This window comes from Parabacteroides sp. AM17-47 (assembly GCF_003434625.1).
Lineage (GTDB): Bacteria > Bacteroidota > Bacteroidia > Bacteroidales > Tannerellaceae > Parabacteroides > Parabacteroides distasonis.
Genome location: NZ_QTLI01000016.1, coordinates 82,980 through 140,650 on the forward strand (window position 1 = coordinate 82,980; position 57,671 = coordinate 140,650).

Annotated in this window: 40 protein-coding genes, 2 tRNA genes and 1 other RNA gene (2 of these 43 cut by a window edge); 20 read left to right on the forward strand and 23 right to left on the reverse strand. The window is 47.5% G+C overall.

Annotation, left to right across the window (positions count from 1 at the left end):
• From DW205_RS14000 to DW205_RS14035, 8 genes are all read right to left on the reverse strand, one after another.
• On the reverse strand, nt 1-2,137 hold the 5' portion of the coding sequence (locus DW205_RS14000; RefSeq protein WP_121963104.1) for a glutamine synthetase III. Its footprint begins 50 nt before the window's first position; the window shows 2,137 of its 2,187 coding nt (coding positions 1-2,137); it begins with the start codon at nt 2,135-2,137; the stop codon falls past the left edge of the window.
• A 36-nt stretch (nt 2,138-2,173) separates the two neighbouring features.
• Nucleotides 2,174-3,403: an LL-diaminopimelate aminotransferase gene (locus tag DW205_RS14005; protein ID WP_005866042.1), complete on the reverse strand. Its 1,230-nt coding sequence runs from the start codon at nt 3,401-3,403 to the stop codon at nt 2,174-2,176.
• A gap of 56 nt (nt 3,404-3,459) precedes the next feature.
• Nucleotides 3,460-4,269: a diaminopimelate epimerase gene (gene dapF, locus DW205_RS14010; RefSeq protein ID WP_005866043.1), complete on the reverse strand. Its 810-nt coding sequence runs from the start codon at nt 4,267-4,269 to the stop codon at nt 3,460-3,462.
• A gap of 754 nt (nt 4,270-5,023) precedes the next feature.
• The gene (locus DW205_RS14015; RefSeq protein WP_005866045.1) at nt 5,024-6,757 is read right to left on the reverse strand and encodes a DUF6383 domain-containing protein; all 1,734 of its coding nucleotides are present in this window, start codon (nt 6,755-6,757) and stop codon (nt 5,024-5,026) included.
• A 122-nt stretch (nt 6,758-6,879) separates the two neighbouring features.
• On the reverse strand, nt 6,880-8,544 hold the full coding sequence (gene asnB / locus DW205_RS14020) for an asparagine synthase B (RefSeq protein WP_005866047.1): 1,665 nt from the start codon (nt 8,542-8,544) through the stop codon (nt 6,880-6,882).
• A 26-nt stretch (nt 8,545-8,570) separates the two neighbouring features.
• Nucleotides 8,571-9,995, reverse strand: coding sequence for a glutamate synthase subunit beta (locus DW205_RS14025; RefSeq protein ID WP_005866049.1), 1,425 nt, complete (start codon nt 9,993-9,995; stop codon nt 8,571-8,573).
• Between the two features lie 25 nt (nt 9,996-10,020).
• Nucleotides 10,021-14,538, reverse strand: coding sequence for a glutamate synthase large subunit (gltB, locus tag DW205_RS14030; protein WP_005866051.1), 4,518 nt, complete (start codon nt 14,536-14,538; stop codon nt 10,021-10,023).
• A gap of 303 nt (nt 14,539-14,841) precedes the next feature.
• Nucleotides 14,842-16,113: a DUF3843 family protein gene (locus tag DW205_RS14035; protein ID WP_005866054.1), complete on the reverse strand. Its 1,272-nt coding sequence runs from the start codon at nt 16,111-16,113 to the stop codon at nt 14,842-14,844.
• 196 nt (nt 16,114-16,309) lie between these two features.
• On the opposite strand from DW205_RS14035, the gene DW205_RS14040 reads away from it, so the two are divergent.
• The 3 genes from DW205_RS14040 (at nt 16,310) to DW205_RS14050 (ending at nt 21,076) form a co-directional block, all read left to right on the forward strand.
• Complete coding sequence (locus DW205_RS14040; protein ID WP_005866056.1) at nt 16,310-19,105, forward strand: TonB-dependent receptor; 2,796 nt, start codon at nt 16,310-16,312, stop codon at nt 19,103-19,105.
• 36 nt (nt 19,106-19,141) lie between these two features.
• Complete coding sequence (locus DW205_RS14045) at nt 19,142-20,503, forward strand: hypothetical protein (RefSeq protein WP_005866058.1); 1,362 nt, start codon at nt 19,142-19,144, stop codon at nt 20,501-20,503.
• Nucleotides 20,504-20,605: 102 nt separating this feature from the next.
• Nucleotides 20,606-21,076 carry a toxin-antitoxin system YwqK family antitoxin gene (locus DW205_RS14050; RefSeq protein WP_005866059.1) on the forward strand — a complete coding sequence of 157 codons (471 nt, stop codon included), beginning with the start codon at nt 20,606-20,608 and terminating at the stop codon, nt 21,074-21,076.
• Between the two features lie 178 nt (nt 21,077-21,254).
• Here the strand turns inward: DW205_RS14050 and DW205_RS14055 are convergent, their stop codons facing one another.
• The 10 genes from DW205_RS14055 to DW205_RS14100 form a co-directional block, all read right to left on the reverse strand.
• Nucleotides 21,255-21,683, reverse strand: a complete 429-nt coding sequence (locus DW205_RS14055) for an RNA-binding S4 domain-containing protein (protein ID WP_005866061.1) — start codon at nt 21,681-21,683, stop codon at nt 21,255-21,257.
• A gap of 21 nt (nt 21,684-21,704) precedes the next feature.
• Nucleotides 21,705-22,268, reverse strand: a complete 564-nt coding sequence (pth, locus tag DW205_RS14060) for an aminoacyl-tRNA hydrolase (RefSeq protein ID WP_005861960.1) — start codon at nt 22,266-22,268, stop codon at nt 21,705-21,707.
• Nucleotides 22,269-22,353: 85 nt separating this feature from the next.
• The gene (locus DW205_RS14065; protein ID WP_005861962.1) at nt 22,354-22,938 is read right to left on the reverse strand and encodes a 50S ribosomal protein L25/general stress protein Ctc; all 585 of its coding nucleotides are present in this window, start codon (nt 22,936-22,938) and stop codon (nt 22,354-22,356) included.
• 136 nt (nt 22,939-23,074) lie between these two features.
• Nucleotides 23,075-23,866 (reverse strand): SDR family oxidoreductase, encoded by a 792-nt coding sequence (locus DW205_RS14070; protein WP_005861964.1) that lies wholly within the window; start codon nt 23,864-23,866, stop codon nt 23,075-23,077.
• Entirely contained in the window at nt 23,866-25,089 is a 1,224-nt protein-coding gene (locus DW205_RS14075) for an NADH:flavin oxidoreductase (RefSeq protein WP_005861966.1), read from the reverse strand. Before DW205_RS14075 ends, DW205_RS14070 begins: the two co-directional genes overlap by 1 nt.
• Before the next feature lie 36 nt (nt 25,090-25,125).
• Nucleotides 25,126-25,419, reverse strand: coding sequence for a PG0541 family transporter-associated protein (locus tag DW205_RS14080; protein ID WP_005866064.1), 294 nt, complete (start codon nt 25,417-25,419; stop codon nt 25,126-25,128).
• Nucleotides 25,420-25,588: 169 nt separating this feature from the next.
• Nucleotides 25,589-28,708: an efflux RND transporter permease subunit gene (locus DW205_RS14085; protein WP_005866066.1), complete on the reverse strand. Its 3,120-nt coding sequence runs from the start codon at nt 28,706-28,708 to the stop codon at nt 25,589-25,591.
• A 6-nt stretch (nt 28,709-28,714) separates the two neighbouring features.
• Nucleotides 28,715-29,740, reverse strand: a complete 1,026-nt coding sequence (locus tag DW205_RS14090; RefSeq protein ID WP_005866068.1) for an efflux RND transporter periplasmic adaptor subunit — start codon at nt 29,738-29,740, stop codon at nt 28,715-28,717.
• 46 nt (nt 29,741-29,786) lie between these two features.
• Entirely contained in the window at nt 29,787-31,178 is a 1,392-nt protein-coding gene (locus DW205_RS14095; protein WP_008778062.1) for a TolC family protein, read from the reverse strand.
• A gap of 42 nt (nt 31,179-31,220) precedes the next feature.
• Nucleotides 31,221-31,823 (reverse strand): TetR/AcrR family transcriptional regulator, encoded by a 603-nt coding sequence (locus DW205_RS14100; RefSeq protein ID WP_005866074.1) that lies wholly within the window; start codon nt 31,821-31,823, stop codon nt 31,221-31,223.
• A 311-nt stretch (nt 31,824-32,134) separates the two neighbouring features.
• Between DW205_RS14100 and DW205_RS14105 the strand changes: the two genes are divergently transcribed.
• Complete coding sequence (locus DW205_RS14105; protein ID WP_005861981.1) at nt 32,135-33,040, forward strand: AraC family transcriptional regulator; 906 nt, start codon at nt 32,135-32,137, stop codon at nt 33,038-33,040.
• Here DW205_RS14105 and DW205_RS14110 read toward each other — a convergent pair.
• Complete coding sequence (locus DW205_RS14110; protein ID WP_005866076.1) at nt 33,035-33,571, reverse strand: HdeD family acid-resistance protein; 537 nt, start codon at nt 33,569-33,571, stop codon at nt 33,035-33,037. The genes DW205_RS14105 and DW205_RS14110 overlap by 6 nt on opposite strands.
• A 183-nt stretch (nt 33,572-33,754) precedes the next feature.
• Between DW205_RS14110 and DW205_RS14115 the strand changes: the two genes are divergently transcribed.
• From DW205_RS14115 to DW205_RS14160, 9 genes are all read left to right on the forward strand, one after another.
• The gene (locus tag DW205_RS14115) at nt 33,755-34,843 is read left to right on the forward strand and encodes an acyltransferase (RefSeq protein ID WP_005861985.1); all 1,089 of its coding nucleotides are present in this window, start codon (nt 33,755-33,757) and stop codon (nt 34,841-34,843) included.
• 113 nt (nt 34,844-34,956) lie between these two features.
• Nucleotides 34,957-35,976, forward strand: coding sequence for a L,D-transpeptidase (locus DW205_RS14120; RefSeq protein ID WP_005866078.1), 1,020 nt, complete (start codon nt 34,957-34,959; stop codon nt 35,974-35,976).
• A 34-nt stretch (nt 35,977-36,010) separates the two neighbouring features.
• Complete coding sequence (locus tag DW205_RS14125; protein WP_005866080.1) at nt 36,011-36,751, forward strand: murein L,D-transpeptidase catalytic domain family protein; 741 nt, start codon at nt 36,011-36,013, stop codon at nt 36,749-36,751.
• Between the two features lie 59 nt (nt 36,752-36,810).
• A tRNA-Pro gene (locus DW205_RS14130) sits at nt 36,811-36,885 on the forward strand.
• A gap of 506 nt (nt 36,886-37,391) precedes the next feature.
• A complete protein-coding gene (locus DW205_RS14140; protein ID WP_005866082.1) occupies nt 37,392-38,726 on the forward strand; it encodes a TolC family protein in 1,335 nt (444 codons plus the stop codon).
• Nucleotides 38,727-38,773: 47 nt separating this feature from the next.
• The gene (locus DW205_RS14145; protein ID WP_005861993.1) at nt 38,774-40,024 is read left to right on the forward strand and encodes an efflux RND transporter periplasmic adaptor subunit; all 1,251 of its coding nucleotides are present in this window, start codon (nt 38,774-38,776) and stop codon (nt 40,022-40,024) included.
• A 12-nt stretch (nt 40,025-40,036) separates the two neighbouring features.
• Nucleotides 40,037-42,412, forward strand: coding sequence for an ABC transporter permease (locus DW205_RS14150; protein WP_005866084.1), 2,376 nt, complete (start codon nt 40,037-40,039; stop codon nt 42,410-42,412).
• A gap of 38 nt (nt 42,413-42,450) precedes the next feature.
• Complete coding sequence (locus tag DW205_RS14155; protein WP_005866086.1) at nt 42,451-44,778, forward strand: ABC transporter permease; 2,328 nt, start codon at nt 42,451-42,453, stop codon at nt 44,776-44,778.
• A gap of 21 nt (nt 44,779-44,799) precedes the next feature.
• Entirely contained in the window at nt 44,800-47,157 is a 2,358-nt protein-coding gene (locus DW205_RS14160) for an ABC transporter permease (protein WP_005866088.1), read from the forward strand.
• A 10-nt stretch (nt 47,158-47,167) separates the two neighbouring features.
• Here the strand turns inward: DW205_RS14160 and DW205_RS14165 are convergent, their stop codons facing one another.
• Complete coding sequence (locus DW205_RS14165) at nt 47,168-48,169, reverse strand: linear amide C-N hydrolase (protein WP_369799703.1); 1,002 nt, start codon at nt 48,167-48,169, stop codon at nt 47,168-47,170.
• A gap of 376 nt (nt 48,170-48,545) precedes the next feature.
• Here DW205_RS14165 and DW205_RS14170 point away from each other — a divergent pair, with 376 nt between their 5' ends.
• From DW205_RS14170 to DW205_RS14185, 4 genes are all read left to right on the forward strand, one after another.
• Nucleotides 48,546-49,148 carry a riboflavin synthase gene (locus DW205_RS14170; protein WP_005862004.1) on the forward strand — a complete coding sequence of 201 codons (603 nt, stop codon included), beginning with the start codon at nt 48,546-48,548 and terminating at the stop codon, nt 49,146-49,148.
• Between the two features lie 201 nt (nt 49,149-49,349).
• Nucleotides 49,350-50,264, forward strand: a complete 915-nt coding sequence (locus tag DW205_RS14175) for a DnaJ C-terminal domain-containing protein (RefSeq protein ID WP_005866092.1) — start codon at nt 49,350-49,352, stop codon at nt 50,262-50,264.
• Between the two features lie 13 nt (nt 50,265-50,277).
• On the forward strand, nt 50,278-50,595 hold the full coding sequence (locus DW205_RS14180; protein ID WP_005866094.1) for a chaperone modulator CbpM: 318 nt from the start codon (nt 50,278-50,280) through the stop codon (nt 50,593-50,595).
• Nucleotides 50,596-50,741: 146 nt separating this feature from the next.
• Nucleotides 50,742-50,813, forward strand: a tRNA-Met gene (locus tag DW205_RS14185).
• A gap of 97 nt (nt 50,814-50,910) precedes the next feature.
• Here the strand turns inward: DW205_RS14185 and DW205_RS14190 are convergent.
• From DW205_RS14190 to rnpB, 3 genes are all read right to left on the reverse strand, one after another.
• Complete coding sequence (locus DW205_RS14190) at nt 50,911-52,266, reverse strand: MATE family efflux transporter (RefSeq protein WP_008778066.1); 1,356 nt, start codon at nt 52,264-52,266, stop codon at nt 50,911-50,913.
• A gap of 25 nt (nt 52,267-52,291) precedes the next feature.
• The gene (locus tag DW205_RS14195; protein WP_005866096.1) at nt 52,292-53,662 is read right to left on the reverse strand and encodes a YihY/virulence factor BrkB family protein; all 1,371 of its coding nucleotides are present in this window, start codon (nt 53,660-53,662) and stop codon (nt 52,292-52,294) included.
• 29 nt (nt 53,663-53,691) lie between these two features.
• Nucleotides 53,692-54,046: RNase P RNA component class A (gene rnpB / locus DW205_RS14200), an RNA gene on the reverse strand.
• 406 nt (nt 54,047-54,452) lie between these two features.
• Here rnpB and DW205_RS14205 point away from each other — a divergent pair.
• The 3 genes from DW205_RS14205 to DW205_RS14215 form a co-directional block, all read left to right on the forward strand.
• Nucleotides 54,453-55,976 (forward strand): Do family serine endopeptidase, encoded by a 1,524-nt coding sequence (locus DW205_RS14205; protein WP_005866098.1) that lies wholly within the window; start codon nt 54,453-54,455, stop codon nt 55,974-55,976.
• A 139-nt stretch (nt 55,977-56,115) separates the two neighbouring features.
• Nucleotides 56,116-56,976 carry an RNA polymerase sigma factor RpoD/SigA gene (locus tag DW205_RS14210; protein ID WP_005641668.1) on the forward strand — a complete coding sequence of 287 codons (861 nt, stop codon included), beginning with the start codon at nt 56,116-56,118 and terminating at the stop codon, nt 56,974-56,976.
• Nucleotides 56,977-57,084: 108 nt separating this feature from the next.
• Nucleotides 57,085-57,671, forward strand: the 5' end (the start) of a protein-coding gene (locus DW205_RS14215; RefSeq protein WP_005866100.1) for a glycoside hydrolase family 125 protein. Its footprint extends 886 nt past the window's final position; the window shows 587 of its 1,473 coding nt (coding positions 1-587); it begins with the start codon at nt 57,085-57,087; its stop codon lies beyond the right edge, outside the window.

Below are 57,671 nucleotides of genomic sequence, written 5' to 3' on the forward strand. Positions count from 1 at the left end.
CATCGACAACCAGTTCCAACTTGTCGATATGGTAACGGATGGCTTCCATCATCGGGACGATCTGGTCGTGGTAAGCGATCGCCTTTTCCCGCTCGCTCTCGATCTTGTTGGCTATCTTGCGGGCGTTGACCATCTCGTCCACTTTTTCCTTGATGAAGATCGTGCGGTTCGCTATATCCTCGATGATCTCCATGTTCTTGGAGGATAGATGGGCGGCTTTATCGGCGGGGAATAATTCACGCATCTTATATACGTTGTCGATCAAGGAAGACTGGTATTTGGTGGCCATCGGGATGATATGGTTCATTGTCAGGTCGCCTAATACACGGGCCTCGATCTGGATCTTCTTCGTGTACATCTCCCATTTGACCTCGTTGCGAGCCTCCAGCTCCTTACGGGTCATGACTCCCGTGGACTCGAACATGCGGACGCTGCTATCTTTCAAATAAGCGTCGAAGATCAAAGGCACGCTGGTCTCGCAATCCAAGCCCCGGCGTGCGGCCTCGGCCTTCCATTCCTCGCTGTAGCCATTGCCGTCGAAATGGATCGCCTTGCATTCCTTGATATCCTTGCGGATTACCTCGATGATAGCGGCGAACTTATCCTTTCCGGTGGCTATCTTAGCGTCTACCTCGGCCTTGAACTGCCTCAACTGATCCGCTACGGCGGCGTTCAATACCAGCATGGCGGCGGCGCAGTTCGCGGAGGAACCTACGGCACGGAACTCGAAACGATTACCGGTGAAGGCGAAAGGGGAGGTACGGTTACGATCCGTGTTATCGATCAATAACTCGGGGATACGGGCGATATCGAGTTTCATGCCTTGCTTTCCCGCTAGGTTGAAATCCTCCGTGTCGCTGTTCTCCAGATGCTCCAATACCTTGGATAATTGTGCTCCTAAGAAGCTGGAGATGATTGCTGGAGGAGCCTCGTTCGCTCCCAAGCGATGTGCGTTGGTTGCGCTGGAGATGCTGGCCTTCAGCAATGCGTTATGGGTGTACACGGCTTTCAGTACGTTGACCACGAAGGTCACGAAGCGCAGGTTGTCTTCCGGCGTCTTACCCGGTCCCATCAAAAGGATTCCGGTATCGGTTCCCAGCGACCAGTTATTGTGCTTGCCGGAACCGTTCACGCCTTTGAACGGTTTCTCGTGCAACAGGACACGGAACCCATGTTTGCGGGAGATCTTGCGCATTAGGGCCATGATCAGTAAGTTATGGTCATTGGCGAGGTTGCATTCCTCGAAGATGGGAGCCAGCTCGAATTGGTTCGGGGCGACCTCGTTATGACGGGTCTTTACGGGAATGCCAAGTTTCAATGCCTCAACCTCGAGGTCTTTCATGAATTCCATGACACGGGTGGGGATGGCTCCGAAGTAATGATCCTCCAACTGTTGGTTCTTCGAGCTTTCATGTCCCATCAAGGTTCGGCCGGTCATCAACAGATCGGGACGTGCGGCGTATAGGCCCTCGTCTACTAGGAAGTATTCCTGTTCCCAACCTAGGTAGGCGTATACTTTCTTCACGTCCGGGTTGAAGTAGTGGCAGACATCGACCGCCGCCTTGTTCACGGCTTCCAAGGCTTTCAGCAAGGGAGCTTTGTAGTCGAGGGACTCGCCTGTGTAAGCGATGAAGATCGTCGGGATGCACAGGGTGTCTCCTACGATAAAAGCAGGGGAGGAAGGATCCCAAGCCGAGTAGCCACGGGCCTCGAACGTATTGCGGATACCGCCGTTCGGGAAACTGGAGGCGTCCGGCTCTTGCTGGATCAGTAGTTTGCCCTCGAATTCCTCAAGTACGCCGCCTTTGCCATCGTGCTCGATGAAAGCGTCGTGCTTCTCGGCGGTACCTTCTGTCAAGGGATGGAACCAGTGGGTGTAGTGGGTAGCGCCTTTTTCCATCGCCCATTTCTTCATGCCGGAGGCCACGGTGTTCGCTGTCTCACGGTCTAGCGGGGTACCGTTGTCGATGGAGTCCACCAGTCTCTCGTACGCTCTCTCTGGAAGATATTTGAACATCTTCTCACGGTTGAATACTAACTCACCGTAATACTCGGAAGGTCTCTCGGCGGGAGTGGTTAGCTCGGTCGCTTTCTTCTCGAACGCCGATTCTACGACTCTAAATCTTAACTTTGACATAATACCTGATGATTATTGTTGTTTATAGTAAATGACTTATCTTAGCCACTTCCTCAGCCTAGCCATGGCCTCTAGGGTGTCATCCCTATCGCCGAAAGCGGTGAGGCGTAGATAACCTTCCCCGCTCGGTCCGAATCCCACTCCGGGGGTTCCGACTATCTTGACTTCATAAAGCAGTTTGTCAAAGAATTTCCATGAGGAGAGGCTGTCCGGGGTCTTTAGCCAGAGGTATGGGGCGTTATCGCCTCCGTACACCGTAAGACCGCAGTTTTGCAGACCCTCTTTCATGATCTTCGCGTTGGTCATATAATAATTGATAGTAGCTGTTACTTGCTGTTTCCCGGCGGTGGAATAAACCGCTTCCGCACCCCGTTGGGTTATGTAACTGGTTCCGTTGAATTTCGTGCATTGGCGACGGTTCCATAATTTGTTCAACTGTACCCGTTGCCCGTCCAGCGTGAAGGCGTTCAGCTCCTTCGGTACGACCGTGTATCCGCAACGTATCCCCGTGAACCCGGCGGTTTTAGAGAAGCTCCGGAATTCGATGGCTACCTTCTTCGCTCCTTTGATCTCGTAGATAGAGTGGGGGATATTCGGGTCCTGTATATAAGCCTCGTAAGCGGAGTCGTACATGATAAGCACGTCGTTGGCAAGGGCATAGTTTACCCATTTCTTCAATTCGTCCTTAGTCAAGGTCGTTCCGGTCGGGTTATTGGGATAGCAGAGGTAAAGGATGTCCACCCTGCGACTGGGCAGATCCGGTACGAAGTTGTTTTCCTCCGTGCAAGGGATGTATACGACATCGCTCCATTTCCCGTTTTCCAATACCCCAGTGCGTCCGCTCATTACGTTCGAGTCGATGTAGACCGGATATACGGGGTCTGTCACCCCGATACTATTGTCGTGGCGGAGCATGTCGCCTATATTTCCACAATCGCTTTTCGCTCCGTCGCTGATGAATACCTCGCTCGGTTCGATAAAGACTCCCCGGCTGGCATAATCGTTTTTAATGATAGCGTCGATTAGGAAAGGATATCCCTGCTCGGGGCCATATCCGTGGAATGTATCCTTGCTCGCCATTTCTTCCACGGCTTTATGCATCGCCTCGATAACGGCGGGGGCAAGTGGTTGCGTAACGTCACCAATACCCATTCGAATGATCTTATCCTTGGGATGGGTAACCTTGAAGCTGTTTACCTTTTTCGCGATGTCGGAGAAAAGGTAATTGTTCTGTAGTTTCAGGAAATGTTCATTAATTAGTGCCATACTCAGTTCTTTTGTTTTTATGTTGTTGTTTTCGTTGTTTTGTCTCGTTCCCCGTGTCAGACTTTGATGAATCCCTCGAATACGTTGACAGCTCCGCCGGTCATAAAGACCTTACCGCTCCGCTCGTCCCACTCGATGGTTAAAGGGCCCCCATCCATGATGACCTTCGTCTTTCGCTTTGTCTTCCCACGTACGACCCCGGCCACGGCGGTGGCGCAAGCTCCGGTTCCGCAGGCTTGGGTGATGCCGGAACCTCGTTCCCACACCCTCATCCGTACCTCGTCCGGTTTTAGCACCTGCACGAACTCCACGTTTGTCCGGTCCGGAAAAAGCGGGAGGCATTCCAGTAACGGGCCTACGCTTGCCAGATCGGCCTGGTCCATCTCGTCCACGAAGATAACCAAGTGAGGATTTCCCATAGAGATGACGGTGCCGGTGTAAATTTCTCCTCCAGCCTCAACCTCCAAGGCGATCTCGCCTACGGCAGGCATTCCCATATCTACCGTGATCTCGGTGACCTCTTCACGCTCTATTTTCAATTGTAGCTCTTTGATACCAGATAAGGTCTCTAAGGTAACCTTGTTCTTTTGCGTTAGGCCGGCCTCATAGACATATTTGCCAATACATCTGGATGCGTTTCCGCACATCATCGCCTCGGAGCCGTCCGCATTATAGATATGCATGCTGAAATCGGCGATGTCTGAAGAACCTATCAAGACCAAACCATCAGATCCTATGCCTGTGTGCGGCTTGCTCCATGCGATAGATAATTCCTCGGGATTGTCTATCGGATAGACCATCGTGTTTACATAGATGTAATCATTTCCGGCACCGTGCATCTTTGTGAATCTGATTGATTTTGTCATTTTGATGATATTATTCTTTATATTATTTCTTTTTGTTTTATTGTAATACAAATATATAACGTTTTGATAAGTATATAACAGGTGAGAGGCTCGAATGTTTTATAAATATGAGGTTTGTAATAGATTGAAGTTATAATATATGCTTTTAGTTATAAATAATAATTAGAAGTGTGTGTTTTGGTTTTATATCGTAATATATGCTTTGTGAATATGGGTTGCTGTAACTGTAAGTAAAAAAGCTATATATCTATCTATTTGCTTAAAATAAGTCTGTTTGTCTGACGAGCCTCTTTTTCAAGAAGCCTTAACTAGGGATAGATAATGGGTGAAAATACGTATTTAACCACTGATTTCTACGTAAAAGGTCATGTTTTGTCACACGAAAGGTCGCGTTGGGCGACGCAAGTAGTGGCGTTAGCCAACGCGATAGGTCGCGTAAGGCGATACATATAGTCGCGTCGGGCGATACAACCGTATGAAATGCCTCTTTTATCCGTATAAAAAATATGTTTTGACCCGTATAAATGTGAACTAGCATGAATTATTTTTCTAGAACAAAAGGTCGTATTTGGCTAATATATTACTAAACAATCATTTGCTAATATTTTTTCTCATATTTAGGGACGAGAAGTACATCAGGCCAGAAAAATCAACTCTCCGGGAGTTTGGTTTACAAATTGACAAAAAGAAAGGAGCTACTCGGTTTTATTTCCGGATAGCTCCTTTTATCAGATTAACTAATTATCTAGATAATTTATTTTACGAACTTAACAGTTGTCTTATGAGCAGATCTCAAGAGCTTAGACTGATCGATTGAGATCATATAAATACCGTTCGGCATATTCGGAGTACTGATGTATTGCTCATCGCTAGTGATGATACCCGTAGAAACAACTTTACCTACCATATTAACGATTACATAATTACCCTTACCATTCTTTACATAAAGACCGCTAGCGGTTGTAGATACCGTAATCTCTTGAACCTCGTCACTGATAGTCTCGTTATCGGTGATGATACCCATAGCGTCAGATGTAATATATAATGTCGCCATGCGGACATTTTCTTTAACGCCATCGCCATTAGGATCAACAGCAGGACTAAAGTCTACCGTAATCTTAGTATCATTTGTAGGAGCCGTAGCCTTGATATTCATGACTTTTTCTTTACTGCTTCCTTTCAAGAAGTTGATATCTACGATCATCTTTGTATCTTTTAAGCTCGTAGCTTCAACTTTTGTCGTTGCGTCGATTTCCATTACACGAATAATCTCTTCTTTTTTAGCTTCGTAAATAGAATCAATTGTAATAGTGTAATTGGTTTCTGCACTTGCTTTAAGATTACTAACGACACCATTAACAAGAGAGGACATAATAGAATTGATTGCTGTGCTCATTGTTGCTGGCATTGTAACGATCTGTTTAGACATTGGAGTCCAAGCTGTATTTACGTCAGCACGTACTGAATCTGTTGTCGTTAAAACTAGATTTGCTCCAGATACGCCAATTGTCGGAGTCAACTTCTTGTATCCTTTGATTTTGCTAGATGCGGCATCATATGAAGTCAAGACAATAGAATCTGCAGGCATGCCTGTTGTTGATTTCAAGTTTGCATATACGACGGCGTCACCCATTGGCAATTTTGCGTTAGGTGCTTGTAGAGGTTTACCGAATAAGCTAGCCTTGATTACATTATCAGTCATTAATTTCGTCATATCAACAGATACTTGGAAATTAGGGACTTGGCCCAATGATTCAGAGAGGCTACGTAAATTTTCTTCTAAAGTAACATTGTAATCAATCGTACCTGTACTATTAGAATTCTCTGCAAGACTAATTAATTTACCATCTTTAAGAGGAAAATTAGGCATCATGCTACCTAGTGTTCCCAAGAAGCCTAATTTTAATTCAACAGATAAACTGCTAAATGGAAGGATGACCCCCTTATCTTTCGTGTTTATTAATATTGATAGCAAATTAGCAGGTACACCAGTCGTCGCATCAGTCATAGCAGCGGCACTGACATCAATTTTCTCGGGCAATTCAATTTTTACATTAATTCCATTAACCGTAACATTATATTCTTTATAGTTACTGAATGAAAGTTTTACGTCATTTACTAAGCCCGCAATGATATCTCCCATTCCTGCATAGTCAGGAGGCAATATTTTAGAGAAATCTAAAGAACTGAGATTTAACTTTAGACTATCCGGAGTAGCCGAGATTGTGTTTAGTTGATCGGCACGTAAACTTGATACTTGTGGCAAAAATAACGGGGAGTTGATAACATTTTCGATATTAGGATTAGCTAGGGACATGAAATCAACACCACTGATTTGCTTTACTTGATCAAAAACAGCAGGAACAATAACTTTAACAACAGCAGCCTTTTCTTTATCTGTTAATTGTTTTTGTTGTTGTGCCATCACTGGGGTGGTAGCCATGAATGTAGCGGCTGCCAAACTAATGCATGTAAAGATTTTCTTCATATAAATTTGTTTTAAAGTGTTTTATGACTCTAGCTGGCAAAGTTATTATAAAAATTAAATGCACCAGCGTTTATTATTCATAAAAGTTGGTGCATTTTGCTACTAAAGAAAAGAAATATTCGTCAATAAGCGGATTCATGTACGTCTTTTATGGCCCTGCCGCTTGGCTCGTTCATATTTTTGAAAGCCGAGTCCCAAGCTAAAGCCTCTGCGGTAGAACACGCTACGCTAGGAATGGAAGGTACGCTTCTCGCCGCGCTTTCGCTGGGGAAATGCTCTTCAAAGATGGAGCGGTAATAATACTCTTCCTTGTTTTGGGGCGGATTGATCGGGAATCGTTTGGCGGCATTCGCCATCTCTTCATCAGTGACCGACTCGGAGGTTATTTTCTTTAATGTATCGATCCAGCCATAGCCTACCCCATCCGAGAATTGCTCTTTTTGCCGCCAAGCGATCTCCTTGGGCAAGCTGTCGGAAAATGCTTCTCGAAGTATCTTCTTCTCGATGATCGTACCCGGGCACATCTTTGCCACCGGATTCAGACGCATGGCCACATCAAGAAACTCTTTATCCAAGAACGGCACTCGTCCTTCTACGCCCCATGCGCAAAGGCTTTTGTTCGCGCGCAAGCAATCATATAAATACAGTTTGCTTAATTTACGCAGGGTCTCTTCATGGAAAGCCTGTGCGTTCGGGGCCTTATGGAAATATAAATATCCCCCGAATACCTCGTCCGCACCCTCGCCGCTTAGTACCATCTTGATACCCATGCTCCGGATCACACGGGCCAGTAAATACATGGGGGTGGAGGCTCGGACGGTAGTGACATCATAGGTCTCGATATGATAAATGACATCTCGTAAAGCGTCCAATCCTTCTTGTATCGTATAATGGATCTCATGATGAACCGTACCGATCGCATCCGCTACTTTACGGGCGGCGAGCAAGTCCGGGGCATCTTTCAATCCGATGGCGAACGAGTGGAGTTGAGGCCACCATGCGTCCGCTTTCCCATTGGTCTCGATGCGTTTCGCCGCGTATTTCTTGGCGATAGCGGAGGTGATGGAGGAATCCAGACCTCCGGATAGAAGGACGCCGTAAGGGACATCGCTCATCAGTTGGCGTTTGACGGCGGCTTCCAGCGCATCGTGAAGTTGTTGTACGTCGGTAGGATTATCTTTCACGTTGGCGTAATCTATCCAGTCACGGGTGTACCATCTCGTGAGTTTACGGTCTTCGCTATAGAAATAATGACCGGGGAGGAACGGCTCGTAATGAGTGGCGAAGCCTTCAAGTCCTTTTAACTCAGAAGATACCATCAAGTGTCCCTCGTCATCGTATCCGATGTAGAGCGGGATCACGCCGATCGGGTCACGGGCGATCAAGTAAACCCCTTTCTCCTCGTCATAGAGAGCGAAGGCGAAAATACCGTTGATATCCTCGATGAAATCAATCCCTTTCTTCTTGTATAAGGCGAGGATCACCTCGCAATCGGAGCCGGTTTGGAACTCGTAATCGCCTTTTAACCGTTCTCGTAATTCCTGATGGTTGTAGATCTCTCCGTTGACGCAGAGGATGAGTTTCCCGTCGGGGCTGACTAAAGGCTGCCCTCCGGAGGCAGGGTCTACGATGGAAAGGCGTTCATGGGCCAAGATAGCGGTTTTGCCTTGGTAGATACCACTCCAGTCCGGCCCCCGGTGACGGATTCGTTTACTCATTAATAACGCTTGTTTACGCAGGGCTTGCGCTCCGTCGTGTATATTGAATATCGCTGTTATACCACACATGATCATTAAAAATTGAAAGTTGAAAATTAGTTGGTTTGTAAGAAACGGTCGATGGATCGGGCGACATTACGGCCGGAGGCCATCGCTTTTACGACTAGGCTCGCTCCGCTGACAGCGTCTCCGCAGGCAAATAGGTTGCTGTTGGCGGTATATCCGGCGTTGTCTACGGCGATGTTATCGCGGTTGTCGGTAGCCAATCGCAGTTCTTTGATCAATCCTTCTTGCTCCGGATGCAGGAAGCCCATGGCGAGGAAAACCAGATCGGCCTCGATGATCTCTTTCTTGCCGGTCAGCCTCATCTGCGGACGGCCTCTGTCTGGGGAGGGAACCCATTCGACTTCTTCTACCTCAACCCCTATCAGGTTGTTTTTCTCTCCGATAAAACGGTTAGAGGTTAGGTTCCACCGGCGGATACAACCTTCCTCATGGCTGCTGCTGGTTTTCAGTACTTGGGGATACATGGGCCAAGGTGTCGCCGGATTCTGTCCGACGGGTGGCTGGGGCATGATCTCGATCTGGGTGACACAGGCCGCCCCATGACGGTTCGCTGTCCCTACACAATCGCTACCCGTATCACCTCCGCCAATCACTAAGACTTTCTTGCCTTTGCAATTGATCTGGCTTTTGGGCGGGATGGGGATGCCTTCTAAGATCCGGTTCTGCTGGCTTAATAACTCCAAGGCGAAATGTACGCCTCTTAAATGACGTCCCTCGATAGATAGATCCCGGGGAACCTCGGCGCCGATCGCTACGCAAACAGCGTCGAAATCTTTCACTACCTCTTTCGCTAATATCTCTTTGCCGACCATCGTGTTTACACGGAAAAGAATCCCTTCTTGCTCCATGATACGGATACGGCGATCGATAATGTGCTTGCCTAGCTTGAAATTGGGGATGCCGAAGCGTAGCAAGCCGCCCGGTAACTCATCTTTCTCGAATACGGTGACTTCATATCCTTTCCGGTTCAATTGGTTCGCTACGGTCAATCCGGCGGGACCGCTACCGATCACGGCTACCTTTTTCCCGTTGCGTACCGGTTGGATAGGCTGTACGTATCCTTCCCAGAAAGCGGCTTCCACGATAGCCGCCTCGTTCTCACGGATCGTGACAGGTTCGTCGCAGCTAAGTTTCAGTACGCAGCTTTTCTCGCAGAGGGCGGGGCAGACACGTCCCGTGAACTCCGGGAAGTCGTCGGTCTGCTCCAATACGTGATATGCCTCTTTGTAACGGCCTTTGTATAACAAATCTTGCCATTCGGGTTGCTTGTTACCCAGCGGGCAGGCCCAGTGGCAGAAGGGTACGCCACAATCCATGCAGCGGGAGGCCTGCGTACGGCGGTCGCCGCTGTTCAAGGTCTGTTCTACCTCGCTGAAATCATCTATACGTTCGTGGACGGGACGATAGCCCGCCTCTTGTCTATGTATCGTTAGAAATGCTCTTGGGTTTCCCATAGTTCTCTTGTTTTTGTGTAAATATTTAGTAGTCTTTCTGCATCTCCGCGATCTTGCGTTGGAGTTTGCGCATCTGTTCCTCTTGGAGTACTTTCTTGTATTCGATCGGGACGATCTGGATGAACTCATCCACGTACTTGTTCCAGTTATCGAGCATTAATCCGGCCAGATGGCTGCCGGTATGATGATAATGCTTGCGGATCAATTCATGAAGTTCCTTCCGTGAGGTGCTATCCTCGATCAAGGAAAGCTCTACCATTTCCATGTTGCAATAATAATCGAAATCACCATTCTTGTTCCATACGTAAGCGACACCGCCACTCATTCCGGCGGCGAAGTTCCGGCCTGTATTGCCTAAGACGACAACCCGGCCTCCGGTCATGTACTCGCAACAGTGGTCGCCTACACCTTCCACGACAGCGATCGCCCCGGAGTTTCGCACGCAGAAACGCTCTCCGACCCGGCCGTTGATATAAACCTCACCACTGGTAGCTCCATATAATAAGGTATTACCGGCTATCGTATTGTCTTCCGCTATAAAGGTGGAGCGTACCGGAGGCATTAAACTGATGTGTCCGCCACTCAATCCTTTTCCGAGATAGTCGTTCGCCTCGCCTTCCAACCGGAAATGTACGCCGTGAGCCAGAAAGGCTCCGAAGCTCTGGCCTGCCGCCCCCTTGAACTTGATATGCAGGGTGTTCTCCGGTAACCCGATGTTCCCGTACCGCTTGGCGATCTCGCCGGAAAGCATGGCTCCTACGGAACGATCGGTGTTGGCTATCGCGTAATCCAACGATACTTCCTGTCCGGATTCGATGGCGGCCTTTGCGTGACGGATTATATCCACATCTTTCACGTTGTCGATCGCATGGAGTTGACGGGTGACATGATGGATGGCCTGCGTGGCGGCTTGTTCCGGTAGATGGATCAAGCGGCTGAGATCCAATAGATCATGTTTCTCGATATGATCAGAAGGTTTACGCATGAGTAAGTCCGTACGGCCAATGATATCGTCTAGTTTCGTATAGCCTAGCTCTGCCAGATATTCCCGAACTTCACGGGCGAGGAAGGTGAAGAAATTCACCAAATATTCGTGTCGGCCATGAAAGCGTTTACGTAATTCCTCATCTTGGGTAGCGACACCTACCGGACACGTGTTCATATGGCATTTACGCATCATCACACAGCCTAAGACGATCAAGGCGGAGGTGGCGAATCCAAACTCCTCGGCACCCAGCATCGCCATCAATACGATATCCCGTCCGGTTTTCAATTGTCCGTCTGTTTGCAAGCGGACTTGTCCCCGGAGGCCGTTCATCACGAGCGTCTGTTGAGTCTCGGATAGTCCTAGCTCGGGTGGGATTCCGGCGTAACGGATAGAGCTTATCGGGGAAGCCCCCGTTCCTCCTTCTGCCCCGGAGATCACGATCCGGTCCGCTTTTGCTTTGGCTACACCGGCGGCGATAGTTCCCACGCCACTCTCGGATACGAGTTTCACACTGATCTCGGCTTGAGGGTTCACGTTCTTCAGATCGAAGATCAATTGCGCCAAGTCCTCGATCGAGTAAATATCGTGGTGAGGTGGGGGAGAGATCAGAGAGATTCCCGGGATCGAGTGACGGGTTTTGGCTATGATATCGTTCACTTTATAGCCGGGGAGCTGCCCTCCTTCGCCCGGTTTCGCTCCTTGGGCGACCTTGATCTGGATCTCGTCGGCGTTTACCAGATATTCCGTGGTCACGCCAAAGCGTCCGGAGGCCACTTGCTTGATGGCGGAGCGGAGCGATAATCTGTCCTCACGGGGGACGAAACGGGCCGAGTCCTCACCACCCTCGCCCGTGTTACTACGTCCGTGTATCTTGTTCATGGCCATTGCCATCGTCTCGTGCGCTTCCCGGCTGATAGAACCGAAGCTCATCGCTCCCGTGACAAAGCGGTGCATGATCGCTTCTTCCGGCTCTACCTGCTCCAAGGGGATCGGGGTGCGTTGTTTGAAGGTCAGGAAGTCACGCAAGAATATGGGGCTTTCCTTCTCATCAACCACATGGGAATATTCCTTGAATTTCTTGTAGCTCCCCAAGCGGGTAGCCAGTTGAAGCATGGAAATGGTATCCGGGTTCCAAGCGTGTTTCTCGCCATCCTTGCGGAAGGAATAAATGCCTTTATGTTCCAATAAAGAATCCGTGGGGTGGGAGAATGCGTCGTTATGCATGGCGATCGCATCTGCCGCTATCTCTTCCAAGCGGATACCACCGATGTTGCTGGTGGTTCCCCCGAAGTAAGTATCTGCCAGATCCCGGCTTAGGCCGATCGCCTCGAAAAGCTTTGCTCCCCGGTAACTGCGGATCGTGCTGATCCCCATCTTGCTCATCACCTTGAATAGACCTTTGCAAATGGCTTTCACGTAATTCTTCTCGGCGGTCTCGTAATTCAATTGTATCTCTTGCCTGTCTACTAGATCATCCAAGATAGCGAAAGCCATATAAGGGTTGATGGCACTGGCTCCGTAGCCTAGTAAGAGGGCGGCGTGCATTACCTCACGCATCTCGCCGGTTTCCACTACCAGCGCTGTTTGCACCCTTTTCTGCACGGAGATCAGATGGTGATGCACGGCGCTTACCGCTAACAGGGAGGGAATCACCGCTTTTTTCTCATCTACGTTTCTGTCGCTTAAAATGATGTAGTTAACGCCATCGGTGACGGATTGCTCCGCTTGCTTACATAATTCGTCCAAGGCAGCTTTCAGTCCTGCGCATCCTTTCTCTGCGTCAAACAAAGTGGGGAGCTTAACACTTTTAAAGCCCTTATACCGGATGTTACACAGGAGATCCAGTTGTGTATTGGTCAAGATCGGATGGTTCAGCCGAACCATTTTACAGTGGCTCTCGGTTGGAACTAAGATATTGCTTCCCACGGCCCCGATATACTCGGTCAGGCTCATGACGAGTTCCTCGCGGATCGGGTCGATCGGCGGGTTGGTTACTTGGGCGAATTGTTGGCGGAAATAATTATAGAGGATTTGCGGACGGGCGGATAATACGGCCAGTGGCGTATCGTTGCCCATGGAGCCGACCGGTTCCGCCCCTCCCGTGCACATCGGTACGATGATACGTTCGATATCCTCACGGCTGTATCCGAACGTACGCAGTAGCTTGTCGTATCCCTCTACCTTATGAGGGATCTTACGGCCGGATTTCAACTCGTCCAATTCCACCCGGTTTTTCTCCAGCCAAGTACGGTAGGGCTGGGCGTTCGCCAGTTGTTCCTTCAGCTCGCTATCGTAATAAATCTCGCCTTTCTCGGTATCGATGAGTAAGATCTTTCCGGGTTGCAGACGGCCTTTTTCCTTGATCTCGTTAGGCTCGAAATCCATGACGCCGACTTCGGAGGCCACGACCATCATGTCATGTTTCGTGATCAGGTAGCGGGCGGGGCGGAGACCGTTACGGTCTAGCATGCCTCCGGCGTAGCGTCCGTCGCTAAAGAGCAGGGCGGCAGGCCCGTCCCACGGTTCCATCAAGATGGAGTGATATTCGTAGAAAGCCTTTAGGTCTTCGGAGATCGGGTTCTTCTCGTTGAAACTCTCCGGTACCAGCATCGCCATGGCATGCGGCAGGCTCATCCCGGAGGCCACGAAGAATTCCAATACGTTATCCAGTGAGGCACTGTCACTCATGCCCGGCTGGATGATCGGGCGTATATCGTTGATATCCGGGATTCTGGGGGAGGATAGTACGCTCTCCCGGGCCTCCATCCATCCCCGGTTGCCCCGTATCGTGTTTATTTCCCCGTTATGTGCCAGTAGGCGGAAAGGTTGCGCCAGACTCCAAGTGGGGAAGGTGTTGGTACTGAAGCGTGAATGTACCAATGCCAGTCCGCTAGTGAAATAAGGTTGCGTCAGGTCCGGAAAGTAATGGCGTAGCTGCATGGATTCCAGCATGCCTTTGTAAACGATGTTTTTGGTGGAAAGAGACGCTATATAGAAATCATCCTTGGCCGGAAGGTCGGTGGCCGATACCCTTTTCTCGACCCGCTTACGTATGAGGTATAGCTTTAGTTCCAGCTCTTGCTGATCGTTACAGCCGATGATGAATATCTGCTTGATATCAGGTTCGGTCGCTTGTGCGTCCTTTCCCAAGATTTCCGTATGAACGGGAACTTTGCGTAAGTGCATCAAGGTTAATCCCTCTTTCTCGATCTCTTCGATGAGGATACTGAGGATGCTTGCTTGCTGTTCCTCGTCTTTGGGGAGGAAGATTAGTCCGGTGCCATATTTGCCTTTTTCGGGAACCGGAATTCCTTGCAGGAGGATGAACTCATGCGGGATCTGTAATAAGATTCCCGCTCCGTCACCCGTTTTGTTATCGGCTCCCTCGGCGCCTCGGTGCCTCATGTTCTCTAGTACCTTAAGGGCTGATTCGATGATGTCGTGCGATTTCTCGCCGTGGATATTTACTAACATTCCTACTCCACAAGCGTCATGTTCATAAGACGGGTCGTATAATCCTTGTCTGCTATTAAAATGATTTCTGTTTGTTTTCATTTGTTGACCTTATGTTTGCGTATAAATGATTATTGCGTCAATTTGTTTCGCAAATATAGGTATTAATGGCATAATGTAATTACTTGTAGGAGCGAAAGAACGGAGAAAAGATAAGAATATCTTATCTAATGTTTCTATTTGTAAGTATTCACTGGGTTTATTCTTTTTATTTGAAAGATATTTGGTTGGTTAGTTTGCTAAATGAAAGATGAACTAAAAAAAGAAGCACCGTCACGTTTTGCGACAGTGCTTCTTTTTCTCCGGAAGCGCTGTCACGGATTGTGATGTCGCTTCCTATCTGTTTTATCTATCGGGATATTCTCGGATGAAATAGCGGGATAGGAATTTCCAATTATCTTGTATGATCGCCTTGCCACGTTCCGGGCTGGTAAGGCTTTTTGTTTGTGCGTCGGCCAACATACCTCGGTCTACCAGCTCTTTCAGGAAGTAAACGCTGCAATGTTTCACGATGAAGAAAGAGAGCGCTTGCTTGGCGGCACGGTTGGCGTCGTAGAAGGGATTGTTCTCATCCTTGATCAACTCCACGTCACGGGTGATGACTTGGGCGCCTTCCTCGGGCGTGGCGTAGATCGCCAGCTTCTTGCCTTGCCAGTCCTCGGGAAGATGGAAGTTCTCGGCGGGGATAAGGCCGGAAGTCTCCGTGATAAATGTTTGTGCGTCTTCGGTCTTGTCGAAATAGAGAAGCAGTTTGTCACCTGCGGCTTTGCGGAAAGTCTCGTATTGTTGGCGGTTTTCCTCCAGCATATCGTCGGGCAGGGTAGCTACAGACTCGTCGGCGGTGTTCTGAAATACCGCATGGTCGGGATGCTCGGCGGGCAATATCTTTGCCAGCCATTGCGGGGAGGTCAGGCCTAGCAAGGAGGTCTTGCTGGTGTAGGCCATCATGCCGTGGCTGTTGACGAGCAGGTTGTTAAGCTGCTCTTGGTTGAGGTCGGGCTGCTCCTTCCAGCGGTCGTGGGCGAAGTCGCTCAGTTCCCGGGCCGACTCAGGCAGGATATAGGATTCGTAATGGAACCATTGCAATAGACGATCGTAATCCTCTTGCCGCTCGTAGCGGGTATCAAGGGCGAAAAGCTTGGCCATGCGGGTATTCTCCGGCGCCGTGGTCCACTCTTTGCAGAACAGGTCGTAGATAAGCATGCCGGTGGATTCGTTGGCAGGGTTGTCTGGACTGACGAAAGTGCCTTTACGATAGCCGTGATACTGCTGGGTATAATGCCAAAGGAGGAAGCGCACGTCCTCAAGGTTCACCTCATCGTCGTAATAATGATCGTCCGGAGTGTAGAAGGGAAGGTATTTGCCGTATAGCTCCTTATGGGTAAGGATGAAGGCACGCCAAATCCCCATGCCGGAGATCACGTCCTCGAAGTAGGCGGCCATGCGGATACAGATCTGCTTTGTTTCCTCGCCCTCGAAGGAGTTTACCAACTCGGTCTTCTCCATGATATCGTAGATACGGTTCGCTATTCCGGTATAATAGGAATCCACGGGAGTGCTTTGTTTATAGGGATGCAACTGCAACCAGTCTTTCGGAAAAATTTTAATGTTCTTCATGTTATTAAATGTCTTTATGCATTCAGGAGTGCAAATGTAGTAAAAATACGTTAGCTATGTCAAACGATAAGGAAAAGTTGCGGTCTTAAAAATGTAACATTTGTAGTCTTTATTGTTATCGGATCTAAACATCTTTGAAATATCGCCCCCGTACTTTCGCGTCGAAATCAAAGATGAAATAATAAGTAGTAAGATAATGGGAAAGAGTTTAAGGGGCAAAAGATTGAAAAGGTTAGGGCTTTTCTGGATGGGAGTTTTCCTGTCATTCTCTCTATGGGCACAAACAGGGGTTATCTGCGGGACGGTTACGGACGCTAAGATGAAAGAACCGTTGATCGGCGCCTCGGTCGTGATCGAGGGGACTACGGTTGGCGCTATCACGGATATAGACGGTAATTTTCGTATCGAGAACGTGAAGCCGGGTACTTATACGGTAGCCGCCTCTTACGTGTCGTACCAAACGCAAACGGTAAAGGATGTTCCGGTAGTCGCACGCCAAGAGGCGGTGTTGAATATCGAGCTTTCCGACGCTAACCTCCAATTACAGAATGTGGTCGTAGTGGCCCAACGGAAATTGGGAACCGAGATGGCCGTATTAAATACCGTACGCAAGAGCCTTCCGGTCGTGAATGGTATCTCCGCCCAGCAAATCAGTAAAACACAGGATAGCGATGCCGCCGAGGTACTACGCCGTATCCCGGGAATCACCATCGTGGACGACCGTTTCATCGTGGTCCGGGGTCTGGCGCAACGTTATAATAATGTATGGCTGAACAACGCCACGACCCCTTCCAGCGAGACGGACAGCCGTGCCTTTTCGTTCGATGTGCTTCCTTCTTCCTTGATCGATAACATGATGATATATAAGAGCCCTTCGGCCGAGCTTCCGGCGGATTTCTCCGGCGGTTTCGTACGGGTGCTGACAAAGAATATTCCCGAGGGTAATACGCTCAACGTCTCCTATCAAGTCGGGTTTAATACAAACTCCGCTTTCCGAGATTTCCAACTGACGAAAGGTTCCGCCTTGGATTATCTGGGCTTTGGCGCTGGCTCCCGAATGTTACCCTCGAACGCCCCATCTCATTTGAACGACATATCGGCAGCGGATGCGGCGGCGTTTACGAAGCGGGCGAATACGGGATGGAACGTGTGTCATTTCACGGCGATGCCGGAACAGAAACTGACGTTCACGATGAATCGTACCTTTGATATCGGTGACATGAAGATCGGTAATATCACCAGTGTGAACTATAGCACGGGCTATGATTATTACGAGATGAAAAACAACAACTACCTCTCGTACGACATGGCCAAGGATCAATCCTCATACCGTTACCGCTACGATGATGTACAATATAAGAATACGACAAAATTAGGAGCCTTGTTCAACTGGTCGTTGATGAAGGGAACGAGCAAATATGAGTTCAGGAATTTCTTCAACCAGCGTGGAACCTCTTCCTTATCGCAACGAGAGGGAACGGATTTCTACTCCGACCAAAATATCCGGAAATGGGAATCCCTTTATACCGGACGCACTACCTATTCCGGCCAGCTAAGCGGGGTGCATAAATTGAGAGAAGATATGAATAAACTGGATTGGACGTTAGGTTATGCTTTCGCCGCTTACAAGGAACCGGATCGCAAGGTGGTAAAATCTTTGGAGAGTACGACGGATGGTGACTCTCGTTATTACGTGTCCGACCCGACTCGTTATTATCAAGACTTGAAAGATAACAGCGCTTCCGCCGCCTTGAATTACGAGCATAAGTTCGCCGTCTCGGAGATGTTTACCCCTGTCTTGAACACGGGGGTATATGGAGAGTTTAAGAAACGTAACTTTGATGCCCGTCGTTTTGTCTATAATATGCTGGGAAGTGGTTATGACCGTTTTGCCGAATGGGACTACAGCTCGGTCTTCTCGGACGCAAATATATCGACCGATCGTATCTATATGAAAGAGAGTACGAACAAGAGCGACTCTTATACTTCCGATAATCTGCTGGGTGCCGCTTACGTAGCCGCTAAACTGAACTGGGGAGAGAGGCTGAATGCGAACGTAGGTGTACGTATGGAGTACTATCAATTGAAATTAGATGGTTATGAGTCGGACGGTATAAAACCGGTGCATCTGGATCAGAACGCTACGGATTTCTTTCCTTCCGTCAACATCGCTTATAATTTGAATGAGAAGCACCAAGTACGCTTGGCTTATGGACGTTCCGTGAATAGGGCGGAGTTCCGGGAGATCGTACCTTACGTATATTATGATTTCGCCTTAGATGCGAATATCACGGGTAACGTAAACTTGAAGAACGCTTATGCGAATAATATGGATCTGCGTTATGAATTTTACCCGGCTCCGGGTGAGACGGTGACGATCGGCGGTTTCTACAAACGGTTCGATAATCCGATCGAGCAAACCTATATGGAAGCGGGTTCCGGATTGCAGTACACATACCACAACGCCGATCATGCGAATGCTTTCGGCGTGGAGCTGGATATCAAGAAGAATCTGGACTTTATCGGTCTGAAAGGCTTGAGCTTCGTATTCAACGGGGCTTATATCCATAGTAGGGTGTATTTCGCCGAGGGCTCTTTCGAGCGGGATCGTGCGATGCAGGGGCAATCCCCTTACTTGATCAATACGGGCTTATTCTATCAGAATGACAACGCAGGAATCTCAGCCTCCGCCTTGTATAACCGGATTGGCAAGCGTATTGAGACGGTAGGCGTACCGAAGCAGAACCCGAACGATGATATTCCCGATATCTATGAGATGCCCCGTAACTCCTTGGACTTGAGTTTCTCGAAGAAGATCGGTAAATACGTGGAGGTCAAGGGAGGCGTAAAAGATCTATTGAACTCAAAAGTAGAATATAAACAATTCCTAGAGTTAACAGAGGCTTCCGGAGAGAAACGGGAGGTTGAGCAATTAATCCGTAGCTATCGTCCGGGTGTGACCGTGAATCTAGGTGTAGCCGTGAAGTTTTAATTTGAATTCACTCATATAAACTAAATTCGTTTACTTATGAACAAGTTATTATTAAAAGGTGTGGCCGCCGCTTTCTGTATGGCCACGATGTTTGGAACAACCGCTTGTGGCGACGATGATGATCTCGTAAATGTAGAGCCGCCTGTAGAGGAAACTCAAGATGTTATATTGGAAGGTGAGATTACCTCGGATATGACCTTGAAGGCTGCTGATAACAACCTGTTGAGAGGTTTCGTATATGTGACGGATGGCGTGACCTTGACGATCGAGCCGGGAACGGTAATCAAGGGGGAGAAATCGTCTAAAGGCTCCTTGATCGTCGAGCGTGGCGGAAAGCTCATCGCCGAGGGTACGGCGGAGAAACCGATCGTGTTCACTTCCGACCAACCGAAAGCTTCTCGTACCTATGGTGATTGGGGTGGCTTGATTCTTTGTGGCAAGTCTATCGTGAATAATACGGCTGGCGAGGCTCAGATAGAGGGCGGTCCTCGTTCTTACTACGGTGGAAAGGATCCGGAAGATAACTCCGGTATCGTGAAATATGTCCGTATCGAGTTCGCCGGTTATCCATTGGAGCCAAATAAGGAGATCAATGGTTTGACTTGCGGTGGTGTTGGCCGTGGCACTACGATCGAATACGTGCAGGTCTCTTTCTGTGGCGACGACTCATTCGAGTGGTTTGGCGGTACGGTAAACGCAAAACACCTGATTGCTTACAAAGGTTGGGATGATGAGTTTGATACGGACTATGGATTCCAAGGTAAATTGCAGTTCTTGTTAGGCGTTCGCGACCCGAAGCACGCTGATACGTCCAAGTCCAATGGCTTCGAGTCTGATAACGACGCTGATGGTTCCAATAATACTCCACTTACCACTCCGGTCTTTTCTAACGTGACCTTGATCGGTCCGTTCTATGGTGAATCAGCTGGTAAAACGGAAAATGATATCTTTTATGTTACGGAAGACGCGGCTAATGGCGCTAAGGGTGGATCATTCCAAGCCGCTATGCACATCCGCCGTAACTCTTCCTTGAATGTGTATAACTCGATTTTCGTGGGTTGGCCATACGGTTTGTATCTGCAAAACGCAAATGTGGGTGCGGTTGTTAAGAATGTGATCTTCGCCGGTATGTGGGAGAATTTCAAGGATGAAACTAGCCAAAATTACTTTCAGACAGCAGACTTGAGCAACCTTACTTACGCTTCCAGCAATGATATCATCGCTAAAGATGGTGACTATACATCGATCGTAGCGGATAAGATTGACGGAGCGGATTTCTCTGATACGGCTTTGAACGACGCTTTCTTCGAGAAGGTATCTTATAAGGGAGCTTTTGATGGCAAGAATGACTGGGCCGCTAACTGGACCAACTTCGATCCGAATAACACTGAATATTAATTTAGCTTGACTTTGAATAGGCTGTGAATTTGTTTGGGGCACTGAGGTATCCGGAAAGATCCCTCGGTGTCTTTTCGCATATAATTTAGATAAGAATGTATCATGAATAAAAAGCTATTGTTATTTTCTGCTTTTATGGCGGGGGCCTCATGGACCGTACAAGCGCAAGACTTGGTTTTAAGCGAAGGACAGTATTATACCGATGCCACGCAAACCACTCCATATACGGGTCGTTATACGGAATTTTATGACGATGGTATGCTTAAGATGGAGTTATATTTGAAAGATGGCCGTCCGGAGGGAACTTACGTGATTTATTATCCGAGTGGCAAGATCGCCGAGGTGCGTTCCTATTATCATGGGATCTTTCACGGAGAATGGCGTACATATAATGAGAACGGACAGCTGATCGGCCTGGCTTCTTATAAGGAAGGGCAAAAGGACGGCCCTTGGCGTATCTGGAGTGATAAGGGAAATTTGTTGTATGAGATGTTCTATACGGCAGGGAAGAAATCTGGTGTCTGGCGTAGCTGGGATGAGGAGGGGAATCTGCTTTCCGAGGAGAATCAATAGGGATAATTGCCGTTTACATACCGTTGTAACGCCATTTACCTCTAATGGTAAATGTTTTTTCCTCTAGAGGTAAATGGCGTTACATCAGTATGTAAACAGTTTTACCTCTAGGTGAAAATACTTTTACTTCTTGATGAAAATATTGGTAAATGTAATTAAATGGAAATCAGCATGCTTACTACTCTTCCTCTTCTCCAAAGTCGAACTCGAAATCGAATCCGTCATCCATGAATTCCGGCTCAGTGAATTGCTCCAGTTCACGACGGTCTTTCTTGGTAGGACGTCCGAGACCTTTCGCACGGTTCACGAAACCGGAGATACGGTTCATCTCCAGAATCTCATACTGATCCGGGGTTGTCACGTTCTCCAAGTAATTCGGGACGAGCTTCGCGCCCACACGATTCTCGATCAATCCGATTACCTTAAAAGAGAAGGTGATCGGCGGTTTACGCACTTGGATCACATCGCCAACCTTGATCATGCGGGAAGGTTTGATCGTTACTCCACCTATCATGATACGCCCTTTCTTGCAAGCTTCCGCGGCTATCGTGCGGGTCTTAAAGATACGGGTCGCCCACATCCATTTATCGATACGTACCTCGTTCATATCTGTATTCTCAGTCTCTTTTTATTTATTATTAAATTGATTCATCGTAATCTGGATGCCGGCGAGGCAGAAGCTCTTGATGATCTCTGTCGCACGATCCAATATCTCTGGCATCAATTGCAATTCCTCTGGGGGAAATTTCCCTAGCACGTAATCGATCTGTCCGCCCCGTGGGAAATCGCTGCCTATGCCGAAACGAAGGCGGGAATATTCCTGCGTATTCAATAACTGGGCGATATTCTTCAACCCGTTATGCCCGGCGTCGCTACCCTTTGGTTTCAGACGTAAGGTTCCGAATGGCAATGCCAGATCATCTACGACGATCAATAGATTTTCCACGGGAATGTTCTCTTTTTGCAACCAGTACCGAACGGCGTTGCCGCTGAGGTTCATAAAGGTATTCGGCTTTAGCACGATCAAGTCACAGTTTTTCACCCGTATGCGTGCGATTGCCCCGTATCGCTCCTCAGTGAAATTGCCTCCTACGCTCTCTACCAGATGGTTGACAACCCGGAAACCTATATTATGGCGGGTTCCCCAATATTCGGAACCGATATTACCAAGTCCTGTTATCAAATATTTCATTATCCTCGAATCTATAAAAGAAAGGGGAAGAACATTCTATGAATATCCTCCCCTTCATGTATTGTAATAATGTTTTTACCTCAGATTATCCTTTAGCCTGAGCACCACGAGCGGCACGAGTCAATTGAACGGCGCAAACAACAGCGTTTTTAGCGTTCATCAATTCAAGACCTTCGAAGTGCAAAGCACCTACCTGCATAGTCTTACCTAAGCCAAGGTGATCCACATTAATCGTCAACTTTTCAGGGATTTGATCGTATATAGCTTTCACTTTCAGTTTTCTCATTTGAAGAGACAACTTACCACCGGCTTTAACACCTTCTGCGTGACCTTCCAAAACAACCGGAACTTCCATTACTACGGCTTTGTCCTTAGATACTTCCAAGAAGTCCATGTGAAGGATTTCGTCAGTTACAGGTTGAAACTGCATGTCCTTAACGATTGCCATCGTCTTGTTACCGTCAATGCTTAACTCAACAACGAAAATCTCCGGAGTGTAAACCAACTTACGAACGGCTTCTTTTGTAACCGTGAAGTGAGTTACTTTTTCGCCACCGTATAATACAGCGGGAATTTCATTGTTCTTACGCATTGCCTTCAAGGCTCTTTTCTGATCAGCGGAACGAGCGACGATCTCTCTTCCTTTTCCTTCTAACTCAAATGTCTTCATTTTCTTTAATTTTTGTGTTACTCAAAATTAGTTATTTTGCTTCCTAATTTCCCATCACACGGTACGGGGCTAAAAAGCGGTGCAAAGATACGATTTTTGTTTGATGTGACAAATATTTCGCATGTTATTTGTCGGATTATCGATCTAGCTTCACTAATTTCGTGGTTCGCATGATCCAACGGACAAGGCCGTGGGGGAGGAGCATTACGAGGGGTGTGCATATTTTGTTGAAGAGGCCCGGTAATAGGGAAGCCCGGTGGTGAAACAAGGCATTAATCCCTTTTTTAGCCAGTTTTTCCGGACGCATCATGATACCTAGGCGGATCGCTAAGGTCTTTAAGTTGTCGCTTAGGTTATATAAATTCGTGGCGACGGCGCCGGGACAAAGTACGGTTACGCTTACTCCATAATCCAGTAACTCTGAACGCAAGCCTCGGGAGAAGCTTTTCAAGTATCGCTTGGTGGAAGCGTACAGCGTAATTCCCGGATAAGGTAGCCAACAAGATAGGGATGACATATTGAGGATATATCCATGACGCCGTTTCTTCATCTCTTGCCCGAAATAATAACAAAGCTGGGTAGGAGTGGTCACGTGGAGGTAGAGCATTTTCTCGACGATGTTGGCCTTAGCTTGTAAGGTCTCGCAGAAAAAAAACATACCGGCGTTATTGACCAATACCTCTATTGGGATGTTTTTCTCTTGGCAAGTATCATATAGCTCCTTGGCCGCCCCGGGGATCGCCAAATCACGATAAAGCGGCAAAACTTCTATACCATATTTCTCGGAGAGAAACTCACCTTTCTCCCGGATCGCCTGCTCCTCATTGCTGACGATCACTAACTGATAGCCTCGTGAGGCTAGTTCCTCGGCATAGGCGAGACCTATTCCGGAGCTGGCCCCCGTGACTAAAGCCCATTTCTTTTCCATTATTTATATTCAAGCCTTTTGATTTCACGTACGATACATTCCGGAAGACCTTTCACGTTCTTATGACAGACCATATCCTCACTATACATACGGGCGATACAATAGTTGCTATGCCCACAATCGCAACGAGCGTGCTCGTCTTCTTTCATACGGTTGACGAAGCCCGGCTCGTTCACCAAGGCACGTGCCATGGCCACAAACTCGAACCCGTCGTTCAGTACCTCCTCGATCTTGTCTCTGGAGACCAATCCTCCTACGTAAATAAGAGGTAAATGTAAGGCTTTGCGGAATTTCAACGCATCTTCAAGGAAGTAAGCCTCCTTAAACGGTTCCGAGGGAATCATATATTTACCTACCATGCGGATTCCAATCGGTAGATAGCCGCGAGGCATATAATACGCCATCGTACGGATCGGCATTTCTCCCCGCATTACATACATGGGGGCACGGCTCACGAATCCGCCGCTTAGTACTAAGGCATGCGCTCCGCATTGGTCTTGGAGTGTACGGGCTACTTCTAGGCATTCGTCTATTTCAAGTCCTCCCTTGAACCCGTCCCGCATATTGGTCTTTACGGTTACGGCCATGTCGGAACCTGCTGCTTTCATCACCTCTTCCATACACATTCTCATGAAGCGCATACGGTTCTCAAGGCTTCCTCCATATTCGTCTTTCCGGTGGTTGGTATACGGGGAAAGGAATTGGCTGATCAGATAACCATGCCCGGCATGGATCTCGACAGCGTCCATACCTGCCTCACGTGCCAATCGTACGGCCTCGCCGTAGGCACGAGCCATGGAAGCGATCTCGGATTGTCTCATACCTCGTACGATCGTGGGAGAGTAGAGGTTGAAACCGCTGGACGCTGAAATAGGCGTGCATCCGCAAATCCGCTTATGCGACATATTACCACAATGGCCTAACTGGATGGAAGCGGCGGCTCCCTCTTTATGGATAGCGTCGGTGAGCTTGCGGAGGCCGGGAATAATATCCGGACGCATCCACAGCTGACGCTCGAACGACAAGCCGCTTTGCGTCACGGCGGCATAAGCTATGTTCGTCATGCCGATCCCTCCGGCGGCTACGGATGTGTGATAGTTGAATAACTGCTCCGAGGGAGCGTTTCCCGGGCACATACTCTCGAATGCGGCGGCCCGGATCGTGCGGTTCCTAAGTGTTAGCGGACCGATCTTACCGGGTGTAAACAGGATTGATTTGTCCATATCAATAGATTAATATAGTTGTTTCGAAAAATTAAGTTAGATGGTTTTCTCTATATTCCAGACGAAGGCCCGAAGCCCTTGCGCTTCCGTTTCCTTGTCTAAGTTGTGTAGGATTTCCAGAAAATGATCGACCTTCTCGTCTTCTACCATCGTAAGGATAGCTGAATTCAAGGTAGGCCAAGCGTGATTGCCGTAATGTGGCTCGCCTGTTTTACTTCCCCGTCCTTGCACGACATCCCAATAGGTAAAACCTTTAAGGTTATTACGGTCCATGATACTGACGATAGCTTCGTAATACGCTTGATTGAAAGATATAAATATCGCTTTCATATAGTTGTTTTTATGAGATCGCATATCCGTAGGGAAGCTTTTCTTACGATGGGCATTCAAGACAGCTTATAATGGGCATCGTAAGCACCTTACAATGGGCATTGTTATGACCTAACAATGCCCATCGAGGTTTGCTTGGCCTCAGCTTCCCTATGGTACGCAAAGATAATTAATTATTTCGTAATGCCTTCCTTATTTTACGGCGTCTTCGTTTTACGCCGTTGGCAGCGAATACGGCATAGACCGTCGGAACAATAATCAAGGTAATCAAGGTGGATACGGAAAGACCCCAAGCCACAGTCATACCCATCGAGCGCCACATCTCGGAACCCTCGCCGGTTCCCACCGCCATCGGGATCATACCCAAAACGGTCGTCAACGTTGTCATCAATACCGGACGGAGACGGGATTTACCGGCAGTCACTACCGACGTGATAATACCCATGCCACGCTCCCGGCATAAGATCGTATAGTCGATCAGCACGATACCGTTCTTAACCACGATACCCATCAACATGATCACGCCGATCAAAGCCATAACGCCCAATGGTGTCTGCGTGACCGCCAATCCCAATACGATACCTGTAAAGGCGAACGGGATAGAGAACATGATCACGAACGGGTCTACCAACGACTCGAACTGGGCAGCCATCACGATGAATACCAAGATGATGATCAATACCATCAAGATACCCAAATCGGTAAATGTATCCTGCTGGTCCTCGAATGTTCCACCCAACTGCCAACTTACGTCGGATGGGATATCCATTTGTTTCAACTCGTTCCGGGCGGCGGCAACCAAGTCGCTCAATGCCGCTCCCTTACCCGCTACGGCAGATACGGTGATCACACGCTCACGGTCTTTACGCTCGATGGTCGGGGGAGTCATACGTTCCACTACCTTGCCTAAATCACGGATGCGGATGCCTTTGCCTTCATTGTTATAGATCAAAATATTCTCAAGATCCTCTACGGACTCACGGAACTCTGGGGCGTAACGTACCTTGATATCATACTCATCTCCATCCTCACGATATTTTGAAGCGGTGGAACCATTTACACGATTTCGGAGATACATGGAGGCGGTTGTTACGTTCAGCCCGTTGATGGCCAGTTTCTCCCGGTCGAAGTCGATCTGGTATTCCGGGATATAATCCTCACGGCTGATATTTACTTGCGAGCATCCTTTTACATTTCTCATACGACGGGCGATCTCATTCGCCACGGCATCCGTCTGGGCGAAATCAAAACCATAGATCTCGATGTTAACCGAGGTCTCTCCACCCATAGAACCTTCCTGCCCTCCGGCGAGTACCTCGAATTTCTTGATCTCGCTGTATTGGGCTAAGTCCTGCCGCATCAACTCGCAAATCTCGGTAAGACCTCTCTCACGGTCGCCCACGCTAGTCAGGTTTATATTGAACTCGATAATATGCGTACCGTTATTGCTTAGCTGTGCGAAGGTATTATCCGTATCCGCCGTACCTTCCGTGAAGTTACTGATCAGTATCTCCGGATATTTCTCACGGAACTTCTTGTCGATGTCGAGAGCTAACTCACGGGTAATATCCTGCCGTGTACCGATCGGCAACTCAATCGTTATACCGATGCGTGCGTTATCTTGCGTCGGGAAAAATTCCGTCTTGATGACCGGTATCAGCATCATACTGCCGATGAAGATCAGCGTAGCGCCTACGATCACCGTTTTCCGGTGGCGTACGGCCCAGTTCAAGAAGCGTCCGTAACTGCGATCCAAGGCGTTCAATCCCTTTTCGATAGGCGTGAAGAACATCCGGTACAATTTACCCTTCTCCGGTTGCTGGCGTAATAACTGTGAGCAAAGCATCGGGGTCAATGTCAAGGCACCTACCGTAGAAACGATCATGATGATACTAACGATCCATCCCAACTGCTTAAATAAGATACCCGCCATACCCGTAACCATCGTCAACGGCAAGAACACCGCCAACATCGTAAGGGTGGAGGCGATAACCGAGATAGCCACCTCGTTCGTGGCGTGTATGGCGGCCTGTTTCGGCTGGCTACCCCGCTCGATATGGGTCGTTACGTTCTCCAATACCACGATAGCGTCGTCCACCACCATGCCGATAGCGATAGAAAGTGAGCTCAACGAGATAATGTTTAACGTATTACCCGAGGCCAGCAAATAAGCGAAAGAAGCGATCAAAGAGATCGGGATGGTCAAGATAATGATAAACGTGGCCCTCCAACGTCCCAAGAACACGAATACCACCAACATAACGATGATAAAGGTAATCATGATCGTCTCTTTCAAGCTATCGATCGTATTCAAGATATTCGTGGAAGTATCCATGATTACGTCCAGCTTCACGTCTGAGGGTAAGCTAGCCTGTATCTCCGGAAGTTTCTGGTGTACCTTCTTGGCGATGTTCACCGAGTTCGCTCCGGACTGTTTCTGTATGACGATCATACCACCTTTCGTGCCGTTGTTGAACGTCTCTTGCGCACGTTCCTCGATACTGTCTTCTACACGGGCCACGTCACGCAGATATACGTTCTTTCCGTTCTGGCTACCGATCACTAGGTCTAGCATCTGCTTAGCGTCCGTGAATTCTCCTTGAACACGCAAGGAGTAGGTATTAGAGCCGATATCTACGCTACCTCCCGGTGTATTCCGGTTCTCTTGTGCGATGATGGTAGAGATACCTTCGATGGTCTGGCCGTAAGCCTCCAACTTGTACGGGTCGCAATACACTTGCAACTCACGGATCGGCGTACCGGAGATAGACACGGCACCCACGCCACTGATACGGGCCAATGGGTTGGATACCTTATCGTCCAAGATCTTGTAAAGAGCGTTCGTGCTCTCCTCCGCAGTCACGGAAAGGATCAAGATGGGGATATCATCCGTACCGAACTTGAAAATGATCGGATTCTCTACGTCATCGGGTAGGGAAGACTCCACCATGTCCAGTTTGTCGCGGACATCGTTCGTGGCAACATCGATATCGATGCCATAATTAAATTCCAACGTTACGATCGATATATTCTCACGGGATTGCGACGTGATATGCTTCAAGTCGCTTACGCTATTCAACACGTTTTCCAAGGGCTTCGAAACATTCATCTCGATATCCGAAGCGCTGGCGCCGGGATAGGCCGTCATCACCATGATGGTGTTCGTCTCTATCTCCGGAAGCAAGTCCACTGATAACCTGCTTAAGGAAAAAAGTCCGAAGATCACGATCGCCACAAATACAAGGGCGGTCGATACGGGCTTTCTTACCGCTGTTCCATATAAACTCATAGTCTGTTATTCGTTTTCGATTTCAACTTCCATACCGTTCGTCAGGCGGCTTTGCCCGGTGATAACCACTTGGTCGCCATCCTCCACTCCGGATATGATCTCATATTTATCACCCATACGGCGTCCTAGCTCCACCTTCTGGTAGGATACCTTGCCGTCTTTGCATACATAGATATACCGGTCGCCGGCACCTGATTGTTTTACGATAGAGCGATCCGGAGCCACCACGTGATCCATATGGCCGAAACTCATCGTCACCCGGGCGAACATACCCGGTCGCACTCGCTCATCCGAGTTGGCGATCTTGATCTCCACGGGGAACGTGCGGGTAGAGGGATCGATCGTCGGGTAAACTAAGTTGACTTTACCCTTGAAAACCTCGTCTCCGTACACATCCAGCCGGATGTCTACCTCATGGCCTTTCTTCACTTTCGTAAAAAGACTCTCGGAGACATTCACCATTAATTTGACCGGACGGATTTCCTCTACCGTATAGATGGGGCTTCCGCCGCTGTACATATCGCCGCTATCGTAGTTGCGGGCGGTTACGACTCCGCTGATCGGGCTTAGCAATTGGGTGTTCTCCACCAAGTTTTTATACGTCTCGCGAGCCACTTCCAAGGAAGTCTTTTGGGCATCCCAAGCGGATTTGGAAGCACCGCCTACCTTATACAACTCGTCGATACGTTTGAACTCGATCTCTTGGTTATCCAATTGTATCTTCGCTTGCTTTAGGCTTGTAGCGTCCATCTTGGCCAATAACTGCCCGGCTTTTACATGGTCGCCTACCTCGGCGAAGATTTTCTCGATACGGAATGGGGTTTGGGGAGCGATATTATTTTTGATATTCGCTTCCACCGTAGCGGTAAATTCACTGAGTTGCTCCACGTCTTGAACAGAGACCGTCTCCACTTTCACCTTTACTTTCTCATTCTGTGTTTCCGTGGCTTCCTCACTCTTATTACCCGAGCAAGACATCAGCAGGGCCAATGTAGCTATCGGTATTACTTTCAGCATTTGACTTGTCTTCATATAATTGTTCCTAATTATTATCTATTAAACTTTCAATTTTTAATTTTCAATTCATCTGTCCGTTACCCAATACTTTCTCCAGATCCGCCTTCGCTACCATATAGTCGTAGATAGATTGGTTGAAGTTCAACCGGGCCTGCGTCAAGGCAAGTTCGGCATCGTTCATCTCCAGCCATGTACCGGCTCCGGTGTCGTACCGTTTTTGCGAGATCATATATCCCCGTTCCGCTTGCTCGACTCCCTTTTGGGCGGCGTCGAACTTCTTGATACAGGTATTCATATTATCTATGTACTGTTTAACGGCCAACTGCAAATTACGCTTGGTATCGTCCCGTTGCAGGTTTAGTTGGTCGATGGAGACTTTCGTCTGCTTTACCTTATAAAATTTACTACCTCCGGAGAAGATAGGAACCGATAACGTGATACCGATCATCGAATAGGGGTTCCATCTGTAATTCTTGAACTTGAAGTCATTGTTCATGGCACTCCATTGATATAGACCGGTCAGCGACAAGGTCGGCAGATAATCGAATTTCTGCATGACCAGCGTCTTTTTTAGCTGTTCCGCCTGAAGGTCTAATTGTTTCAAGTCGGTATTCTCGGATAAGGTTGTATCCGTGGATAGATAGTCGGCGAAGAGGCTGGACTTGAAATCCGTCAGTTGCCCGTCGCAATCGATATTTAAATCCAGATCCATACCCAATAACGCTTTTAACTGCCATTTAGCCAAGGTAAGGGAGTTCTCTGCCTGCAACAGATTAGGCTCTGTATTCTTTACCGTCACATCGGCACGTATCAAGTCGTATTCAGCTACGGTTCCCTGTTCATACTTCCGTTTGATATCCAGATAATTCTCCATGGCATTGTCGTAACTTTGCTTGAATACCCGGTAAGAGTCGCTTGCCAGAAGGACGGCGTAAAAGCTCTTTTTCACTTGGTTCACCATCGCTATTTTAGAAGAGCGAGCTTGCTCCACCGCCAATTCCACGTCTAAGGCCGAGATACTCAAGCTTTTCCATAAGGAGGCGTTCACCAGTGGCATGGAAGCGTTGAAGCCCAAGCTCCAGTTGTTGCTACGTCCTACCTCGAAGCCCTCGTCCATACTCGACATGTCCGTGCCTTCGGGCAAGCTGCCGCCTCCCATGTCACCCATGTCGAAATCCATATACATCACCTGTTTCTTCAAGGTACGGTTGTAGTCCCCCGCAAAACTGATCTGCGGAAATAGAGAAGCGTACGAGCCTTTACGTGCGTACTTTTTCTTCTGTATTTCTTTATCGGCAACTTTTACGGTCGGGTTCTCGCTAAGGGCGATCTCTAGCGCTTTCCCAAGATCCAGTTTCAGGGTGTCTTGAGCCAGAACCGGTCTCGCCGCCAGAAAAGGCAATACCATAAATGTGACCAACATCATTTTTCTACTCATCAATAATCGTTTCATTTAGGATAGATTTTGTCTGTGATTAAACTCATTAAGTGTTCGCTATAAATCATAGGATTGTTTGAGATCGAATCGGTCTAGGATCGCTCTTCCCTTCTCGGTACTGATTCCTTTCAGGAATGTGAGGAGGATCGTGTTGTATACCTCGGTGATGGAATGCTTGCAGAAGACATTGGAAGGCCGCAACATCTTCGTCTGCTCTTTCACCAGTAAGGCCATGATCTCGAAGTTGATCCCCTCTTGGAACACGCCCTCTTTAACGCCCCGTGTGAACAAGTCCATACACCTCTTACCCATTCTCGCTTTATTCATCTCTATTTTTTGTTGGGCTTTCGGATATTTCTTCAAGTCCTCGTAAAACTTCTCGTTGAACCATCTCGGGTTTTTCATCATCTCCTCATAGAAGAGCAGGATTACTTCCAAGGCATTGAAAGGTTCTTTTTCCAGTCCCGTCAGATATTGTCCGAGCGATTCGGAATTGTGATCGATCCCCTCGATCAGCAAGGTTTCCTTGTCCTCGAACGACTCGTAAAGTGTACGCTTGGAGATGCCAGCCGCTTTCGCTACATCATCCATACTCACACTCTTGATGCCATATTGAGAAAAAAGATCGAACGCCGTATTAATAATCTGTTCTTTTATCATATTCGTTTTTGTTACGTCAAAAGTAGCCGGGGCAATCCCCGTATACAAGTAAAAAGCGCTGACTCGTCCGTTGGAATCGACCAATGACCGGATATTCCCGTCGAATCTATTCGCAAAGGTCTGATATATTTAGAAAACCAGAAAGGTTTATACTGTTACGGTATTGGTATGGAATGAAACAGGATATTGTCAAAAATTCTTGTTATTCGTTCAATTTTGGATGAAAATTGGTTAAAAACGAAATAGTGGGTGGTCTTTGGCTTTTTATTTCTATCTTTGTCCGAGGTGATAATAAAAATCTACAGATAGATATGAAAAATTTACCTTTAATTGAAGTCACTGAGTTAATCAAGGGAATTGAGTCCAGCGACAACTTTCAAGATGATTTATCGATAGCGGATCTGAACGGAGATTTGATTAATTACGAGGAAAAAAGGCTGGAGCATTCCACCCCGATGCGTTTAAATGCTTTGTTGATGATCTTGGTACAGGAAGGTACTGCCGATATCTCGGTAGACTATATTCCATATAAGATAGAGAAGAATACGTTTATAACCTTGATGCCGACTCATATCATACAGGTATCGAAAGTGAGCAAAGATTTGAGAGGGCGTTTGTTGATCGTGTCCAGATCTTTTCTGGATGGATATACTACCCCGGCAGGGAAAAAGAACTCTATGGTGCATTATATGCAGATCCGTAAGAATCCATGTGCTGCGATGAGTGCCGAGGAGACTGAGCATATATCCGGCCAATTCTCAATCTTACGGGAAAAGATGAAGCTGCGTACCCATTTTTTCCAGAAGGAGGCTCTCCAAAACGCCTTAGTCGGTTTCTTTATCGAGTTGGCTAATATCTTTATGGGTAAGAAGGAGCTGATGACGGCACCTACACTCTCCCGGAAGGAGGAGCTTTTCGAGCAGTTCCTGCAATTGCTTTTCGAGCATTGCAAGGAGCAGCACGTCGTTACTTTCTATGCCGAGAAATTATTTATTACCCCACAGTATCTTTCGCTTATCTTGAAAGAGCTAACGGGTAAATCAGCGAATAAATGGATTGACGACGCCTTGATCGTCGAGGCCAAGATGCTGTTGAAGGCCCCGCAAGCCACGGTTCAGCAAGTAGCGGATATACTCCACTTCTCCGATCAATCCACTTTCGGTAAGTTTTTCAAGAAGCATATGGGTATATCACCCATGGAATACCGGAAATCATAATCCGGTATTTTCTATACGCTTGCGGAACTTATACCAGTTGATCAACTCACAAGCCCCGTAGAAAATGCTGGCTACACCGAAGATTACGAATGTATTTGCCGCCGCCCCGAACGGGTAGGCAAGAATCATTACTCCGGTTATCAAGATCAAAGCCGGCATCAGGTAGAACCCCAACGGTACATTGCTCCATTTCCTTGCGGATATCAATGAAACCAATTGCTGTACACCGGCAATTACCAATAAGGCTCCGAGTACGTACATTAATATATTCACGAAGAACTCGGGCATGATCACCAACCACGCTCCGAACAGTACGCTTCCCGCTGCCTCGATAGGAAACATCGGTTTCTCCCCGTTCTCGTTCTTCGGTCGGGTGAAATAGCTGAGGATAGCGAATAATCCCGGTAAAATGAATAGTATACCGATCGTGATAACCAGATAGGTTATGGCTGCTTCCGGCCATAATACCAAAACAAACCCTAATACCATCGCGAATGCGCTACGTAAAACCGCGCCATTAATAGATCTCATATGTTTTTATTTTAGATTTCACTTATAATATGACAAAGGTATATATTCTTTCCGACTTTTTTACCTTTGTGCGCCATAAAGCAGTATCAGGAAAAACATCGAAATATATCCCTCTTGAATGCATGCTTCGCGTAAAAAGACAAACTTGAAATCATCTAACGAATAATAATACTAAAACAAAAAATGAAGCGTATAGTTTTTTTGGATTACGTGCGTGTGTTTGCGTGCTTCCTTGTCATGGTTGTCCACGCCAGTGAAAACTTTTATGGAGCTGAGGGCTCCACGGATATGGTGGGACCGCAATCTTATCTGGCCAATGAGGCCGATCGGTTGTGGGTAGCCGTATACGATGGTTTCTCACGCATGGCGGTGCCATTGTTTATAATTGTCTCCGCCTTTCTTCTTGCGCCGATGAAGGCAGGGCTGACCTCTTGGCAATTCTACCGTCAGCGTTGTATCCGCATCTTACCGCCGTTTTTCATATTTATGATACTATACAGCACTTTACCCTTGCTGTGGGGGCAGATAGATGCCGAGACATCATTGAAAGATATATCGAGAATATTCTTGAACTTTCCTTCACAGGCTGGACATTTGTGGTTCATGTACCCTTTGATCAGCCTCTATTTATTTATACCCGTAATATCGCCATGGTTGAATAAAGCCACGGCGAAAGAAGAGCGTTTTTTCATCGGCTTGTTTCTGTTGTCGACCTGTATGCCCTATCTCAATCGTTGCTTCGGCGAGGTGTGGGGACAATGTTTTTGGAACGAATACCATATACTGTGGTACTTCTCCGGTTATTTAGGATACCTCGTACTGGCACATTATATACATGTCCATCTTACATGGAACCGTTCTAAACGTCTGGTTATCGGAATCGCCTCGATGGTCGTCGGTGCCTTGCTGACGATTTATTCCTTCTATGTCCAAGCGATACCCGGAGTAACTCTTGTCACACCTGAGATAGAGATCGGATGGGCTTTCTGTACGATCAACTGTGTGCTTCTTACGGCGGGTACGTTCCTCGCTTTTACTTGCATAGGCAATTCGAAATCTCCACGACTCATAACAGAGATGTCTAAACTCAGCTACGGTATGTACCTTATGCATATATTTTGGCTCGGATTGTGGGTAACGGTGTTTAAGCACGACTTAGCCTTGCCTACTGTCGCCGCCATACCATGTATTGCGGTAAGTACATTTATCTGCTGTTATGTGACGACAAAGATTATCTCATTAATACCGGGCAGTAAATGGATTATAGGATGAATATAGGATAGCTCTGTCATTTGGCGCGGTTACTTTGTAAACAAGATGATAAGATTACCTGTTATTTGGAAAAAATCGTATATTTACGATATTCAAATAAATCCCGGGTAATAATGATGACGAGAACAGTTTTTATACTTTTGATATCGAGCCTTTGTACGCTAAGTTATTGTACGCCGAGGACCGAGCCTGCTCAAACCGAGGTCTTAACTCCTGTGGATTCTATATCGAAGGATTCCGCTGTGATCATGGAGACTTTGCCTCCCCATATCGAAATAGAGAAAGAGCTGCTTTACGATAAGCATACTTTAGAAGATACTTACCCCTATAAAGATACGACACGGGAGTTCCAGTGGGAGAAAATGAAAGAAAGATTATCCTTATTGGAGTCGATCCAAAAGGAGCCGTCTCAATGGGCGATCTTGCAGAACTATAAAAACAGGAATGGAGAGGCTCCTCTTGTAAAAGTCTTCAAGAGAGATGCCTATAAGAGGGTTTCCGATACGCTTGGTGTAGAACGCTATCAATCCGTCCCGCTTTATTTGCTGACTGATACCGTGATTCCCGAGATCTATGGACGTGACGGTAGCTTGGTTCGTATCAAGGCGATGGATGAGGATTCTAAATTCGCTCGTATACAAACCGTGTATGATGGGGAGGAGGAGTGGTATGCTCCGAAGAAATATATCAAGCAAATAGGGGATACGGTAGTCTTCGATAAGGCGATCTTCGTGGATCGTCATAACCAGAATATCGCGACCTTGGAGCACGTCGGCTCAAAATGGTTGGTTCGTAGCATGAACCCTGCGACTACCGGACAGCATCGTCCTCCTTATGCGCAGGAAACCCCGTTGGGAATGTATGTTCTCCAAGAAAAAAAGTCTCGCATGATCTATTTGGTAGACGGTTCCAAGGAGACTGGCGGATTCGCTCCTTATGCCAACCGTTTTACGAATGGGGCGTATATCCATGGCGTACCGGTCAACGCTCCTCGTAAATCGTTGATCGAATATAGTCCTTCGTTGGGAACGACACCACGGTCTCATATGTGTGTGAGAAACGCGACTTCGCATGCGCAATTTGTTTACGATTGGGCGCCTGTTAATAAGACGATTGTTTTTGTATTAGAATAAAAATCATAACTTTGCGGCGTTATTGTTTTTGAGTATGCGAAGGATTTTCTTGTATTTGTTTTTTATTGTCTTGTCTGTAGGTTCAATTTCAACCGGTGGCGTTTTGCGTGCCCTATCTCCGGAAACGGGATCAACGTCTGTGGCGGTTATGGGGCGCCAATTATATGAGGAGATGCGATTGGATCAATGGGTTTGTTTCGATGCGTTTATGCAGGGGCTTAGAGGTTCCGAGAAGATTGATCGGAAAAATAAGGATATCCTTACATTGATCGATTTCTCTAAACCTTCTACGGCGGAGCGTATGGTTGTATTGGATATACGGCAAAAGAGAATACTTTACACCTCTTTGGTTTCTCACGGTAAGAATAGCGGAGGGAATTATGCGACCTCTTTCTCGAACGAGAACGGTTCCCATAAAAGCTCTTTAGGATTTTATCTGACGGAAAATACGTACCAAGGCCGGAATGGCTATTCGCTTATCCTAAATGGATTGGAAAAAGGAATAAATGATTTGGCTAAGCAAAGGGCGATTGTAATTCATGGCGCCTCTTATTCCGATCCTTCTGTGGCAGCTTCCTCGGGTCGGTTAGGACGTAGCTTTGGTTGCCCTGCGTTGCCTGTATCTGTCAGTAAGCCAATTATTAATACGATAAAGAATGGAACCCTTTTATTTATTTACGCCAACGATAAGAACTATCTGACGCAAAGTTCCATTCTATCCACTCAACAAGAAAATGATATTTTTCATGAAAAAAGTTACCAAAAAGTTTTGTAGTTTAAAATAAAGGCGTACCTTTGCACCGCAATCAGAGATAAACACTATGAATTGCAAAACGGGGTGTAGCGCAGTCCGGTTAGCGCACCTGCTTTGGGAGCAGGGGGTCCCAAGTTCGAATCTTGGTACCCCGACTTAGAAAAAGGGAAATGGTTGGTATTCAACTGTTTCCCTTTTTTTGTGTCCTGCCCTTAAATCTAAAGGATAGTCAACGATTGTAATCAAAACAATTGTTCGTATCTTCAAGTAAAAAACATTCTTCTTACTATATACAAATATAATTACTATCTCATCTATTTCCTGATTATCGCCGTGGAATATATAGACCACGTCGTGATTTGTATATTCCACGTCTTGATCTGTACAGACCACGTCGTGGTTTGTAGAATTATACAGTATGCGCATAAAAATTCATAGGCTATCGAGCAAGAATTCATATAGGAGCGGAGCGTTTTTTGCTTAGGGAGAAGAGGAGACGCTCTTACGTGTCAAAGTGGGAATAGTGTCAAACAATTAGACAGCGTTGTCAAAATATTGGACAGTTCTAAAAGAATGGCTTTTTGTTATCTGGTTGTTGTTTAGTTGTTTATGTGTTTTGGCACGTTCTTTGCTATTATTTTAAGTAGAAAATAATAGAGCAATGAAACAAATATTACTTACAACAGTTCTTTCTCTCAGTTTCGCTACCGCGACGGTGGCCCAAGAGAAACTTTGGACTTTGGATGAATGTATGCGCTATGCCGTGGAAAACAGCCCATCGGTTAAAAAGCAAGTTTATACATCAGATACGTATAAGGCGGAACGGAATGCCGCTGTAGCTTCTTTTTTCCCGGCGGCATCGGCTAAGGTCGGAGCGCAATATAGTTTTGGCCGTTCGATTGACCCTGCGACCAATACCTATGAGAATACTTCTACGTTTAATAATAACTATGGCCTCGACGCTTCTATTCCTATTTTTACGGGCGGACAGCTGATCAATCAATGGTTGATGGCAAAATCCAATCGCCGTATGGGAGTTAATGACATCCAGAAAGCGAAAGATGATTTAGCGATGAAAACCATGCAGGCTTATATGGATGTGGTATATTATAAAGGAACGATTCGTATGGCGGCCGAGAAATTGGAGGAGAGTAACCGTACCTTATATAAGACTCGCCGGCAAGAAGAGCTGGGTTTGAAAGGGAAAGCGGATGTAGCTCAATTCGAGGCTCAAGTAGCGGCCGATGATTATACATTGACCCACCAGCAGAATCTTTTCAATACGGCCTTGCTTACCTTGAGGGAATGTATGAATTATCCATCTGATTTAGAACTGGAGGTGGATACTTTATTACCTGATATCAATTATGTCCCGGAAGTAGAGAACGTGGCGGAGATTTTCGCTTATGCGTCCGGGAATAACCCTACCGCCTTGCAAGCCGAGTATCAATTAACGCAAAGTAAATACCAATATCGTATTTATAAAGGAAAGTTGCTGCCGAGTATTTATTTGAATGCCGGAATCTCTACGAGTTATTTCGAGAACTTGAAATCTGATAAGGCCCCGGAAGTTTTCAAGGATCAGTTTAAAAATAACCGTGGTGAATATGTCTCTTTTAGCCTTAGTTTCCCCTTATTCGATGGTTTGAGCAGATTAACGAACGCTCGTCGCTACCGTAACAATATGCGGATCGCACGGGAGACAAGAACAGAGGTCTTTCGCCAGTTGCAGACAGCGGTAGAGCAATCCGTCTTGGATCGTGAGGGATACGCTAAAGAGGCCATACAGATGGATAAGAAGGTGAGATCGGATGAGTTGGCTTATCGTGTTACCCTACGGAAGTACGAGGAAGGCCTGATGAGCACGCTGGATGTACAGACAAGCGCGAATACGCTGTTGGAGTCCAAGGCCAATCTGCTTCAAAAGCGATTGATGTACTTATTGAAAAGCAAGTTGGTAGATTATTATAAGGGCAAGCCTCTTATCAATGAATAAGAATTGAGAACATAGAATTTAGATGATAATAAAAAATATAGAATACGATGGATATACAATTAGAGAAAAAGAAAGGTCTTCAGAAGAAGCATATTCCTTATGTAGCGGGTGGCGTGTTGTTCGTTATCTTGTTGGGATGGATTATCTTTGGTGATCATGCTTCTACGTTGAAAGTGGACGCGAGAGGGATTAGCATCGGTAATGTGACCCGTGAGCAATTCAATGACTTCTTTCGTATGGATGGTCAGGTGCAACCTATCACGGTCGTGCAGCTTAGCCCCGAGGAGGGCGGTATCGTACAGGAGAAAGTCGTGGAAGAGGGTGCCCAAGTGAAGAAAGGCGATATCATTGTTCGTCTGAGCAACTCAAATCTGGATTTGCAGATATTGAACGCTGAGGCCGAGTTGGCGGAGAAGCAGAACTTCCTTCGTAATACGCAGGTTACCATGGAGCAGGATAAGCTGACCAATCAGATGGAGAAACTTCAATACGATATGGACATGAACCGGGCCCGCCGCTCGTTCAACCAACAAGAACAGTTGTATAAAGAGAACTTGATCGCCAAGGAGGATTATCTGAAAGCGAAGGAGGACTTCGAGTTAGCCTCTCAAAAGCACGCCTTGATTACCGAGCGCTTGCGCCAAGACTCTATCTCCCGCACGATCCAGATGGATGAGATGGAGGCCAGCTTGGCGAACATGCGGAAGAATATCCTGTTGATCCGTGAGCGTAAGGAAAACTTGAATGTCCGTTCCCAGATCGACGGTGAGTTGGGACTGTTGGATGTCGTATTGGGGCAAAGTATCAATCCGGGACAAAAGATCGGCCAGATTAACGACCTTTCCGATTATAAGATCGAGGCCATGATTGACGAGCATTACATAGACCGTGTGAAACCGGGCTTAAGTGCCGCTTTCGAGCGTCAAGGCTCGTCTTTCGACTTAACGGTGCGCAAAGTTTATCCCGAGGTTCGTGATGGTAAGTTCCGTACGGATTTCGTTTTCACGGGTGAGCGTCCGGATAATATCCGTAGCGGACAGACCTACTATATCAACTTGGAGCTGGGACAACCTACCGAGAGTATCATTATCCCGAAGGGAACTTTCTTCCAGAGTACGGGTGGAAGTTGGATATTTGTTCTTGATCCGGATGGAAAGAAAGCTTACAGGCGTTCTATCAAGATCGGTCGTCAGAACCCGCAATACTATGAGGTTCTTGAAGGTCTGGAAGCCGGTGAGAAGGTGATTGTGTCCAGTTATGAGAGTTATAAGGATAATGAAGTGCTGGTGCTGGAATAAAATCGATATAATATGAAAAACATACTAATCGCCATTCGTTCCATTTTTAAGAAAGGGCGGCATAACGTGATGAAAATCGTATCGTTGGGAATCGGTTTAGCGGTAGGTTTGGTATTGATCGCTAAAGTCTATTTCGAACAATCGTATGATGATTTTTATCCGGATAGAGACCGGGTCTATCAAGTATGGGCGAAATACCAGCAAAATGGAGGGGAGTTGAAGGATTATCCGCAAACAAGCGGTGGCATCGCTCCCACGATGCAACAACAGATACCCGAGATCGAGACCGTCACCCGATACACGAGTTTTGGAGACTGGACCTTTACGATGACCGACACCAAGATGAAATACTCCGGTCGTTGTATCATAGCGGATAGTTGTTTCTTTGATATTCTTCCTCGTCCTATGCTGATCGGAAATGCGAAAGAGGTTCTTTCCATCCCGATGTACGTGTTGGTATCAAGTCGTATAGCGAAAAATATCGGGGGCGATGTTATCGGGAAAAACTTCACGGTAGACAGTTCGCCGGGACGTACTATGACTATTGGTGGCGTTTTTGAGGAAGTTCCGGAAAATTCTCATTCCCGTTACGATGTGATTGTTTCTATGGCTTCGGCGGGTCGGTTCATGTGGGAGGGTTCGCCTACTAATATGTTGGGAAATGATCGTTACATAAGCTACGTGAAATTGCACAAGGGGGTGAATCCTTTAGCTTTGGAGGAACAGGTGCATACGTTCGTGAATTCTTATTTCCCTCCGGAGGAACAGCAAAAGACAGGGTTTAACATTGGTTTCTCGTTTCATGAGCTGGATGGCTTACACAAGGAGTTGCCGCAAGTCAAGCGAATGACATGGATACTTTCCTTACTGGCCTTCGCTTTGATCTTCACGGCGGTGATGAACTATATCTTGATCGTGATATCCTCTATCGTAAATCGCTCGAAGGAGGTGGCTGTCCATAAATGTTATGGGGCAAGCGAGAATAATATTCATGGTATGATGTTTGGTGAGGCGTTGGTACATATAGTGCTTTCACTGATCTTGGCCTTATTGTTGATCCTTGCGTTTAGAGGTACGGTAGAGGAGTTGTTGGCGACTTCGTTAGATTCTTTGCTCTTGTCTAATGGTAGCTTGGTCTTGCTAGGGATATGTATCTTGGTGTTTTTCGTATCTGGTTTTATGCCGGGATCATTATACGCTCGGATTCCGGTGGCCTCCGCTTTCCGTAATTACCGGGAGAATAAGCGTATCTGGAAGAAAGCCTTGTTGCTTGTCCAGTTTGTAGCCACGGGCTTTTTGGTGACGATGCTTGTTTTCGTTGCCCGTCAATATACGTTTATGGTGAACGATCGTCCGGGATATGCCTATGAGAACCTTGCCTACTGCGGGTTAGCTGGCGTGGACTCTACCTCTCGTGCCAAGATTCTGGATGAGGTGATGCGGCTTCCGGGGGTCGTTGCGGCTACCACCGTCTATCAATTGCCTTTCGAGCATGCTTCCGGTAATAATATTCTTTTACCGGGTGAGACTCAAGAGCTTTTTAATATCGCCGATCTCTATTGGGTAGGTAACGGATATTTGGACATGATGGAGATTCCCGTGATCCAAGGCCGCTCGTTCACGGAAAATGTGACCAATTCAAGAGAGGTGATGGTAGACCGCCGTTTCGTGGAGAAAATGAAATTGGTAGCGGGTTGGACGGATGATGTGATCGGGAAGGATATCTGCGTCACCGAGCATAGCAAATGGAATGAGGAGCCATTCACGATTTGCGGTGTTTATGAGAATATCCGTCTGGGAGGAATCTCGAACCAAGATATGCGGCCTTCCGTATTATTCTATACGCATAAGCCCATGTATACCTTGCAGGTGAAGTTCCATGAGCTGAACAACGATAGTATGGCTCGTTTACAGCAGAAGATATCCGAGACATTTCCGGATCGTGAACTGAACGCTATCTCTTTCCGTTCCGAGATCATGGATCTATATAAGGACTCCCGCCAATTCCGTGATTCCGTGATGATCGGAGGTTTGGTCACGCTTCTTGTTACGTTGATAGGACTTATTGGCTATACGAATGATGAGGTGAGCCGTCGTCGTAAGGAGATAGCGGTTCGCCGGGTGAATGGGGCTACCTTATGGGATATATTGAGGTTGTTCATAAAGGATATCGGATATATCTGTATCTATGCGGTTATATTAGGCGGTGGTATAGCATACTTTGTCTTGCAAAAGTGGCAAGAGCAATTCACGGAGAAGGTTCCTTTGTCATGGTACATATTCTTGGGTTGCGGCGTATGTGTATTATTGATTATATATTCCGTGGTTTGTCTGGATGCCCGCAAGACGGCTAATGATAATCCGGTGAATTGCTTAAAATCTGAGTGATTGAAAATAGATAATAGAAAATTGATAATTCATAATTCATGAATAATTTATTGAACTTTAAGTCCTTTTTAAAGTTCCTTGGAAGGAATAAGGCTTATACGCTGATAGACGTGTTTGGTCTGTCTGTATCGTTGATGTTTGTGTTATTGATAGCGGTCTATACGGTACAGGAGATGTCTACAGATAAATTCCATACCAAGGCGGATCGTATCTATCTGGTCGGGAATGAGAATTGGATGGCCACCGGAGCCGCCATTCCTTATAAGATAAAGGAACGCTATCCGGAGGTAGAGAAAGTTTGCCCGGTAGTGGCAGATAATTCAAGCAATATAGTTGTAGTTTCCGGTGATCGGAAACTGAAGGCGAACGTGATGTTCGCGGACTCCACGTTCTTCGATTTCTTTGATTTCCGGCTGTTACAAGGCACTCGTGAGCAAGCGTTGGCCGCCGGGAACTATGCGGTGGTCTCCTCTTCGTTCGCCCGTAAGATGTTCGGAACGGATGATCCGATGGGACGGCAGTTAGTGGTGGGAGATACCATATCGGCTACTATAAATGGGGTGGTGGAGGATTTACTTCATTCCTCTATTCCCGAAGCGGATGTGATCGTGCGTTGGGAGCAGGTTCGGTATTTGAACTGGTCGTTGGCTCCGGATCAATTGGGGAATGCCGGAAGTACATCGGCTTTTGTCTTGGTGCGTGAGGGTAGTGATTTCCCTTCTCGTGCGGAGGATATGGCCCATTGGTTCAAGGAGTTTTATTGGCCGTATCAATATGGGACGGCAAAAGAGGTACGCATATTGCCGCTTAGTGAGCAGTATTTTGCGAAAGCCGCTTCTTACTCTTCTTTGCGAAAGGGAGATTGGCGTTTCGTGATCGTGCTGATGTCCGTAGGTTTCCTTATCTTGATTTTCGCGGTCATTAATTATATAAACTTGACGGTTGCCCAAGCGGGTTTCAGGGCGAAGGAGATGGCTACCCGGCGCCTTTTGGGTTCTTCACGGGGCGAGTTATTCATGCGCTTGATGCTGGAGTCTACTTTGCTTACGTTTATTTCTTTGGTTATCGGGGTTCTCCTTGCCTTGGCGGTCGTGCCGTTTGTCAATGATTTATTGCAGACGCATGTCTATATGAGCGTATTGGGTAGTCCTGTGTGGCTATTGGCTCTGGTTTCATTAACTGTTGTCGTGGGAGTTTTATCAGGCTTGCTGCCCGCTATCATCATTTCTTCTTCTAAACCGATCGAGGTGGTAAGGGGTACGTTCCGAGCTAAGACGAAAATGGTATTCAGTAAGTTCTTTATCGTATTCCAGAATGTGATCACGATCACGATGATCGCAGCCTCTATCGTGATGGTTAGCCAGATTGTTCATATGATCAACGCTCCTGTGGGATATAATACGAAGAATTTGTTGGCCATGAACTCGGTAGACGGAAGGCAGTTGTCTGCTTTTGTCGGTGAGCTGAAAGGCTTGTCGTGCGTAGATAGGGTCGGGAAGACACGAGGACTGCCTTTTTTCGGTAGTAATAATTGGACTGCTACCTATCAAGGACAAAATATATCTTTCCAGCAATTTATTATGGATAAGGAATGCTATGAGATGCTAGGATTGGAGATTTTGCGTGATAACCATTTAACGACAGAGGGCTGGTTCCTAAACGAGCAAGCGATACGTGAGATGAACCTGCCGGAGGATGCGGCCTCTTTTATGTTGGATAGGCACGAGAAGCCGATAGCGATAGCGGGTATCATTCGGGATTTCTATTGCTTTGGGAATGTGACGACAGAAATGAGGCCCGTTATGTTTCGTTTTTTGAAAGATAATGAAACTCCTTGGATGATCTTGATCGAGACACAAGGTGATCCTTTTGCCGCAAAGGAGGCCATCGGTAAAGTATATGAGAAAGTGACCGGACTTGAGTTTGAGGCTTTCTTCATGGATGAGAGTTTACAAAACTCATTCGACTCGCAAATCCGTTTGGCAAAGATCGTAATCGTATTCTCGATAATAGCCATCCTTATTTCTTTGCTAGGCTTATTGGCGATGTCCACTTATTTTATCCAACAGCGTTTGCAAGAAGTATCCGTACGAAAGGTATTTGGTTCCAGCAACCGGCAGATATTGGTTAAGCTCGTATTCACGTTCTTGAACTATGTGCTGATCGCTTTCGTGATTGCCATACCTATTATTATGTACTTTATGAAAGATTGGCTGTCCGACTATTCGTATCGTATCGGTTTAAGCCCGCTGATATTTATCGCTGCCGGCTTATTCTGCCTCGTGATCTCGTTTGTCTCTGTCTTTTTCCAGAGCTACCGGGCTGCCACATCGAATCCGGTGGATAGCTTTAGGCATAGGCTTTAGTAACTTTTAAAAGGAAATATCATGAACTCAATCGTACGAAATTTCGTTTTTGTGATCAGTCGTTTTAAAATGGCTAGTTTCTTGAATGTAGCAGGATTATCTGTGGCTTTCACGGCTTTCTTGATCTTGTTCATGCAAATTCGTTACGAGTGGGGATACGATCGTTTCCATAAGCATGCCGACCGGTTGTATCGCTTGGAGATCGTTTTCAACAATACAGGGGCGCAAGTCGTATTGAACCGCCCGCTTATCGATCGGTTCTTGGCCTCCTCTCCGCATATCGAGGAGGGAGCGTTGATCAATCAGTGGGGCGACAAGATATATATCACGGTGGATCGGGACGGTGAGCGGATGACTTTCCAAGAGAAGTTCTGCGTATGTTACCCCTCCTATGCTCGTGTTTTTGACTTTGATATGGTGGAAGGTGAGGCGGCGGCATTGGAGGAGAAAGGCCGGGTATTGATACCGGCTAGTATGGCCCATCGTTTCTTTGGCGATCATCCGGCGGTCGGGCAAGTCTTGACCGGAGAGGGGTGGACGTCCGAGGTAGGAGGTGTCTACCGGGACTTTCCCTCCAACTCGATCGTCAGTAATGCGGTCTATCGGCGCATATCGGACAAGGAAGGAGCAGGCGCTTGGATGCAAAACAATTTTGAGTGTTATCTCCGTTTGGATGATCCGGCCTCCGCTCCGGATGTCTTGGCCGGTTTCAAGAAAAATTTCCGTCATGACGGATGGAATTGGAAAACGAGACAATTGCGTTTAACCGCTCTGCCGGATATCTATTTTAAGACGGACACGAGCTACGATTCACAGAAGCAAAAGGGGAGCTATGCCCAGCTTCAGGCGTTATCCGCTATCGCTATCTTGATCGTATTGATAGCGGTCATTAATTTTATGAACTTTAGCAACGCTTTGGTACCGGTCCGTCTGCGGGGTATCAATACGAGGAAGGTATTAGGGAGTCCGGTATCGGCGCTCCGGATGGCCGTGGCCTCGGAGGCGGTGGGAATGTGCCTGTTGTCTTACCTGATCGCTTTGCTGCTGGTTCGCCTGTTGTCGAAGACCGGGTTTGTGGATTTGGTCAGTGGAGGCATTTCCTTGGAGGGGCAGATGCCCTTGTTGATCGCCTGTGGAGGCTTTGTGTTGCTGATCGGACTTATCGCTGGTTGCTGGCCGGCTTGGTATATCACCTCTTTCTCTCCGGCACTGGTGCTGAAAGGAAATTTCGGCTTATCTCCCAAGGGGCGCTCGTTCCGCAATGTGTTAGTAGGATTTCAGTTCGTGGCCTCTTTTATTTTGGTTATAGCGGCTTTGTTTATCACGTGGCAGAATTACAATATGCTTCATACGCCGCTTGGATTCGATAGCGAGCGGATTGTCACCGTAAAGCTAAACCGTAATCTGAGCAGGCAACCGGAGAGCGTGCGTCAGCGGTTGGGGCAACTCTCCTCTGTCGAGGCCTTGTCGTTTACCTCAAGAGTGGTTGGCGCTGAGGATAATTATTCCGGATGGGGACGTACCTATGTGGATGAGGATATCCAGTTCAAGGTGGTGCAGGCTGACCCGGAGATTGAGCGGGTATTGGCCCTTCCTATTCTGGAGGGGCGAGGATTCCTGCCGGAAGACCAGTTGAGCGATGGCACTTATTTGTTCAACGAGGAAGCGAAGCGGACCTATGGGCTGAAAGCGGGAGATCCAATCCGGTTGGACTGGGGTAATTTACATCGTAGGGAGAAGATCGCCGGTTTCGTACCCGATCTGAAATATAATTCGTTCCGGGATAAACTGGAGCCGTTCGCCATCTTTGTCGGAAAGGATATTATGGCTGGGGCCTTGACGAATTTGATGATCTTGGTTCGCCCGGGGACGGACTACCGTCAACTATCGCAAGACATAGGGAGCGCCTTGCGGGAACTAGATCCCGATTATCCCCTCGATATCCATTTGTTCAACAATATCCAAGAGAACTTGTACCAGAAAGAGCTGCTACTTGGCAAACAAATCTTGTTCTTCAGCTTGATTGCCGTATTTGTGTCTTTGGTAGGCGTATTTGGTGTTGTCTTGTTTGAGAGCGAATATAAACGGAAAGAGATCGGTATCCGGAAGGTATTTGGCGCTACCGTGATGGACTTGTTGCGGAAGCATAACCTATCGTATCTATGGATCGTCATGATCTGTTTCGTGATCGCCTCGCCGATCGCTTGGTACGGCATTGAGCGCTGGCAAGAGAATTTCGCCTTGAAGGCTCCGCTCCATTGGTGGATTTTCCTCTTGGCTTTCCTTGCCATTACGATCATCACGTTGCTCACGGTTACGATCCAGAACTACCGGGCTGCCAGCACGAATCCCGTGGACAGCATCCGGCAGGGATGTTGATATCGGCCCTTCAGATCCCGAACAAGAACGGTAACGGTTTGCTGTCCTTGAAATCTTTGGCGGTGTTTCCGGCGTAAATCTCGCCGTCTGTGAGCGTTAGTTTCTTGATAGGTGTACCTGCCTTGAAGTCCAAGCTCTTGAAATCTACCCAAAAGATATCCGGGCTTAAAGTAGACTCGAAGTAATATACCTTATTCTTCTGGTCGGCTACCGTACGCCAGCGGGTAGAGGAGATATTCGGTTGATCCGGGGTCGTGATTCCCAGAGGTACCGATACGTTACGCATTACGCTGAATACCCCGGCTACCGCTTCCCGGAAATTACTTGTCTGCGGGATGGCGTGGATATAGAAAGAGGCACGCACGAAACGATCGGAAGCTCGGTTCGTACCCGGCAACATGACTAAGCCGCCTATCTGTTGCCAGTAATCGTTTAAGGTTAGTTGCTTATCGTATGTAGGGGAATTCGTCATGACTTGGCATTCCCTTCCCTCGTGGATAACCAAGTTCCCGTTCAGGTATTCGAAGATAGCGCTATTTCCTGAAGCGTCCGAGATCGAGAGATGCAAGGTCGATTTCGCCCCGTTCGGGAGATCCGGATCGTCGATGCGGAAGACCTCCTTGCTTAACTCGGCAACCGCCTCATCTACCGTGGCGAAATTATCGAGTACATACTGCGTCCAGATGCTAAGCCCCATAACCGGGCGGTTATCGTCCGGTCGGAAATAAGATGACTCGGTGAGGAACAATAGGTTGGCTACAAGCCCCTTCTCGTTCATTCCGTCGCACGTACCGATATCATACCCGGCGGTCACCACGCTTCCGTATTTCGAGGTCCATTGGATGGTATTATCGGATATCGCCCCCCTTCTTTGCACGCCCCGGGGGAAGAGGTAAAGGTTGGATTGCGGGTCCTCTTTCCAATCCATGGTACGTCCGGTTACGACCATATTGTCCGGCCCGAGGTAAACGGCCCTTGTACACGCCTCGCTTCCCGTAGGGTTCATGAACATGAGCAAGCCGGCGAAAAGAGAGGCCAGTGTTAAATTCTTTGATTTCATAAGATCTATATTATTAGGATAATCTATTTATGAAACAAGTGGCTTTAAGGAATGTTTAGGGATGGTTTAGAATGATATACGAGATACGGAGCCGTGTGAATAACCCCCATTTCGTTTTTAGGCTTTCATATCGTCGAGGATGCGGAAGCGTTGGGTATGGGAAGCCAACGATACGATTTGATCTCCTTGGACGATAAATAAGTGCGGTTTCTACCGTGATAAAAACATTTAATAACATCCTTTTTATCGGGCTTATTACCTCAAAGGCGTTATCTTTGCCCATGAATAAATAACAGTTTTGGGAGTACAAACTAAAAACAATTTGATTATGTTCTCAGGTATTGTAGAAGAAGCGGCTCAGGTAGTAGCCCTCCAATCCGATAAAGGAAACCTTCATCTGACGATGAAGTGCTCATTCGTGAATGAGCTGAAAATAGATCAGAGCGTGGCTCACAACGGCGTTTGCCTTACGGTGGTAAGCATGACGGAAGATACGTATACGGTTACCGCTATCAAGGAGACCTTGGAACGTTCGAACCTCGGGAACCTGAAAGTGGGCGATAAGGTGAACTTGGAGCGTAGCATGTTGATGAACGGCCGTCTGGACGGGCATATCGTACAGGGGCACGTGGACCAGACCGCCGTTTGTGCGGAGGTGAAGGAGGCGGACGGCAGCTGGTACTATACGTTCGAGTACGCTTTTGATAAGGAGATGGCCCGGCAGGGGTATATGACCGTGGAGAAAGGCTCCGTTTGCGTGAACGGCGTCAGCCTGACGGTATGCAACTCCCAGCAAAACAGTTTCCAAGTCGCTATCATCCCTTATACGCACGATAACACGAACTTTTGCCAGATCGAGAAAGGTACGGTAGTGAACCTAGAGTTCGATATTGTCGGGAAGTATATTAGCAAGATGATGCAGTTTAAATAAGGTTCGAAGAATTTCCTATCCATAAAAGGCTTTAGCGGTATCTGATGATCCCGGCTAGAGCCTTTTCTATCTACAGACAATCTTAATTCCGTGCGTGTACGATTAAAAACGTTTTAAGTAAATTTTCACTAACCAAAACTATCCTTGGTATGTTTATTGTTATATAATTATATGAGAAAAATAGACTAAACATATCAGATTATGGCCTATATCGATTATTACAAAATTTTGGGGGTGAACAAGGACGCTTCTCAGGATGATATCAAGAAAGCCTATAAGAAGTTGGCTCGGCAATATCACCCTGACTTGAATCCGAACGATCCCGACGCTCATCGTAAGTTTCAGGAGATCAATGAGGCGAACGAGGTGCTTAGCGATCCGGAAAAGCGTAAGAAATACGACCAGTACGGGGAGAATTGGAAACATGCGGATGAGTTCGAGGCTCAACGGAAGCAGTACGGCCAGCAAGGTGGCGGCTTTGGCGGCGGCTTCTCGAACGGTGGAGGTACGTATTGGTCTTCCTCCGGCGATGATGGAGAGTTCTCGGATTTCTTTGAGTCTATGTTTGGTTCCCGCCGGGGGGGCGGTGGCCGTTCTAATCATGGGTTCCGTGGACAGGATTACACGGCCGAATTGCACTTATCCTTGATGGATGCGGCCAAGACACATAAGCAGGTGATCACCGTGAACGGCAAGAACCTGCGTATCACGGTTCCCGCCGGCGTAGCCAACGGGCAAACCATTAAGCTGAAAGGCCAAGGCGGGCCGGGCATGAATGGAGGCCCTGCCGGTGATTTGTACATCACGTTCATTATCCCGGACGACAGCCGTTTCAAACGGGTGGGAGACGATCTGTACCTGACTGTCCCCTTGAACCTCTATACGGCGGTCTTGGGTGGCGAGCAGATTATCGGTACCTTGGATAGCAAGGTGAAACTGAAAGTAAAACCGGGCACGCAAAACAATACGAAAGTCCGGTTGAAAGGTAAGGGATTCCCTGTTTACAAGAAGGAGGGGCAGTTTGGTGACTTGATCGTCACGTACTCGATCGAGGTGCCGACCAACTTGACAGAGAAACAGAAGGAATTGTTCCGGGAAATACAAAGTCTAAATTAAAAACAGGTGTATTATGCAAACAGATTTAGTTATTGTCAGTGAATACTGCCAGAAATGCCATATAGACCCTTCGTTCATCATTTTGCTGGAAGAGGGAGGTTTGATAGACATTAATATCACGGATGGAGAGAGGTATCTCTTCTCTTCCCAGCTCCGTGATCTGGAACAATACACACGTATGTATTACGACTTGTCTATTAACATCGAGGGAATCGAGGCCATTCATCATATGCTGAACCGGATGCGGAATTTGCAGGCGGAGATACAATCGTTGAGAAACCGTCTGCATTTATATGAACCATTCGGTTTTGATACGATCGAGAATCTCTAGTGTCAAATTGCTGCTAAACAAGGCTTCACTGCCCGATAGTGAAGGGCGTACGCAAACAAATTGAAAATATTTCTTGAAAATGTTTGGAAGTTTGGAATGTAATATATACCTTTGCACTCGCAATCAAGAAATGATAGCGACTATATCGCGGAGTGGAGCAGTGGTAGCTCGTTGGGCTCATAACCCAAAGGTCGTAAGTTCGAGTCTTGCCTCCGCAACTAAAAAGTCTTCAAGTCATTGACTTGAGGACTTTTTCTCTATTCAATCAAGCGATCGGGCGATGCGACCCCGACGGAAACGAATAATAAGCTATGCTTATTTCTTCCGTAAAGGCCCTTTGTTCTTCCAGAATCCCAATTTATAATAGATATAGGTGATTGTAAGCCCGATGCAAAGGCTGGCGCCAATGGCCCACCAGATACCGCTCCGTCCCCAGATAGAGCTAAACCAATAGGCGAGGGGAATGCGTATCAGCCAAAGACAAGTGATGCTTACTGCCATCGGGAACAGGGTATCGCCAGCTCCCCGTAATGCCCCGTTGAAGACGTTCAAGCCGCCGTGTACGATAAAGAATCCTCCCATGATCAATAAATATTCCTTGCCAATCCGGATCACCTCCGGGTCCTTGGTGAAAGCCAGCATCATCTTGTCCCCGAAGAAATAGATGGCCGTGAAGGTTGCTAGACCCAGCAATAGGTTGACAAGCATGGCGAATCGTACCCCGTCACGTACCCGGTCCAAGTGCCCAGCTCCGATGTTTTGCCCGCAGAAAGCAGCTAGCGCCCCAGAGAGGGTCAATACCGCTTGGATGATGATCGTGTCGATCTTTCCCGCTGCCCCGTAAGCGGTGAGCGTATCCGTGCCGAAACTGTTCACGATCCCCAGCAAGGCAATCAATCCGAGCGAGATGGCACATTGCTGTACGCTGGAGGGAAGCCCGATGCGGAGCCCTTCCTTGAACAGTCCCATATCGAACAATAAATCCTGTTTCTTGATAGAGAGCAGGGGATGGGTGTTGTTCACGTAGCCTAGGGCCACGCACATGCCGATCCCTTGGGCGATCACCGTAGCCCGTGCCGCCCCTTCGATCCCCCATTTGAAAACGACAATGAAGAGTAAATCCAAGGCGATATTCAAGATCGTGGTAAGCAGGATAAACAGCATGGGGCGCACGGACTCCCCGACACCCCGCAATATGGAGATAATGCTATTGAAAGTGACGAACAAGAACGTACCCCCTACATAAATCCTGAAATAAGCGACCGCCTGCGGGATCACGTCCTCCGGCGTGTTCGTCAGCCTGAACATCGGCTCGGCAAAAATAATCCCCGCTATGGACAGCAATACCCCTGCGACCAACATGAAGATAAAGAAAGATGAGAAGGCTTTTTGCACCTTATCGAACTCCTTCGCCCCGAAAAACTGCGAGATCACCACCGACGTTCCGCTTCCGATACCGATCACCAGCGAGATAATAAAGTAATAGATGAAGAAGGAAGCCGATACCGCCGCCAACGACTCTTTCCCTAGAAACTGCCCAACAATGACGCTGTCGGTCACGTTATAAAGTTGTTGCAGCAGATTGCCGATCAGCAAAGGGAAAGCGAAACGCAGGATCACCTTCCATACCGCCCCACTCGTCAAATCCCTATTTCCTGTATTAATTTTCAATTCTCAATTCTCAATTTTCAATTCCCTATAGGTCTTTCAGCAGGATATTGTCGTTTGCCTTTATCATATCCTCACGTGTCTTCAGCAGGGCTTTCCATTCTTTGCTGAAAAGCTTGCTCGTGTCAATCTTGAAGTTCTCGGAGCCATGCTCGTCCATGCGGGTCAGCAGGTAGCTGACCGTGATCTTATTGACATCGATTGCCGGCTGGTAGTATGCCACACGGTCGTCATTCCCGTAATTCACCTCGATGATGATGTTCAACTCCGTGAGCAGGTATAAGATCTGTGTCGTTATGCGGATAGGGATGCGGTAAGCGTCGGATAGCTCGTCGGCCGTATAGGGTTTCTCGCCTTTCACGAATCGTTTGATGATCAGCGAGGCGATCAGTAGGGTCAGGAAATCCTTGTACCGGCGGCTGATACTTTTGCTGTCCCTCTCAAAACTGAATTTCTTCACGTTCTGGGAGGCGTACGACAGCTCTGCGCCAAACAAGCAAATCAACCAAGAAAGCTGCAACCAGAGCAACAACAAAGGCAGTGCGGCGAAACTACCGTAAATAGCGTTGTACTTGCTCACCCAAATCTGCCCGCTGATATAAATAAATTGGAACAACTGGAAGGCGCAACCAGCGATAAAGCCTGCCACCAACCCGTTCACGAACCTCACTTTCGTATTCGGCAGGGAGACGTACAGCCCCGTGAAAGCCAATGTCGTGATAATATAGGGCGCTATATGCAAGAACAACTCCATGAGCGGCGTAAAAAATAAGTATTGCCCCAAGAACGAGTTCTGCAAGGTAGACATGAAGATGGACAAACCGCTGGATGCCGTCATCAGCACCGGCAGCACGAGGAATAAGGCCAGATAATCGGATATCTTCCGGTACCACGGCCGGGATTTCTGGATCTGCCAGATATCGTTGAACGTATCCTCTACGGACGAGATCAAGTTGATCACCGTATAAAACAACAAAATCAAACCGACCCCGATGATCACTCCCCCCTGCGCCTGCGCCAGATAGCTCTCCACGAACTCGAACGCCTTGTTCAGCTCCATCTCGTGCCCGGGGAAATAATCGAACAACTCCTGCCGTACCGTCCCTTGGAAACCGAAGCCCTTAGCTATACCTAATAATACGGCCAGCAAAGGTACGATAGATAACAAGGTACTGTAGGTAAGCGCCGACGCCTTGGTTTGCAGGTTCTCGCTCTGGAAACCCCGCACGGCGAGTATGACCGTCTTGATGATATTGATATAAATCTCCTTCAGCCCACTAACTTCATTCTCGGTAATCCGCCAAATGTCGTAGGTAACGAAACGGATGGTTCGTGCTAATAATGCGCTGATCCGTTCTCCAATAGGTTTCTTTTCTTCCCGTGGCTTGTTTTTGGGCATATCGGCACATGATTTAATTGGCAAATAAAAAAAGCAGTCTGCCTATAAGCCGGGTCCTGTACCTCTTTGGAAAGAGGCGCCTGCCATTTATCTTGTCTTACCGTCGCCGGTAAGCTTTAGCGGTCTACCCCCCGGCATCGGACGAGCCATCCTACATGCGCCGGTATACATGACCTTACAACCCATAAGACGTACGGCATCCCGTATCGCTACGGGACCCGGTGAGCTCTTACCTCACCTTTTCACCCTTACCGGACGAGTCCGGCGGTTATTCTCTGTTACGTTACTCTACCCTCACGGACAGCTTCCCGTTAAGAAGTATGGTGCTCTGTGTTGCCCGGACTTTCCTCACACCCGAAGGTGAGCGACAGACCGGCAGACTGCGATAGGACAAAGATAGGTATTTTAGTTGACAGTTGACGGTCGGCGGTTGACAATTATTTTGTAGACGCATAGGAGAGATAGGATAACATTTTCTTTTTCAGCCGTAAACATATTCTGTCTCCTAGGTGTTTTTTATACGAACAGAGATTCTAGATTGCCAGTAACCGACTGTCATTTATCGATTGCCGACTGTCAGTTATCGCGTGTCAACTGTCAATTCGTCTGCTGTTTAATTGTTAAAAAGGTACTTTGCAATACACAGTACTGTTAAGTGCGGTTAAGCCCCTGTGATGCCTCGTTAAAAGTGATAAAAAATACGATGGAAATGGAATATCCGCACAATTTTTGAGTTTTCTTTGCCGTAAAGAAACTGTTAAATTTAAGTGTTTAATTAAATAAGAAAAGTATGAAAAATATCTGGAAGAATGTGCTTGGTGTTGCTCTGATAGCAGCCATTAGTTCTGGTGCCGCGATCGGAACGAGTACTTACCTGATGAATAAGAATCAGCGTCCGGTGGAGTTGGCCTCCGGAGTTGAGAATACCTTCAAGCAACCGTACCGATTGACGAATTATGGAACCGTGGCCGCCGAGAATATCGATTTCACTACGGCCGCCGAGAGCGCCATCCACGGGGTTGTCCATATCAAGGCCACGGCTAACGCGCAAGCCTCTAACGGGGACGGCGGTCAGCAGTATATGGACCCGTTCGAGTATTTCTTCGGCTTCGGTGGCCGTGGAGGGTTCCAACGTCCGCAACAGCAACCTCGTGTGGGCGCCGGCTCGGGTGTCATTATCTCTACGGATGGTTATATCATCACGAACAACCACGTGATCGACGGAGCCGATGAGCTGGAGGTTACCTTGAACGATAACCGGAAATTCCCGGCAAAGATTATAGGGGCTGATCCGACAACAGATATCGCCTTGATCAAGATCGAGGCAACCGACTTACCTACGATCCCCTTTGGTGATTCAGAGAAGTTGAAAGTAGGTGAGTGGGTGTTGGCGGTAGGTAACCCGTTTAACTTGACCTCTACCGTTACGGCAGGTATCGTGAGCGCTAAGAGCCGTGGTAACATCGGCGCCGGTGGCAAGGATCGTAGCAAGATCGAGTCGTTTATACAGACAGACGCCGCCGTGAACCCGGGTAACAGTGGTGGGGCGCTAGTGAACACGAAAGGCGAGTTAGTCGGTATCAATACCGCTATCTACTCCGAGACCGGTAACTTCGCCGGATACTCTTTCGCCGTGCCTATCAGCATCGCCGGTAAGGTGGCTAACGACTTGAAGCAATTCGGAACCGTGCAGCGTGCTGTATTAGGCGTATTGATACAAGACCCGCAATACGTGCCCGACGCTGAGAAAGAGAAAGTGAAAGTATTCGAGGGCGCTTACGTAGGTGGTTTCGCCGAGCGCAGCTCCGCTAAGGAAGCCGGAATCGAGAAGGGTGACGTGATTGTAGCTGTGAACGGCGTGAAGATCAAATCGTCTAGCGCTTTGCAAGAGCAGATCAGCAAATACCGTCCGGGCGACAAGGTAGAGTTGACGATCAACCGCAACGGTAGCACGAAGAAATTCACGGTAGAACTCCGTAATGCGCAAGGTAGCACCAAGGTCGTGAAGGGTGGTGACAGCGCAGAGGTTATGGGCGCAGCGTTCAAGGCTTTGAACGACGAGCAGAAACGTAAGTTAGGTGTAAGTTATGGTATCGAGGTCACCGGTCTGACCAGCGGCAAACTGAAAGACGCCGGTATAAAGAAAGGCTTCATTATCATGATTGTAAACAACCAGAAGATCTCTGCTCCGGAAGACTTGGAAAAGATTGTGGAAAGCATACTTCAAGGACGTACGGAAGATCAAGGCCTCTTCATTAAAGGCTTCTACCCGAACGGACGTACGAAGTACTATGCGATAGATCTTGCCGAATAAGATAAACAAGGACTGTAGTCTTATAGGTGTGAAAAGATTGTTAAAGGTTTTTAATTGGCTGGATGTGGGGTGCATCCAGCCAATTCTTTCAACAAAAATGGTTATCTTTGCACCCCGTATTCTCAATTAAACAAATTGAATGAGACAATTAAAGATCACAAAGTCCATTACCAACCGCGAAAGCGCTTCGCTGGATAAATATCTTCAAGAGATTGGTCGAGAAGATCTTATCACGGTAGAAGAGGAAGTGGAATTGGCACAGGCTATCAAAAGAGGAGACCGTAGGGCGTTAGAGAAATTGACCCGTGCGAATCTCCGTTTCGTCGTTTCTGTGGCTAAGCAATATCAGAACCAAGGTTTGAGTTTGCCCGACCTTATTAATGAGGGTAACTTAGGCTTGATCAAGGCTGCCGAGAAATTCGATGAGACGAGAGGTTTCAAGTTTATTTCCTATGCTGTATGGTGGATTCGCCAATCTATTCTGCAAGCTTTGGCAGAGCAGTCAAGAATCGTGCGTCTTCCGTTGAACCAAGTAGGCTCGCTGAACAAGATCAGCAAGGCCTTCTCCAAGTTCGAGCAGGAAAACGAGCGCAGACCGTCTCCAGAGGAACTTGCTGATGAGTTGGATATCCCGGTGGATAAGATTTCCGATACCTTGAAGGTGTCCGGACGTCATATTTCCGTGGATGCCCCGTTCGTGGAAGGTGAAGACAACAGCCTTTTGGATGTGCTTGTGAACGATGACGCTCCTATCGCGGACCGGTCGTTAATGAACGAGTCATTGGCTAAGGAAATTGATAGAGCGCTTGCTACACTGACCGAAAGAGAATGTGAGATAATCAAGATGTTTTTCGGTATTGGCTGTCAGGAAATGACATTGGAAGAGATTGGCGACAAATTTGGCCTCACTAGAGAGCGTGTCCGCCAGATCAAGGAAAAAGCAATCAGAAGATTAAGACAAGGAACTCGTAGCAAGCTTCTAAAATCGTATTTAGGCTAATTTAAGGAATTATTGAGTTGGCGAAGGCTCCGGTCCGAAAAGGATTGGGAGCCTTTATTTTTTTTCTTAACTTTGCCACTGGAATATAATACCATAAAAACTATATAAATGACTACAAGACGTAATTTCCTGAAAACAGGATCTATTTCCTTGGCCGGCCTGTTGGTTGGCGAGAAGGTATACTCCGCCGTGAGTACGCCCGACAATAAAAAGAGTTTTAGCACGATCGCCTCTAAGGTGACCGGCGATTACGCCAGCAAGCGCCCGGCTCCCGAGGCCCGTAAGTTTACCTCCAAGGCGGTAGAGGAGCAACTGAAGGCTTCCAAGGCCCGTATCAAGGACCCGAAGCTGGCTTGGATGTTCGAGAACTGCTACCCGAATACCTTGGACACGACCTGTGAGTTCAAGATGGTAGACGGCAAGCCGGATACGTTCGTGATCACCGGAGATATTCACGCCATGTGGTTGCGTGACTCCTCGGCGCAGGTTTACCCCTTCGTCACCTTGGCGAAGAAGGATAAGGACTTGCGGCAAATGCTGGTCGGAGCTATCAATCGCCAGACCGCCTGCATCCTGATCGATCCCTACGCTAACGGCTTCAACGAAGGCCCTACCGGGAGCGAGTGGGAGAGCGACCGCACGGAGATGAAGAAAGAGCTTCACGAGCGTAAATGGGAGATCGACTCGCTTTGCTA

Excerpts from the sequence above, each read along its gene's own strand:
- DW205_RS14045 (WP_005866058.1), top strand. The coding sequence starts at position 19,142 with ATGAACAAGTTATTATTAAAAGGTGTGGCCGCCGCTTTCTGTATGGCC.
- DW205_RS14125 (WP_005866080.1), top strand. The coding sequence starts at position 36,011 with ATGCGAAGGATTTTCTTGTATTTGTTTTTTATTGTCTTGTCTGTAGGT.
- DW205_RS14090 (WP_005866068.1), bottom strand. The coding sequence starts at position 29,740 with ATGAAGACAAGTCAAATGCTGAAAGTAATACCGATAGCTACATTGGCC.
- DW205_RS14195 (WP_005866096.1), bottom strand. The coding sequence starts at position 53,662 with ATGCCCAAAAACAAGCCACGGGAAGAAAAGAAACCTATTGGAGAACGG.
- DW205_RS14145 (WP_005861993.1), top strand. The coding sequence starts at position 38,774 with ATGGATATACAATTAGAGAAAAAGAAAGGTCTTCAGAAGAAGCATATT.
- DW205_RS14115 (WP_005861985.1), top strand. The coding sequence starts at position 33,755 with ATGAAGCGTATAGTTTTTTTGGATTACGTGCGTGTGTTTGCGTGCTTC.
- DW205_RS14070 (WP_005861964.1), bottom strand. The coding sequence starts at position 23,866 with ATGGAAAAGAAATGGGCTTTAGTCACGGGGGCCAGCTCCGGAATAGGT.
- DW205_RS14175 (WP_005866092.1), top strand. The coding sequence starts at position 49,350 with ATGGCCTATATCGATTATTACAAAATTTTGGGGGTGAACAAGGACGCT.
- DW205_RS14210 (WP_005641668.1), top strand. The coding sequence starts at position 56,116 with ATGAGACAATTAAAGATCACAAAGTCCATTACCAACCGCGAAAGCGCT.
- DW205_RS14015 (WP_005866045.1), bottom strand. The coding sequence starts at position 6,757 with ATGAAGAAAATCTTTACATGCATTAGTTTGGCAGCCGCTACATTCATG.
- DW205_RS14095 (WP_008778062.1), bottom strand. The coding sequence starts at position 31,178 with ATGAAACGATTATTGATGAGTAGAAAAATGATGTTGGTCACATTTATG.
- DW205_RS14160 (WP_005866088.1), top strand. The coding sequence starts at position 44,800 with ATGAACTCAATCGTACGAAATTTCGTTTTTGTGATCAGTCGTTTTAAA.
- DW205_RS14050 (WP_005866059.1), top strand. The coding sequence starts at position 20,606 with ATGAATAAAAAGCTATTGTTATTTTCTGCTTTTATGGCGGGGGCCTCA.
- DW205_RS14005 (WP_005866042.1), bottom strand. The coding sequence starts at position 3,403 with ATGGCACTAATTAATGAACATTTCCTGAAACTACAGAACAATTACCTT.
- DW205_RS14120 (WP_005866078.1), top strand. The coding sequence starts at position 34,957 with ATGATGACGAGAACAGTTTTTATACTTTTGATATCGAGCCTTTGTACG.
- DW205_RS14155 (WP_005866086.1), top strand. The coding sequence starts at position 42,451 with ATGAATAATTTATTGAACTTTAAGTCCTTTTTAAAGTTCCTTGGAAGG.
- DW205_RS14035 (WP_005866054.1), bottom strand. The coding sequence starts at position 16,113 with ATGAAGAACATTAAAATTTTTCCGAAAGACTGGTTGCAGTTGCATCCC.
- gltB (WP_005866051.1), bottom strand. The coding sequence starts at position 14,538 with ATGAAAACAAACAGAAATCATTTTAATAGCAGACAAGGATTATACGAC.
- DW205_RS14165 (WP_369799703.1), bottom strand. The coding sequence starts at position 48,169 with ATGTTCATGAACCCTACGGGAAGCGAGGCGTGTACAAGGGCCGTTTAC.
- DW205_RS14150 (WP_005866084.1), top strand. The coding sequence starts at position 40,037 with ATGAAAAACATACTAATCGCCATTCGTTCCATTTTTAAGAAAGGGCGG.
- DW205_RS14055 (WP_005866061.1), bottom strand. The coding sequence starts at position 21,683 with ATGAACGAGGTACGTATCGATAAATGGATGTGGGCGACCCGTATCTTT.
- DW205_RS14205 (WP_005866098.1), top strand. The coding sequence starts at position 54,453 with ATGAAAAATATCTGGAAGAATGTGCTTGGTGTTGCTCTGATAGCAGCC.
- pth (WP_005861960.1), bottom strand. The coding sequence starts at position 22,268 with ATGAAATATTTGATAACAGGACTTGGTAATATCGGTTCCGAATATTGG.
- DW205_RS14140 (WP_005866082.1), top strand. The coding sequence starts at position 37,392 with ATGAAACAAATATTACTTACAACAGTTCTTTCTCTCAGTTTCGCTACC.
- DW205_RS14100 (WP_005866074.1), bottom strand. The coding sequence starts at position 31,823 with ATGATAAAAGAACAGATTATTAATACGGCGTTCGATCTTTTTTCTCAA.
- DW205_RS14080 (WP_005866064.1), bottom strand. The coding sequence starts at position 25,419 with ATGAAAGCGATATTTATATCTTTCAATCAAGCGTATTACGAAGCTATC.
- DW205_RS14105 (WP_005861981.1), top strand. The coding sequence starts at position 32,135 with ATGAAAAATTTACCTTTAATTGAAGTCACTGAGTTAATCAAGGGAATT.
- DW205_RS14180 (WP_005866094.1), top strand. The coding sequence starts at position 50,278 with ATGCAAACAGATTTAGTTATTGTCAGTGAATACTGCCAGAAATGCCAT.
- DW205_RS14065 (WP_005861962.1), bottom strand. The coding sequence starts at position 22,938 with ATGAAGACATTTGAGTTAGAAGGAAAAGGAAGAGAGATCGTCGCTCGT.
- DW205_RS14040 (WP_005866056.1), top strand. The coding sequence starts at position 16,310 with ATGGGAAAGAGTTTAAGGGGCAAAAGATTGAAAAGGTTAGGGCTTTTC.
- DW205_RS14075 (WP_005861966.1), bottom strand. The coding sequence starts at position 25,089 with ATGGACAAATCAATCCTGTTTACACCCGGTAAGATCGGTCCGCTAACA.
- DW205_RS14025 (WP_005866049.1), bottom strand. The coding sequence starts at position 9,995 with ATGGGAAACCCAAGAGCATTTCTAACGATACATAGACAAGAGGCGGGC.
- DW205_RS14085 (WP_005866066.1), bottom strand. The coding sequence starts at position 28,708 with ATGAGTTTATATGGAACAGCGGTAAGAAAGCCCGTATCGACCGCCCTT.
- asnB (WP_005866047.1), bottom strand. The coding sequence starts at position 8,544 with ATGTGTGGTATAACAGCGATATTCAATATACACGACGGAGCGCAAGCC.
- DW205_RS14110 (WP_005866076.1), bottom strand. The coding sequence starts at position 33,571 with ATGAGATCTATTAATGGCGCGGTTTTACGTAGCGCATTCGCGATGGTA.
- DW205_RS14170 (WP_005862004.1), top strand. The coding sequence starts at position 48,546 with ATGTTCTCAGGTATTGTAGAAGAAGCGGCTCAGGTAGTAGCCCTCCAA.
- dapF (WP_005866043.1), bottom strand. The coding sequence starts at position 4,269 with ATGACAAAATCAATCAGATTCACAAAGATGCACGGTGCCGGAAATGAT.